The following is a 56,687-nucleotide window of genomic DNA, read 5'->3' as shown; positions in this document are numbered from 1 at the left end:
TCATCGCTCCCCCATGGTCGCGGTGTGCTCGCTGGAGAACGACCTGGTGCTCAACGAGCTGGGGGTGCGCACCACCACCAACCCGATCCAGCTCGCCCTGTGGGCCGGGCACGGGCCGGCCATCGTGTTCGCCACCTACGCTTCTCTCGTGGACCGCGAGGACTTCGAGGACCCGGCGGGTCAGGGGAAGGTTCGCGGGCCGCTGGAGGCCGCTCTGGCGGGTGGAGAGCGCCTGTACGGACAGCAGATGGACGATTTCACGCTCGCCATCGTCGACGAAGCCCACTCAACCGCAGGTGATCTTGGAAGGCCGTGGGCAGCGATCCACGACAACGCCCGCATCCCCGCCGACTTCCGGCTCTACCTCACAGCCACCCCACGCATCCTCGCCTCCCCCCGGCCCCAGAAAGGCGCGGACGGCCAGGAGCTGGAAATCGCGTCAATGGGCCAGGACTCGGAAACCTACGGGCCATGGCTGGCCGAGCTCGGGCTCTCGGAGGCGATCGAGCGAGAAATCCTCGCCGGGTTCGAGGTCGACGTCCTGGAAATCCGCGACCCCTCCCCCGTCCTCGGGGAATCGGAGGAAGCGCAGCGAGGCCGGCGCCTGGCGCTTCTGCAGACGGCGCTCCTGGAGCACGCGGCGGCGTACAACCTGCGCACCGTGATGACTTTCCATCAGAAGGTGGAGGAGGCGGCGGCGTTCGCGGAGAAGCTGCCCCAGACGGCTGCGGAGCTGTACATCAACGACGCTTCCGACGAGGACCTGGCCCAGGCCGACCGGCTGCCGAAGTCGTCCATCGACGCAAAGTTGTACGAGTTGGAAGCCGGCCGCCACGTACCCCCGGACCGCGTGTGGTCAGCATGGCTGTGCGGCGACCACCTCGTCTCCGAACGACGCGAAGTACTGCGGCAGTTCGCAGGCGGCATCGACGCCAACCACCGGCGCGTACACCGGGCGTTCCTCGCAAGCTGTCGCGTGCTCGGAGAAGGCGTCGACATCACCGGCGAGCGCGGCGTGGAGGCCGTCTGCTTCGCCGACACCCGCGGCTCCCAAGTGGAGATCGTCCAGAACATCGGCCGGGCGCTCCGGCTCAACCGGGACGGCAGCACGAAGATCGCCCGCATCATCGTGCCCATCTTCCTTCAACCCGGCGAAGACCCGGCCGACATGGTCGCCTCCGCCAGCTTCCGCCCCCTCGTCGCCGTGCTCCAAGGCCTGCGCTCGCACGATGAACGACTCGTCGAGCAACTCGCCTCCCGCGCCCTCAGCAGCGGGAAGCGCAAGGTCCACGTCCGACGCGATGAGGACGGGCGGATCATCGGGGCCGGCGGCGAGGACGGCGCGGACCAGGAGCAGGACGGCACCAACGCCGCTGCCGAGTCGGCCCTGCTCCACTTCTCCTCTCCCCGGGACACGGCGACCATCGCGGCCTTCCTCCGCACACGGGTCTACCGGCCGGAGAGCCTGGTGTGGCTCGAGGGCTACCAGGCTCTGCTGCGCTGGCGGAAGGAGAACAAGATCACCGGTCTGTACGCCGTCCCCTATGACACCGAGACGACGGTGGGCGTCACGAAGGACTTCCCGCTGGGCAGGTGGGTGCACCAGCAGCGGAAGGCACTGCGGGCAGGCGAGCTCGAAGAGCGGCGCAAGACCCTGCTGGACGCGCCGGAGGCCGGGATGGTGTGGGAGCCGGGCGAAGAGGCGTGGGAGGCCAAGCTCGCCGCGCTGCGGTCCTACCACCGGGCCACCGGGCACCTCGCTCCGCGTCAGGACGCGGTGTGGGGCGAGGGCGAGGCGATGGTGCCGGTCGGCCAGCACACGGCCAATCTCCGCCGGAAGGGCGGCCTGGGGAAGGACGCGGAACGGGCGGCGGAACGCGCGCAGCAACTGGCCGCGATCGACCCGGACTGGAACTGCCCCTGGCCGCTGGACTGGCAACGCCACTACCGCGTCCTCGCCGACCTCGTCGACGCCGACGGCAGCCTCCCCGACATCGCCCCCGGAGTGCTGATGGACGGCGACGACATCGGACGGTGGCTGGAACGGCAGACCCAACCGGGCACCTGGAAGCTCCTGTCGAGCGAGCAGCAAGAGCGGCTCTCCGCACTGGGGGTGAAGCCCACTGAACAGCCCGCCCCGGCCCCGGTAGCCGCGGGTGCGACGAAGGGCCCGAGCAAGGCGCAGCAGGCGTTCCAGCGCGGACTTGCGGCCCTCGCGCAGTGGGTGGAACGGGAAGGCCATCGGGCTGTGCCGCGCGGCCACAGCGAAGAGATCGCGGTCGATGGCGAGACAGAGCCGGTGATCGTCAAGCTGGGTGTATGGGTCTCCAACACCAAGGCCCGCCGCGACAAACTCTCGGATGCGCAGCGTGCCGCCCTCGCCGAACTGGGCGTCGGATGGGCCTGATGGCGAACGATGAGGCGTGCCGTCCTCATCTGTCGATGCGTCGAGGCGGGATCATGGTGGCGGAGGTGGGGCGGTGAGATACGGCGCGAGTTGAGCTTCAAGATCTGCGACGCGTTTGTCCAGGAAGCGATTGTTCTGGCGGGCGCTGGCCAGACGTTCTTGGTGGCGCTGGTTGTCCTGTGTGAGCTGTCGTACGTGCTGCTTCAGGCTGGTGTTCTCGGTGACGATCCGCTGAAGTGAGCCTTCGGGGAGATCGTGTTCGAGGTCGCGGATCTTGCCGAGGAGTTCTGCGATGTGCGTGCGTTGGGTGCGGATTTCACGCTGGGCCTGGGCGAGTGCGTCTTCGGCGTTGAGCGCACGTTCTCTCCAGGCGGGCTGGGTGCGACTGCCGCTTTTGGAGACTGCGGGATGGGGTCTGTCTGCGCGGGTGGCCTGCTCGATCAGGGCTCTGGCCTGCTGGTTTTGGTAGAGGAAGGTGCGTGAGACGCGGGCGGTTCGGGCGAGGGCTGCGACGGTGACGGGCGTATGGTCGCGTGCCGTGGCTGCCAGGGCGGTCTGGAGGCGTTCGAGCATCTCCTGGGTGGTTTGGCGGCGGGCTCGGACGGCCGCGTCGGTGCGGGTGCTCATGGCTGCCCTGTGGCATCCGGGTCGGGGGCCTGCAGTGCGGCAAGGTCTCGGGCGCGGAAGGCAGTGCTCCAGGTGCGGTGGAAGTAGTCCTGGGGGCGCCGCAGGTCGAGGGTGAGGGCTTCGTCGAGGATGCCGAGGGCGGCCAGGGCGTGCTCGAGTCCTCTGATGGCCTTGGCGGTGGGTTCGAAGACGGTGTGGAGGTAGTCGGCGGTGGCGTCGTCGGGGGCGTTCTCGGCGATGGAGCGCCACTGTTCGGCTTTGCGTCGCCAGTAGAGGAGGTCTGCGCCGGAGAGGACGAAGTTGTCGCAGTTCTCGCAGTCGAGTTTCCAGGGGCAGGATCCGCCGTCGACGACGGGTTGGTAGGTGCAGAATCCCCCGTCGGCGGGGGTGCTGCGGCGGGAGAGGTCCAGGGCCAGGGCGAGGGCTGTCTCGCGGTCCATGGGGGTGGTGTCGCCGGAAAGGAGTTCGCCTGGGTTGGGGGCGCCGGGCCCGGCCACCCAGACGGTGTTCAGGACGTCTTCGAGGTCGCTGTTGGTGATCTTTACGTAGTGCTCGGCCATGCGTTCGGAGAGCTGGCCGAGGTAGCGGCGGATGTGGGTGAGTGTGGCGCCGGCGCGCAGCAGGTTGGTGGCCAGGGTGTGGCGGGCCTGGTGGGCGACGTACGCGCCGCCGAGGTCGAGGCCGACGATCCAGGTCTTGAAGCGCTGGTTGAAATGGCCGTAGGAGATCGGCTGCCGGCCGTTGGGGTTGCGGACGCGGGAGGGGAACAGGGCCAGGCCGGGGCGTTCGGCGGCTGCTGGGGTGCGGCCGTAGCGCTTTTCGAAGAGCTGGAGTGTCTTGGTGCGGCGGGCATCGAGGCGGTGGTAGACGGGCTCGGGGATGCGGATGCCCTCGTTGTAGTTGCCGACCTTGGTCTGGTCGTGCCACAGCATGGCCAGACCGCGGTAGCGGCCGATGCAGTCCAGCCGCAGTCCGACGACCTCGCTGCAGCGGCGCCCGGTGGCGACGATGGTCTCCCAGATGTCCCGCAGGCCCCGGTCGTTGAGGTCGAGTTCCTCCAGGCGGCGCAGGTTGGTCTCGTCGGTCAGCGCGCGGGCGACGTCGTCGCTGAAGGGGTTGCGGGAGCGCTGTTTGAGGCCGGTGCCGCCGAAGGGGATGGCGGTCAGGAAGCCGGTGTCGATGCCGAGGCGTTCAGCGTGGCCGGCGGTGATGGCGCTGTACAGCAGCTTGCGGGCTTGATTGAAGACGAATTGGCAGCTCAGGTCCGTGACGGTAGGGGATCGTCCGTCGACCAGGACCATGCCCAGGGATGGCAGGCCGTGGCGGGCGCGGTGGCGCTGGTCGGCAACGAACCGCTCGGCGTGCTCACGGCGCAGCACGGTGGGGTCGTGGCCGGCGTCGGGGGCGTCGGCTTGGAGGAAGACGCCTAGGGCGCGTATCTGGTTTTGATCAAGGGGTGGCCCGCGCGAGCTCCTTGATCCAGATCATCGAGCCGCGCAGGTGGACTCCGGCGAGGTAGCTCTTGGGTGTCTTGTCGTAGCGGGTGGCGATGCCTCTCCACGCCTTGAGCTTGTTGATCAGACGCTCGACTGTGTTCCGCTCTTTGTAGAGCGCGGTGTCGTGGCTGACGGGCCGGCCGCCCCGGCTGCCCTTCTTCTTGCGGTTGGCGGCCTGGTCCTTCTTCTCCGGGATGACCGCCTTGATGCGTCGTTTGCGCAGGTAGGAGCGATTGCCGCGGGACGAGTAGGCCTTGTCGCCGGCAGCAGCGTCGGGCCGGGTCCGGGGGCGGCCGACCGGCCCGGGCACCCGGACTTTCTTGAGTACCGGGATGAACTGCGGGCTGTCCGCCGCCTGGCCGGCGGTCAGGACGAAGACCAGCGGGCGGCACTTGCGGTCGGCGGCGACGTGGATCTTGCCGGTCTGCCCGCCCCTCGAGCGTCCGAGCAGGGCTGCTTTCAGGCGGGCCTTGTGCCGGCGCCGGATACGTCGCCGTTCCTCCCGCTCGGGATCAGCTAAAGCACCCTGCCCGTCTTGTCCTTCCGGACTGCCACCTTTTGGCGGGCATTCTCCTCCTCGGCGGCCGCCTTCTCCAAGGCGGCCATGACCTCTTGACCGAGGTGCATCCCGGCAGCGTCGTGGTGAGCCCGGGCGGTGGTGGAATCCACACTGACCAGGGACAAGTCCACCTCACCCCGCTTCGCGGCCTCCGCGATCATCCCCTCCAGAAGCGCCTCGAAGACCCCGGCGTCCCGCCACTGCCGGAACCGGTTGGACACAGTCGTCCAGGCGCCGAACTCACTCGGCACCTCACGCCACTGCGCACCCGCCCTGAACCGCCAGATCACTCCCTCGAACTGCTGCCGCAGCCGCTCCGGGTACGGACCCCGCTCGCCGACCGGCAGGTACGGCTCGATCAACGCCCACTCGGCATCAGTCAGTTGCGCACGCGTCATACACGACGATCTACCGGATCCACCCCACCGCGCGGGCCAGATCCGGCAGATTGATCGAAACCAGATACGCGCCCTAGTTCGACGGCGGCGCGGCGCATCTGGTCGAAGGGGCCCCGGGTGCGGGGGCACTGCGGGGAACGGAGCCACTCGGCGAGATGGTCCCAGAGCAGGTCGCGCAGCCACCGCTGGGGAACGGTGGTGATGTCGAAGAGGCTCTGGGCGTTCTTGAAGCGTCGTCCGAAGTGATCGGTCTCCAGGAAGCCGGCGTCCTTGGTGTCCGAGGGGCTGTAGTAGACGCAGCGCAGGCCGTTGACGACTTCCCAGATGATCTTGCGGACCTCGGAGTCCATCTGCTTGCGCGTCAGGTCTTTGTAGCCTCCGTCGTGCAGGTCCATCAGGGACGTGATGCTGCCTCGCCAACAGTGTCTGACGAGATTCCTGATGCCGTTGGTGGTCCACTCGGAGTGCTGTGCGGACTGGGCATGGGCATGCAGGCCCCACTGGATCTCGGCCCGCAGCAGCGGAGGCAGGCAGTGGAGGTTGACCAGCCCTGGCTGCGTGACCGGCTCCGCAGTGGCGCACCAGGCACGGAATGCCTCCTCGTCGCCGTAGGTCACCGGGAGCGGCCGGCCGTCCTTGAGGGGGCCGCGTGAGTTGTGCGACCGGGCGTCTCCAGAGCGGTTGTCGATGTTGTACCGGTTCAGGTGCTGCAGGCACAGCCCCAGTGAGGTGCAGGCCAAAAACGGGCACCGCGCCGTGCACAGGCCGTAGCCGGGAAGCGGGTGCTGTGTACGGGCCCAGGGCTCGAACCGGTCTTGATCCATGCCGGCGGCCTCGCCGTACTGCCACCTGGTCTGGTGCTGCTGGCACAGCCGGGTGGTGGGGCTGATCGCCGGGCGGTCGGGGCAGATCAGGCACCGGCCGTAGTCCACTCCCCGCGCGGCGGGCAGAGCGGTGGCTGCGTCCATGAAGGCGCGCTTGGTCTGCCCCGTCCGCTCGGCCTGCTCCCACTCCAGGTTGTGCGTGTTGCACAGGTTGTGGCTGACCCGGCGGATGCGCTTGCAGCCGTCAACGGCGCACTGCCAGGCGTAGACCGGGTGTTGAGGCGGGATGAAGATCAGCGTGTCGCGGAAGAGCGGGTCGAATGCGGGAGCAGTGATGAGGGCCGTGAGCAGTTCGAGCCGGTCGCGGCCGACGCGGGTGGTGTCGGTGCGGCCGGGCAGCAGCGTCAGCTGGATCATGGCTGTGTCCCCCACACCTGCTCCAGCGCTGCGGTGAAGACCGGGTCGTGGACGTCCACGTGGCCGTAGACCTGCTCGACAGTCGTGGCCGAGGCCCAGCCGCCGGCATCCCGCGCGATCACAGCGTTGCCCCGTGCGGCGTCCAGCACCGCGGTGGCGAAGCTGTGCCGGAAGGCGTGCGGGACCACCCGGCCCATCTGACCACGGGCCGCGGCCCGGCGCAGCATGCCCCGGGCTGCGGCCGTGGTCCACGGCTGGCTGCGGGAGGGGCCGTGCAGGCTGACCAGGAGCATGCCGTGAACGGACTGGGCGGGGTACTGGGTGGTGATGTACTCGAAGTAAGTGTGGATCATCGCCGGGCTCGCCCGGCGCACCGTCCCGCCGCACACAGCGTTGTCCTGCCAGGTCCAGGGCGTCTTGGTCTTGGCCCGGGCCCGGTTGGCGTTGTCCTCACGGTGGCAGATGTGCACGTGCGGCCCCCGGCATTGACCGCACGCGGCCTGCTCGCGCAGGTGCAGGTCGACCAGACGCAGCCCGCACAGCTCACCGATCCGGAAACCGCCGTCGGCCAGCCACGTGACCACCATCCGGTCCCGCGCGCACGACACCGCCCCCAGCAGCAGATCCCGGGCGCCTTCCGGCAGCATCTTCGGGTGCCGACGCATCTGTTCGGCGGGCGCGAGCGGGTTGGCCGGCATGCTGTGCAGGACGTGCCCGAGCATCGCCCGCCGCCTATCCGCCCGCGTCGGCAGCCGGGTCACACGCAGCGCCTCCGCCAGTGCGGAGTTCACGCCGTGGGTGCCCAGGTGAAGGTAGAAGCCCTTCACACAGGCCGCCGCGCCCTTCAACGCGCTGTGCCCGTACGGGCGTTTGTTCTCCCGCCACGGCAGCCCGAACGGCCCCGGATAATCCGCTCCCAAAGCCGCCATGTAATGCCGCAGATCCCCAAGCGACACTGCTCCTACGTCCAGGCCCGCGAACCGCAGCCACCGCAGATGATCCACCAGCACATACGCGTATGTACGGTCCGTACCCGCCGCGCAGGTACGCAGGAACCCGTCCGCCTCCGCCACCACCGAACAGTCCGTGTCCACAACCGTGTAGGAAACCCGCCCGTCCCCACGGACGATCTCCTGCACGCGTAACTCACCCACCACCAACCGACCACCCACCCGCGTGCCGCCCCCTCAGACCAAGGACCGCCCCACCGGCGGCGCCCTCGCTCCCGAGTCCACACCCCTCCCCCACTCCCGCAGACCACTCCACGCGAACGTCACACACACCCACGTGACGGTTGGTAAAGTCGCAGATGATGAGGTCCCAGCGGGCGAGGTGGTGGTCGCGGTGGGCCTGTTCGACCTTCTCCTGTGACTGGTAGGTGCAGAAGACGTTCAAAGGTCCGAAGGCCGCGGCCCCGGCAGCGTGGTGGGCGAGTTCCTCGGCCGAGCCGATGCGCAGGACGCCGCCGGGCAGCACGCCGCGAGCGTCCTCGTGGCAGATGGTGAGGTAGAGGCCCCGGCGGCCTTCGCGGTGCCAGACCTGCGCGGTCTGGTAGAGCAGCTGGATGTTGGGGGCGAAGAGCACCACGTTGCCGAGGGGGGCGATGCGGTGGGCGACGTGGAGTGCGACGAGGGTCTTGCCGGTGCCGGTGGCCATCACGACGCTGACGCGGGCGTGGTGATCGAGGAAGGCTGAGACGCTGTTGTCGACGGCGACGGCCTGGTGGCCACGCAGCGCCGTGGCGAGCTGGTCTTCGGATACGGTCCCGGGCACCGGCTTCCCCCTTGTGATCGTGTGCCTGGGACCTCATGGTCGGCACACGAGGGGGTGTCTGGTCTTGCTTTCGCCGGCTGGTTCACCCTTTCGGGGATATCCGGCGGGCGGGGAGGTTCTCGCGGCGCGGTACACAGCAGCATGGGGAAATGCCGGGCTGCTGCGGCAGCGTTCATCGCCGGAGTTGGGGGCAGCGGAGGTGGACGGACAAGTAGCGGGAGCTTCTTGGCTGTTCGGGCCCCGCAGGCCGCTGCCGGTGCGGGTAGCACCGTTGCGGGGCGAGTCGACGGGCAGTTTCGTCAACCGGCTGGCGCACGGCCAGGGACTGGAGTTGGAAGAGCTGCTGGAGCGCGTGGGCTTCGGTCAGGCGTCCCGGGATCCGGTGCGGGTGCGGGCCTATCCCTCCACCACCGAGATGTACGTCAACCAGCGGGGGCTTGAGTATCTGGCGGTGCTGTGCGGGAGCACCGCGTCGGCGCTGCAGGAGGTCCTGCCGAGCACGGCGGCCGCGCATCTGCTGCAGCAGACCGAGACCACCAAAGCGGTGTGGAAGTGGCCGTGGCTGCCGCGCGAGGGACACCTGGTGCCGCTGTGCGGGACGTGCGCCGCCGCCTGCGGGGTGCGGGAGACGGCATGGATGATCAGCGCGGACCGCTGGGACGCACCTTCCGGACACCGCACGGTGGGTGCGCCGGGCCTGGAGGCTGAGGCGGTGCCCATGGCGCCGCTCGTGCTGATGCCGGAGGCTGCGGCCGTGGCGGCCCGGCTGGCCGCTTTCGAACACGCGGGCAGGCGGGACGGGCAGGCCCGTACGCGGTGGATGGAGGAGCTGCGGGGCGAGATGGACCTGTGGGGCGTCGACTTCTCGGTCGGCCGGCTGGCGTTGATGGACTGGCTGCAGCGGCACAGCACCCCCGCCGGCCCGGCACCGGATACCGCCTGCGGGACGGCCGGGGTGCCGCGAGAGCTGCGGCTGTCGCCCGGGCATGAACGGGCGGCGCAGCCCACCGAGGTTCTCGCGGCGGCGTCGTGCCTGCCCTGGCGGCTGGGACAGCCGGCATGCGAGATGTGACGCCCGGCGGCAGGACACTGCCGCCTGCGCAAGGCGCCCTTACGACAGAACCCGGAACAGGCGGTGGTGTTCTGGCCGGACAGACGTGCGCAGCAGTGCGGCGCCGCGGCACGGGACGGGAGGCATGAGCACGGTGGAGGATCCCGGCGGCCTTCTGGAAGACGAGGCGGCGGGGGGCACAGAGCAGGATGTCGTGGCCCTGTACCGCGAGCCGTACGGGCCGGTGCGCGCGTGCGGTGCGGTGGGGCTGCGGGGGCTTGCGCTGGAGGAGTTCGGGCGGTCAGCGAGCCGGTGCCCTATCGGGGCCGCAAGGGCGTCATCACCTATTGGCCGGTGGTGAGCAGGGAGCAGACGGTGGTGTGCGCCAGCCTGCGGCAGTGGCGCCTCGCGGTGGAGCTGGACTTCGAGCCGGCCTGGGTGGCCTTCAGTGCCAGCCCGGTGGAGCTGCGGTGGCGGGCAGGAGGCCGGGCGCACCGCTGGCGCCCGGACTTCGTGGCGCGCACGTCCGGCGGCGTGCGCCTGGTGCTGGTACTGAAGCCGCCTGGCGGGGAGAGCCTGCCCGCGGCGAGACTTCAGGTCCTTAACGCGGTGGCACGGGCGGCCGGGTGGCGGGTGCGGCAGGTGCGTGAGCCGTCGGGTGTGCGCGGGCGGAATCTGGGATGGCTGGCCGGTTACCGGTTCGGTGTGGGCGACGAGGACGGCCGGGGGCAGGCGCTGCTGGAGGCGTTCAGAGAGCCGACGGGCCTGCGGGCGGGCGTGGCGGCGAGCGGCCTGCCCGCGCTGACAGGCCTGGACCTCGCCTACCGGATGCTCTGGCAGCGGCGGTTGCTGTTCGACGCCTGCCGGCCGCTGCTGCCCGACGCCACGGTCTGGACGGCCTGAAGGACACGAAGGGGCGCGCATGGCGGAAACACGTGGGGCCGGCTTGAAGAGCCGCTGTCCATCGGGGCGCGGGTGCGCTGGCAGGAGTGCGAGTGGGAGGTGGTGGCGTGGCAGGGGCCGCAGGTCACGCTGGTGCCGCAAAACGGCGAGGAAGCGGAGGCGCCCCGGGCGGTGTCGTACCGGTGGCTGGTGTGCGGGGAGGATTTCGCCGTCCTCGACACCGGCCGTGCTCCGGCCGTGGGCGGCGCAGTTCTGCGCGGGTGGGAAGGGCAGGAGGGGCGGGAGGAGGCAGCACTGTGGCAGGCGCGCATGGTGGAGATCGACACCGGTCTGGCCCCGGGCCGAAGCGAGCATGCGCGGGGATTCGGGCCGGGGACGACGCTGGCCCAGCGGTGTGCCGCGATGTCGGCGCGGCTGGCCGCCGACGGCATCCGCTGCTCCGCCCACACGCTCGCCGACAAGCGGCGCAAGTGGAAAGCGGCCGGAGAGAACCCCGTCGTCCTGCTGCCCGGGCAGCGGGACAGACGGCCGGGGGGCTTTATCGACCCGCGGTGCCTGGCCGCCATGCAGGAGGTGGTGACCCGGCGCGCACGCGAGTAGTCGGACGTGACCATCGAGCTGATCCGCGAGGAGGTGGAGGACCTCCTGCGCTCGCGGTACGGCGACGAGTTCGACGACCCGGCTGCCGCGGCGGCCCTGCTGCCCTCCCGCTCCACCTTCTACCTGCGGATGAAAGAGTCCGGCCTGGCCGACGTCCTGGCCGGGCCGGCGCGGGCCCGCGCCGCGCTGGCCTCCACCCCGCCCCTCCCCCACGGCGGGCGCGAAGCCGTGCTGCGGCCGGGGCAGGTCACCCAGGCCGACACCACGCCCCTGCGGATCCTTGCCTGCGGCGACGACGGCGAGCCCGTCTCCACGGAGATGACCGTGCTGATCGACGTGGCCAGCCACAGCATGTGCGCGCTGATGATCACGCCCAGCCGTGCCGGGGGCGCCGAGAGCGGACGGGTGGGCCGGGCGATGCGGGGACTCGACCTGACCCTGATGCTGGCGCAGGCCTTCGCGCCCTGGCCGGTGATGCCCGGCTGGGACCCGCTCAGCGCGGCCGCCGCCTCCAGCCTGCCGTTCGGGGCGCTCAAGGCGGCGGACGAGCGGTTCACGAACGCCACGGCCGCCCGCCCGGTCATCCGTCCCGAGTTGATCGTCTACGACCAGGGCAGCCCTTATGCGAGCGATCATTTCACCGAGGTCTGCGACCGGCTGCGCATCGCCCGCCGCCCGGCACGCAAGAAAACCCCGGCCGACAAGCCGCTCGCCGAGCACTTCTTCATCACCCTCGCGCACCGCTTCAGCCAGTACGTGCGGCACGGCTGGCAGGGCCGCAGCCACAAAAGACGCGGGCGCGCCATCGACCGCATGCCGCTGTACACCATCGCCGAACTCCAGCAGATGGCACAGGAATGGGTAGCTCTGGACTACCAGCAGACCCCCGATGCGGGGCTGCGTGACCCGTTCAGGCCCAGCATCGCGTTGTCCCCCAACGACATGTACGCCGTGCAGGTGGCCCGCAGCGGCTACCGGCCCGTGCCCCTCTCCCCCGCCCGAAGCCGCTTCTTCCTGCTGGCGCGGTGGGTCACCCCCGGCAAGAGCGGCTTCATGATCAACCACCGGACCTACCAGCCCACCAGGCAGGACGCCGGACACTACCGCGAGATCCTCCTGCGCGGCGGCTCGAAACTGCCCGGCCGAGGGGACAAGTGGGAATGCCGCTTCAACCCCTACCGTCCCGAGCGGGTGTGGCTCTATGACCACACGGCGGGCACCTGGGTGACCTGCGACTTCCGGCTGCGGCACCTACTGGGCGACCCCTGGACCGCGGACATGTGGCAAGAGCACGCCGAGCAGCACCAAGCGGCCGGCGGCAACGAGCAGGACGAGGAGACGATCACCCTGTCCCTGGCGCAACGGGGCAGGCGGCGACGCTCCGGCCAACCCCCACCGAAGCGCACCGGAACCCCACCACCATTCCAGGGACTGGAGTTGGAGACCGAACAGCCGGCCGAAGATCCCTACGCCGGTCTCGAAGCGTTCGACCTGTCGACACTGCGGCCCTACCCGGCGCTGCCCATCTCTCCCCTGGCTCCCCCGCCCTTGCCCGTCCTGCCGGCGCCGCCCAGCGCAGACAGCGCGGAAGAGCCGCCGGACAGCGAGTGGGCGCCGCACCCGCTCGCAGCGCTCTTCCCCGCCGGCGGCAACAGTCCGTCGGAGGTCTTGGCGGCCGGGACACCGCCGGCTTCCGGCGATGTCGTCGAGGCGGACGAGGTCGTCGAGGCGGAACTCCTCGACGACTTCGATCCGGACGGCGTGGAGGACGCAGGCGACGGATGGGACTCGTACATGCCCGGGGACAGAGGTCCGTGAACGACACAGTCGCAGGCCGGAGGGGGCGGGCACGTTTCCGCCCAGGAACCGGCCTGCCGGAAGAAGGGCGGGGCGAGGACCGTGACGAGCGAGAAGAGCGATGAAGGCATCCGTGGAGCTGCGCGACAGGCGCGAGGCACGCCTGCGCCAGCAGTTGAAGGACACCCCGATGCGTCCGCTGCCGCTGTTCCAGCTCACCGGCTGGAACCACTTCGTCGACGAGCAAGTGGAGCCACCAGTGCTGGCGGCGGACAGCCCTCCCTCTGCGGACAGGCGCAAGGACGAACAGGCCATCGCCTATCACCGGCATCTGCGGATGGTGCCCACCGACGCGATGACCCACGTGCAGAACATGGTCGTCGAGGCGGTCCACCTCAACAGCGGGCGCCGTGACGGCCTGATGGACCATGTCATCGACGGACCCGCGGGAACCGGAAAGACCTGCCTGCTGCGGGCGATCGGGCGCACCGCCCAGAAGGAGATCGAAGCCGCCGCGAACGGCAGAGCGCCCAACCAGATCCCCGTGGTGCACATCACCACCCCCGCGGACCCCGAGTCCAAGGTGAACTGGATCTGGGAGATCGCCTCCTACCTGGGTCTCCAACCCGAGCCGAAGAGCATCGCCGAAGTCCTGGACATGCGCCGGCACCCGGACCTGACCTTGCCGGTCAACTACATCCTGGAGACGACACAGACCCGCCTGCTGCTCATCGACGACATCAACCGCGCCTCCCCGCAGCAACTGGCAAACGTGCTGCCCTACTTCGACTACCTGCGCGACAAACTCGGCGTCTCGCTCATCTTCTGCGGCACCGGCGCCAGCCACCTGATGCACCAGGCCCGCATCCTGGCCCGGGACCTGACCCGCATCAGCGAAGAGGACCGGGTACGCCTGGCACAGGCGGGCCGTCCGACGGCGACCGCCTCGCCCTCGCCCACCGCCCTGCTGCCCGTCACCTGGCTGCACCCCCTCCCCCTGGATACCGAGGACCCAGAGACCTTCCGGAAAGTACTGGCAGGCTTCGAAGCCGACCTGCGCCTGCACCGGCTCGAGGAACACGCTCTGACCAAACACGCTGTCGAACTGCACCGGCGCACCGGCGGCTACTTCAAAGCCCTCACCTACGTCATCTCCACCGCCGCCGTCGCGATCCGCACCGGCAGCGAGAACATCACCCTCAAAGAAATCAACGCCGCAACAGCCCAACTCGGCTGAACCGTGAGCCGCCCGTGCCCACCCGGCGGATGCCGCCAGCAGGGCGGGCGGGTGCGTTCCTGTATGTGGGCCTTGGCACGCGGCACACAATGACCGGCCATACACGACAGACCGGCTGTCAGTTCGGCGAGGGGCCCAGCAGGTCCCAGGGCGACGGTGATCTGGGGTTCTGGGACGGGCGCTTGCCACCGGGATTGCCGTCGGGGTGCTGGTTGATCCAGGACAGGCCACCGAGGTCGAGCTGGTGGCGGGCGCGGGTGACGGCGACGTAGGCGAGGCGGGCCTCGGCTTCGTCGATGCCGCCGGGCAGCGGGTCCCCGTTCTCGTCGGTCTCTTCCTGGTCCACGGGTTCGGTGAAGTCCTCGCCGATGCGGACGGAGGCCCATTCGCGCCCCTTGGCCTTGTGAGCGGTGGAGACGACGATTTCGGCGCCCTGCTCGACGGCAAGCTTGTCCACCGCGCCCAGGATGACGTCGACGCCGTGTTCGTCGACGAGATCGACCAGCGGCAGCAGATCCCGTCCGGAAGGGTCGTATTCGGCGTACTCCTGGAGTTCGCCCCAGGAGTCAAAAAGGATCAGTTCAGGGTGGGTGCTGCGTTTGCCGGCCTTCAGGTCACGGGCGGCTCTCGCGAGGGCCCGCAGGGATTCCCCGCCGCCAACCAGGGCGACGCGGCGGCCCTCATCGAGCAGGCTCATGACTTCGAGCATCGCGCCGACGTTGGAGCGGCACAGGATCGCGTCCGGCTGCTCGACGCGCTCCAGCCGGGTGTTGATCGCGTCCGTGCCGGCCAGGCGGATCGGGGCATCCACGATGCCCAGCCACCGGTTGGCCTCCTCAGCGAGCGCGGGGCCGAAGCGGAACGACTGGGACAGCGCGCGCTCGGTGCCCTCGAAGCTGCTCATCACGTCCCGCGCGCCGCGCCAGCCGTAGATCGCCTGGGCTGAGTCGCCGACCATCACCAACTGGGCGTGGCCCCGCTGGTCGTTGAAGACCTTCTCGACCACGGGGTTGGTGTCCTGGGCCTCGTCCAGGAGCAAGAAGTCAGCGTCGATGCGCGGCTGGGTAAGGGCCCAGTGCTTGAGGTAGTGGTCGTGGTCGAACCGGACGACTCCTTCCTCGGGGTTCTGCAGGTCCTTCCATGCCCGGTCCGCGTACGGCAGGACGAGGTCGACGAGCTGGGCGTGGAGATGTTCGGCCTCGATACCGCGCAGACGCGGGACGTGGTAGCGCTGGATGGCCAGATCCGCGGACTGGCAGAAGCGGGTGACAGTCCGCAGCACGGTGTAGGAGAGGGCCTTGTTCGTGACATTGCGCTCGCCGATCCGCACACGCATGTTGATGCCGATGCCCAGGGCCGCGCCGGTCTTCCACCCCGGGACGCGGGGCGCGTCCATCCGGTTCTTGAAGCGGTGCCCGAGGGCGGCGTACGCGAGCGCGTGCATCGTCTTGCACAGCACGTTGCCGGGGAACTTACGGGAAGCCTCGGTAGCGATGGCCTTGTTGAAGGCGATGTACCGGCCCCGCTTGCCGGTACCGGCGGCGATCATCGACAGAGTGGTCGTCTTGCCGGTTCCGGCGCCGGCCTGCAGGACCAGGTGATCCCCACGCCGGAAGGCGTCGACGGCGCCGCTCTGCTCGGCGGTGGGTGCGGGCATGATGCTCCTCAAAAGGGCGGGTGCGGCCTCATAACGCAATCGCAAGGTGACACACAGAGACAGCCGGTGTCCGGCGATCACCAGATCCACGCCCGCTACGCGGAGGCGGACCGGACAGCAACCTGGTTCGCGTCGCTGGCCGGTTACCAGCTCTCGCGCTGGCCGCGCTCGAAGGACACGGCCCTGGGGGCGGCGTACGCACCCGGCAGCCGATGCATCTTAAGAGGCAGTCAAGGGTCGTCAGGGCGCTGTGGGCGGGGGCTGCGCGGTCTGGGACCGTCCCCGTCCCAGCCAAACCGCATGCGCGGCCGTGGCAACTGCTGCCCACCCACGCCTAGGGTGTCGTGCCCGGTGACTGCAGGATCGGGTTCCAGGCGAACCAGCCCAGGTTCCCGGCGCCCAGTTCCCACGGGGACTCCAGCAACCGTTTCCGGGTTGCCTCCAGGTCCGCGGTGACGGCAGCCGGAGCGGGACCAATACGGGTCATCAAGTCGCCCCGCGCGTGCCAGAACTCCTCGTCCTCGCCGCGCAGCCGGCGCATCGCCGCTTCCACGCAGGCAGGCCATCTCGGCATCCCGTAGTGGTCGTCGCGGGCCCCGAGCCAAGGAGCGCCGGCGAAGACAAGGAAATCATCCGGCAACAGTCTCTGCTCGAAGTGCCCGAACATGTCGATGCGCTGCTTCACATGCTTCTTGATCTCTCCGAGGAATCCCCAGCCGAAGTCCGTCAGAGTCCCCTCGCAGCCCGGCCAGACCATGTCCCGGTCCAGGACCAGGTCCTCCAGCGCATAGAGACGGAACTGGTCGTCGGAACCCAAGACATCGAACGCCTGCCGGGTGAGCCAGGTGTTGCGGGCGAACATCGTCCCGTCGTGCAATGCCTTGCGCCGGCCGGTCGGCCGGGAGGCATGCGCGTCCTCAATCGGGCCGTTGCGCCACACGGACCGGACCAGCCCATGAGCGGCTGCCCACCGCAGCCCGTCCTGCGCTGCGAAGACGCCCATCTCCTCCAGACGCCGCCGTCCCCAGTCCAGCGCATCCTGGGTGTCCCCGTCCGCCGGCTCCCGTTCCCCCACGATGCCCGCTCCCCCGCTCCACGCTTCGGTGTTCCTGCCCGACCGCGCCGCAGCGCCCGCAGGAGGAGTCAGATCGTACGCGGCACCACCGACACCTCCGTGCCGTCATCTGCGACAGCCGCGGCGTCCGCCGGGCCGCTCCCGGACAGCCCCGACCGCTGGAAGGCTGCGCCGAGCGCGTGCAGTTCAGCGCGGCGGGCCAGCAGTAGTTCCTCCGGCGAGCGCAGGGCGGTGTCCAGGAGCCACACCCCGCAGCAAAACGGCTGGAAGCCGATGCTCTCCCGCAGCGCGGCGATCTTCTTCTTCGCCTGGCGGCGATAGGCCTCGGTGACCTGCTCGCGGTCCTCGGGGTACTCGCCCATGGCGGGGAACACCGCTACCGCGCAACAGCCCCCGGACAGGCGGCGGATCGCCTCAGCGGCCAGCACCGGGCCCAGCCCGAAGCCCCTCCACGCCGAGTCGAGACTGACACGGTCGAGGATCAGCAAATCACCGACGGGATGTGCGACCGCCTTCTCGAACGCGGCGCTGTAGCCCGTGCGTCCGCAACGGCCGAGGACGGCGGAGGCAATGACCTCGAGATCGCCGGACTCCGCATCTGCTGCCTCCCACCGGCTGTCGCCGGTGTAGTCACGCAGCCTCCACAGGGGGGGCGCACCTTCTCGGCCGCCGGCGCGGCCAGCTCCTCCAGCAACTCGCTGGACAGACCGTTCTGCGACACAGGCATCGACTTCACGTCGGCACCCTCGGCGCTCTCACCGGCCACGGCAAGCGACACACCGTCAGCGGCCTCAATCAGGTGATCCGTCGTCGTACTCATCAGGTGACTCCTTCGGGGAAGTACACACCTGATTCATGGCACTCCCTCGTCAGTGGAGTGCGTCCGAGAGGCGGGTGAAGCTGTGGCCGGTGGCCAGCAGCTGGGGGACAGCGGCGGCGATGCCCCGGGCAGTGCCGCCCCGGGGGTGGTTCATGTGGCAGATGACGATGGATCCGCCGGGGGCGGCAGCGACGGTGGTACGGACCTGTCCGGGGGTGAAGGTGGCGCCGCCGTCGCCGTTGACCGAAAAGCTGACGAAGCGTTCTCCCAAGGCGGTGACGATCCGTGCCGCAACGTCGTCGCAGTAGGCGGTGCCGGACCGGAAGAAGCGTGGCGGTGTGCCCAGCAGCCGGGTGAGCTTGGTTTGATTGCCGGTGATCTCGTCGTAGACCTCGGCGGCGCTGCGGGTGCCGGGGATGCCGTAGGCGGGGCGCCCTGTGACCGACAGCGGGCGGTGCCGGGTGCCGTGGTTGGCGATCTCGAACAGCGGCTCGGCGGCCAGCCGGCGGAAGATGGCCGGGTTGGCGTCGATCCAGCGGGAGTTGATGAACAAGGTCGCCGGTATCTCCCGTTTACGCAAGAAGTCGATCAACGTACGGTCGTAGTCGCTGCCGCCCGGGCCGCCGCAGGCGTCGAAGGTCAGCGCGATCACGCGACTGGCGGTCGGCAGCGCGTGGACCACGGTGGGTGCGTCGAAGCCCCAGGTGTGCGGCACTGCGTGCCCGTAGCGGGCCACGATGTCGGCGCGGGTGACCACTCGTGACGCGGTGGGCGCGGTGGCCGACGGGCTGGAGCCCGGGATGCTCGTGCCGGTTGCGATCGCTGCGGGTGCGGAGGATGAACCGGTGACGGACGCGCTGCCGTTGGCCGCGCTCTTGGGGCCAGCACAGCCGGCGAGCACGCCTCCCGCCATGGCCGCCAGCACTGCCCGGCGACTGGGTGTCATCCATTCCCCTTGCCCGAAGATCATCGACGGGACACCCCGCTACGGGAACCGTACGCGGTGGAAGAGGCGTGATCAGTAAGACGGCGGCAAGGGTTCGCCAACAATCCCTTGTGGATCATTTGCCGTGCTGGTCGCGGGGCCCAGGAGGCGGACGGCGGACGGTAACTCGGATGCAGCGAGAGGGAAAGCGGAGCCAGCGAGTCACACATCGAGGTCGGGAGAACGGGCTCTGTGCGCTGCACGTCCCGGCAGCCTCCGGCCGCGTCTTCGACGATCGGCACCCAGCCGGAGCTCTCCGCCCAGAAGAACCACCGGTCACCCAGCCGGGATGAGCAGCCGGATCCCGCCGCGTCGCCGCAGGCCGGTCCCGTGCGCCAGGAGAAGTCCGGCACCAGCCGCTTCCCGTCGAAGTCCTGCCAGTCCCGGTATGTGTGCCCGGACACACCGACCGCGATCAGTACCTGGCCGTAAGAGGCAGCAGTGCAGCCGGTAGCTGGTAGCCAGCAGCCCAACTGCCCACACAGCCGCAACACGGGCATTCTGGCGCCGGCGGGCGCGGTGGGCCCGACCGCCGAGCAGACGGCCCGCACCGGCCACCGCACAAGACCGTCGACCTCGACTTCAACCCCGCCCAGGGCACCAGCCTCCGCGCCGACAACTACCAGAGCCACGCCCGGATGGACGTCGACCTCAACCCGGAGGTCCTCCTCGGAGTGACCTTCGTCGGCTGCAGAATCAGCGAACTGCTGCACTACTCGACCATCACCGTCGCCGGCAAGGTCCCGCTCATGCACCTGAAGCACGCGATCACCTGCCTCCCGACCGCCAGCCAGATCCGGCTCCTCCCCGCCGCCTGCCACCGAAACTGAGCCGCTTTCCAACAGGCCACTCCGAGCGGTCGGCCCTCCGCCTCTCCGCCAAGCCGTGGAAGAAGACTTCATCCCAGTCCCGGGATTCCTGGTGGATCACGTCGCCGATCAGGGTCTGGCTGACGAGGTCGGCAGCGCGGTGGCAGTTGGTGAACCGGTGCCTCGACAGGATCGGGTCATCGGTCCACGGCTGGGGCCAGCCGGCCAGGCGCGCCTCATACAGGGTCTGCCGGGCTGAGGTGAAACGCCAGTGCGTGTCCGAACGCCGGCGTCTTACGTGAGCGCCGCCGTCCGGCCCCGTGCGCGTCTCCTGGCGACGCCGCAGTCTTCGTCGCCGGTGCTGCACACAAGCGTGGACCAACCAACAGGCGAGACCCATGCAGGGATCACGCACGGCAGGCGCGGGCAGCGGGGTGAAAAGGAAGCAAGCCCCGCCTCCGGAGTATCGGAGGCGGGGCTGTGTGGAGCGCCGGGCAGGCCTTGCACCTGCGTCTCCCCGCAGGAAGCGGGACGTCTTTCCTTGGACCACCAACGCCAGGCTCACCGCCGGAAGTCCGGGCGGGAAGCTCAAGATCAATGATAACGCAGCCACAGCCCCCCATCATGCGGCGGCGAAGGAACCGGACAACTGCCATTCCTGGCACCGTCTGGGTCCTCGGGCGCTCACACCAGCGGAATGGTGACTTCGTCCTCGACCGGCGGATCGAGCTCCTGTGCGCGGTTCCCGGTGGCCGCGAAGCAGCGCAGCCGGACCGCCTCCGGGGTGACGTCCAGGCGCAGGAAGCACTTGAAAAATGGCGGGCTGTAGGTTGCCGAGCTCGGCGAGAAGAGCTGGGTGTAGATCTTCCGCACGGGGAGGCGGAAGCGCGAGGTGCGGTCGGGGCGGCCGCCCGCACCCAGCAAGCTCGCGATCAGACGGGTGCGCCAGGTGATGGGGACGGGCGGACCCTGGGTGCGAATCGGCTGGATGCCGAGGCGCTCGGCGACAATGGCCGACGCCTCGGCCTCGGTGAGGGTGAACAAGCGGCGCAGGCGGAGTCGGCGTCCGTAGAGCCTGCTGTAGAACGCGAGGGAGTCGCCGCGCAGCGGGTAGCAGCGGAAATCCTGCTCGGTGACGTTCGCGACGGAGACGCGGGGAATGGTGTGCGTGGCGTGCATGAAGGCGCCGCCGCCGCCCGACACCACGTACTGGATGGTGCGGCCGTCCACCTGCACCGGGTAGCGCTGGTAGTTGTGGATGTCGCCGCCTATTGCCGCGAGGTAGCGGTGGTTGGGGTCGCGGACGAGGTCGTCGACGGTGCCGCCGCCTTCGATGGGGCAGGGGTGGTGTTCGCCGTCCACGTACAAGGGTGAACCGGTGACGAGGATCTTGGGGAGGGGTCCCTTGGACACGTCGCGCAGCCATGCGCCCTGCTCGGCGTCGATGGTTCCCAGCAGTCCCGTGTCGATGCCGATGATCCGCACCGGCCCGGCGTCGATGGCCCAGTAGGGGCCGGGCTGGACGGCCTGTTGGGCTGGCGAGGACCTCAACTGCCGTGCTTCGGTGAGGTGTTGCCCGTCCGACGGGCGTGGCTGGTGCCACAGCAGCGACCGCAGCCAGGCCCGCGAGAGGGGGCGCGGCGCGGGCTGAGGAGCGAGTGGCGGGGCGTCGTCGCAGAAGACGCGCATGAAGCCGCCGAGGTCTTCGTACCAGTCATGGTTGCCGGGTATCGCGTATATGGGTGCCTGGTAGTCCTGGTACGGGCGGAAGAACTTCGTGCCGTAGTCGTCCGCACTGCCGACGGGGTAGATCACGTCGCTGGCGATGACGGCGAATTTCGTTCCCTGGCTGACCTTCAGGAAGCCGGGAACGACGGCGTATTGGGGATCGTCCCCCTCGCCGGTGTCTCCGACGACCATGAAGGAGAACCGGTCTGGATCGTCACGCCGGATCACCTTGGCGGCGGGCGCTCCGGCGGCCGTCCGCTGTGCCACCCAGCGACTGCGTGTGTGGCCCGTAGGATCCCCGAACCAGGAAGCCAGCACGCCGTTGCGCGCGGCCCACAGGGTCTTCGGGCTGAGCCATGAGAGCTTCTCGACCTGGTGCGGCATGAGGTGCTTGTACTCGCCGTGTTCCAGGGTGCCCCAGCCGGCGCCTTCGGCGGTATCGCGTGAAGAGTCAGACACCGGTGAACCGTAGCAACGATCCTGGAACGGGCGAGGAAGGGTGCGTCGCGACATTGTCATCTCTGCGTGCCCCAAGGGGACGAAGACGTCGGGTTCGTACGTCAGCCCGTGGTCGCGCTCGGCGGCATCGCCCCGGTCCGTCTTCCTTTCGTGGCCGCGCGGCGACGTCTTGTCGTCGGCCTGAGTCCGCCCGGAAACGGCTGTGAACCGTTCCGGGTTTGATCGAGGCTCTAGGTTGTGACTGTGATCTGTCGAGGTCGCTGCGGCTGTGCCGGCTGTGGTCAGCGCCTTTGGGGGGGGTGGACAGCACCAGGTCGGCGTCCGCGCGGGCGGAGGTCTCCCAGGCCACCACCCGGCGGGAGAAGGGGCTGTTCGGGTTCGCGAGTGTTCCGGGCTTGATCACCCGTGTCACCGACCACGCTCGCGGGGTGCCGCTCGCCGCCAGCGCCAACGTATCCGCCTCCAACATCGCAAACGCCCTGGGCGCCTGGCTCGGCGGCTTCGCCATCAGCGTCGGCCTGGGCTATACCGCTCCGCTGTATGTCGGCGCCGCCATCGTCCTGATCGGGCTCGCCGTGATGTTGGTTGCCGCACGTCGATCGGGTCGCTCAGAGCCGGTCCACCCGGAACAGCGGCCCCGGTGATCGAGCGGCCCGCCGCGCAGCAGGCCCTTGATCACGCCGAGGTACTCCTCGTCGGCCGGCGCGGGCCGGGCGTACGGCGAGCCGTGCCGGGCCGCGACGAAGGGTGGCTCGGCAGCCCCTGGCGCCCATGACCGGCGTGTGTCCGGTCAGTGTGCCGCCGCGTGAGCGGCGCTCTTCTCGTACTGTTCCGCCGGTGCGGGCGAGTTCGCTCACGACCGCGCAGTTCAGCCGCTGACGAGAACGGTCGCGTACCCGCGGGCCGACGTCCGCGTGTGAGTCAGCAGGCTGACCAGCGGGATCACGTTCGGGGCGGGAGGGGTTCCGCCATGGCCGTGCGCCTACTTGAGCTCGGCGTCGGTGTAGTAGCCGCCCGCGACCAGAACGTTCTCGTAGTTGGTCTTGTCGACGCTCGTCGGCTGCAGCAAGTAGGCGGGCACGACCTTGGCGCCGTTGTTATAGGTCCTGGTGTCGTTGACCTGTGGCTGCTTGTCGTTGAGTATGTCGTCGATCATGCTCGAGGCGACGTCGGCGAGCTGGCGGAGGTCCTTGTAGATGGTCTGCGTCTGCTGACCCGCGATGATTGACTTCACCGAGGCCAGTTCGGCGTCCTGTCCCGTGACGACCGGGAGGGGCTTGCCGACGGAGCCGTAGTCGTGCAACTTCAGCGCAGACAGGATGCCGATGGAGATGCCGTCGTACGGTGACAGGACCGCGTCGACCTTCCTGCCCTGGTACGACTTGGCGAGGACGCCGTCCATGCGCTTCTGCGCGGTGGCGCCGTCCCAGCGCAGGGTGGTGACCTGGTTGAGCGCGGTCTGGCCGGACTGGACGACCAGCTGCTTGCTGTCCAGGTACGGCTGCAGGAGGTGCATCGCGCCGTTGAAGAAGTATTTGGTGTTGTTGTCGTCGTCGGAGCCGGCGAACAGCTCGATGTTGAACGGGCCCTTGCCGTCATCCAGTCCGAGCTTGTCGATGATGTAGCGGGCCTGGAGCCGGCCGACCTGCTCGTTGTCGAAGGAGGCGTAGTAGTCGACGTTCTTGGTGCCGAGGATGAGCCGGTCGTAGGAGATCACCGGGATGTGCGCGGCGGCGGCCTGCTGGAGCACGTTGTTCAGCGACTTGTTGTCGATGGCCGCGACGATCAGCGCACTGACGCCCTGCGTGATCAGGTTCTCGATCTGTGAGACCTGGGTTTGCGGGTCGTTCTCGCCGTAGACCAGCTTGGTCTTGTACCCCTTGGCCTGCAGGTCCTTGACGACGTTGTTGCCGTCGGTGATCCAGCGCTCGGAGGCCTGGGTCGGCATGGCGATGCCGATCGTGCCGCCCTTGGAGCTGCCCTTGCTGTCCTGGCCGCAGGCGGACAGGGTAAGGGCGAGGGAGGCAGCTCCGGCAATGGCGGCGAGGGCGGCTCTGCGGTTGCGCATGGTGATCGTTCCTTGTTCTTCTCGTCGTTGAGAGAGATGACGGCGTATCAGATGTCTATGGGAAGGCGGTGGAGCGGGCCGGGCAGCCGGCGAGCAGGTCGAGAGCGAGTCGGCCGCGTCGTGTCCAGGATCAGGTCCCGCAGATGGGTGCCGTAACGGGTAGATCCCGGAGTGCCCTGGACAGCCCGAACCCCAGGCGGAGCGGTGCGCTGCGGCGGATCCGCTCGGCAACCTCGTAGATCCGCACGTAGCCCCCGAGGTCGTCGGGGGTCTTGGTGCACATCTCCATGGGAATGAACTGCCTGTGGTTCTGGCGAGGTGACCGATTGTCAGGTCATCAGCACATTACCGGGGTTGACGCTCAGGAGCCTCGGTGTCTCGCAGATCGTCCGATCGGTGCGTCGGTGTGGCACGGCATCCGGGTCTTGCCGAGTCTCGTGCTCCCTTTGCCGGTGCGCACCTGAACGCACGTCAGGTTGCGCCACGGCGTTACGGCCGCGCGTGTGCCGACTCCGGTGATGCGCAAGGCAGTTGCCTTTCAACCGTTCGAAATGTCGTCACACGTTCGGAACGTTGGCGTGACACTAAGAGGGGGGGTGCGGGGTGTCAACCGGGCAAACAGGTAACGGTTCCAGAAAGGTGCTGGAGATCGCTTTCGGTCTCCAAAAAAACCTTTACGGCGGCGCCCGGTACTCCACCCGGACTTCTGCATTCCTCCGGGTCAATCGCCTGGCGGTCGGGGGCGTAGCGGGGGCACGGCGGCTGCGGGACGGACTTGGAGAAGCTGTCCCACAAACGTGTGCCCGCGCCGTATGCAGTGGCAGCGTCGGGCACGTGCTTGGTGGCGACGCCTTCATCGGGACCGGTTCACCGCATGGTCGCGACATGCAGGAAGACACGCCACCCACGAGTGAGGCCGACCAAGCCCTACTGGGGTTCTGTGGTTTGACGAGAAGGGCTGCGAGGTTCTGACCTGTATCGACGGCGCTTCAGGGCTGGTGGGCCGGCCCGGGGTCGTGGAGGACGAGGGCTTGGCCTCCTTCGCCGGGCTGCTGCGCGACTCCCACGACGCGACCGCGGACTTCCGCCCGCCGGACGGAGCGGCCTGGGCAACCGGTCCGGCAGTGCCCGCCGCCGGTGACGTCATCCGCCATGGCGGCTTCGGTCCGTGGAACGTGGCGCGGCAGGGATACCGGCCTGTGGGAATCATCGACTGGGACTTCGCCCGCCCGGCGGCGCGTCTGCATGATGTGGCCTACGCACCGCAGTACATCGCCCCGTTCCGGGACGATGCCGAGTGCATCCGCCGGCCGCGCTTCCCGTAACCGCCCGACCGCCGTCACCGCCTGGAACGGTTCTGCTCCGCCTACGGCTTGTCCTGCGTCGAGGGCATCGTCGATGCCGTCGTCGGCGGGCAACAGGGTGCGCCCGACCCGCAAGGGCCAGACGCAGTCCAGATGTCGGCAGTGTGTCACCGCCGGTGACGCCGCATGCGGGCTCTGCCCAAGGACCGGCCCGGACTCGTCCGCGCTCGTTACCGCTTCCGCCCCTCGGGGCCACGCGACAACCCAGGATCGATCCTCAAGAGTTCCAGAGACGCTTTCACGGTCGGCGAGGGCGAGCAGCCGCGGCCGGGGCAGGTGCTCGCCCGGCGGGTTCAGCCGCCCGGCGAGCACCCGGGGTGCGGCGACGGATCACTTCTCGGCGCGCAGGGTGCCGAGAAGCCCGTCGCTCTCGCCGTTGATTCCCGCCGCGAACCAGACGCTGTCCTTGCCGCCCGACTTGTCGGTGCCGCGCTGGAGGCCCCACAGCCCGGGGATCGCGATCGGGTTCCCGTTGCGGTCCCGCAGGGTTCCCTCGAACCGGCCGGTCCTCAGGTCGAAGGCGTTGATCCTGCCGTCTCCGAAGTTGCCGACGAGCAGGTCACCGGAGAACTTCCCGAACTTCTCGGGCGCCGTCTCAAGGCCCCAGGGCGAGTTGAGCACGCCGCGGCTCGCGAAGCGCCTGAGCAGCCTGCCCTCCGTGCTGAACACGTCGATGAAGCCGTTGTGGGGGCCGGCGACGTCGTCGTGCTTGTCGGCGTCCTGCTTGGCGTAGGTCACGAAGACCTTGTCGCCGATCAGCTTGACGTCGAACGGGGCGAAGCCGCTCTTGATTTTCGGGTCCTGGAACCGGCCGTCCGGCGGCAGGAGGTCGAAGTTCGTGTCGAAGCTGTCGATACGGGCGTCACGGAAGTTCGCGACCAGCAGGCGCGGCTCGTGGCACTTGCCGCCCTTCTTGCAGTCCTTCCCATGCCCCTTGACCTCACCGTGCTCCTTCTCGCCCGGCACGATCGTCAGGCCCTTGAAGACGGCGGTCTCGCCGTCACTGTCCTCGTGCGCGACCCGGACGGCGTTCGTCGGGTTCACGTCCGGGTTGAAGGCGAAGACGTCACCGTCCTCCCCCGCGAAGAGGAAGCGGGCGACCCCGGACCTCCCGGACCCGGAGTCGGTGAAGCGGAAGGCGTCGGTGTCGTTGCGCACGACCCCGGTCGGGGCGCCGCCCTCGGGGATCGACACGACTCGGGGGAGGATGTTGACCGGCTTGTTGTCCCGGGCGCCCGAGTACGTCGTGGCGCTGTCCGAGCCGTTGTCCGAGACGAAGATCTCGCCGGCGTGCGTGCGGGCCAGACCCCAGGGGTTGACCAGGTTCGGGTCGGTCTTCTCCGCCCGGCCCGGGATGTCGGACACGAGATCGCGCTCCCGGAAGCCGTGATCGGCCGTGCGCGGCGCGTCCCCGGCCCCGGGCGGCGCCGCGGCGACGAGCGCGCCGAACGTGCCCAGGGCGAGCGTGACCGCGGTCAGCCGCCGCAGGCTGGGACGGGGTCTACGGGCCGATGCCTGTGATGCCATGCGGATTACTCCTGTTCCAGTACGGGCCCCACTGCGGGACAAACCGGTAGAAGTCATCTCATGTGACAGCAACTACAAAGATCAACGACACGCGGAGCACGTCATCGGCAGGCGTAATTTCACGCCGCACCAGGCTGAGGGTGACGGCGGGCGGCCGAGATGACACCGCCGACGGCGAAGCCGGCCTGGACGCCGTAGGTGTTGGTGATCCAGCCGACGACCGGCGCGCGCCCAGCGGCGTACCGCCCAGGAAGACCATCATGGGAGGGAAGACCTCTGGCCTGCCGCTGACGCAGCAGGCGTGGACAGAGAGGTGCCGGCATGCGGGCGGAGCCGCGGTACAGGGGTCCGGCCTGCGTCTTCGCCGTCGGGCGGTGATTCGTTCACGGCACTGGATACGGCATCAGGTTCCGAGCGGTCCCCGGACGGCTGCGTACCCCTCACCGTCGAGGGCCCGGCCGGCTTCGTGGCCCTCCTCGACGAGCCGGCCACCGATCTCCAACAGCCCCGTGAGGCATATCCTCCGGTGCCCGCCCGGCGTGCGATCGCCCGGCGGGCACGGCCCGTCCTCACATCCCGGCCATACCGCCACCGGTGAGGCCCGGAGCCAGCGCCGGGACCCAGAAGACGGCGACGGCCAGGGCGATCGAGGCGATCCCCACGGCACGGGCCACCAGGCGGCCGGCCGGAGCGAGCTTCTCGGCGGTGATCACGGCGGCCAGGACCACCATGGCCCACAGGTTCATTACACCGATCGCCGCCAGCAGCACCATCAGCGACCAGCAGCAGCCCAGGCAGAAGGCCCCGTGCCGGGCTCCGGCACGCAGATCGCGCGAGGGCCCCGGGTACGAGGCGTAGCGCAGCATCAGCCCGATCGGCGAGCGGCACCTCGCCAGGCAGCGGTCTTTGAGGGGCGTGAGCTGGTAGACGCCGCTGACCGCGAACACGGCCGCGGCCACTGCGGTCCCCGCCGCGGCCGGAAGGCTCGCCGCCCGGCCCAGGCCGGCGGCCAGCGCGTACGCCGGCAGCCCGGCCGCGGCCCAGACGAGCAGGTAGGCGACCGTGAAAACGATCATGCGCGGCGCCCGGTGCACAGTGATGGTGCGTGCGTACAGCGCGGCGACGGGCGTCGTCGCGGGCAGCATCATCGCGGCCATCATCAGTGTCCACATGGCCAGGAAAGCGGGCAGGCCCAGGCCCATGGTGCCGGGCATCGCCTGCGTGCCGCCCCAGCGCGTCACCGCCCAGACCCAGGCGGCGGCCGCCGCGACCAGCAGCAGCCCGGCGGGGCCCGCCCTGCGGCGGACGGTGACCGGCCCGCCGGTCACGCGGACCATGCGAAGGGCGCCGAGTGTCCGTTGCCGCCGGTGAAGTCCCAGGACCGGCCGTACACGCCGTCGCCCGTCGCCCGGGTGGACCGGGCGATCGTCAGCGTGCTGTTCGCCGGGTGGAACATGCCGGTCAGGCCCATCACCGGACCGTCCTCGCCGAACTGTGGGGCGACCTGGTCCTCGATCTCGATGTCGATGGCGTCGCCCACCCGCGCGGCGTGGCGGCGGCCGTCGTCGCGGTAGTCGATGGGGACGCGCTCCGCGCCGAGGACCTCGCCGATGAGCGGAGTGAGGGCCGCCATCGGCCCGCCGGCCTGGCCGGAGAAGACCTTACCCAGCGCCTCCGCCTGGCCTTCGTCGGCCGCGGCGTCGACGTACAGCGCCACCTGCCAGCCGCCCTCGGCCATCACCCGGGGCCCGTCGATGAAGACGGCGACGCTGCGGTCGGAGACATCCACGCCGTCCACGTTCCCGCTGTCCACGTGGAACGCGAAGGTCACCTGGCAGCGCTCGTGGTCGGCCGGTGCGGCGAAGCCCGAGGTGGTGCAGGGGCACACCACGTCGCAGTTGCAGCTCTCCAGGTACGTGCCGTTCAGATTCCAGGGCACGGCTCGTCCTCCCTGTTTCGCGCCCCCCACGGCGAAGGGAATGCATCGGGGGGTCCGTCCCGTCCCGGTGCCGCTCTTCTCCAGGCTCACGCCTTTCCTTAGGCATCCATAGTAATTCGTCATCTCCTGGGGTCAGGCCGTGCGTCCGGTGCTGGTGTCGTGTGTCAGTGCGAGGATCGATTGCGTGACCTTTTCGAGGGGTTGTCGTTGATCGGATGACAGCATCATGGGCGGGGAGGGAGGCGGTGGTGGGCCGGAAGCTGCCGCTCGCCGCCGGGGAGACGGCCCGCACCGCCTGCGCCCGGGGCCTGCTGCGTACGGGCGTGGAGGAGAAGACGGGTGAAGTCCTGCTCTCTGGTGTGCTGGTGGAGCGGGTGGGGTGGGCTGCTGATCTGGTGTCCGGCATGGTCGCCGCACTGTTGACCGACCACTGGAACACCGCCGATGTGGACGTGCTGGCCTGCGGTGAGGACGCGGGAGGCCGCGCACTGCCGTCGAACGCGTGGATGGCGCTGCGCCGCCTGGGCTGGACCGTCGGCCCGGCCGAGGGCATCCGTGTCAATGACCGGATCGTGCGGATGGCGCAGGAGACGGTAGGGCGGACGCTGCGCTCGGCGAAGTGGCGCGCCGACCTGACCTCTGGTGTGCTCGCGACCTGGCCCGCCGACCAGGCCAGGCGCACCGCGCAGGAGTGGGACGCGGTGCGTGCGGCGGTGCCCGGCGGGCGGTCTGTGCCGTCCAGTGTCATCAACTCCCGTACCCGGCAGATCGCCGCGTTCGGGAAGAAGCACGGCCGGATGCCGGTCGATGTGTTCGAGGCGGAGGCCGCGCCCCGGATCGCGCGGATGCTGTTGTTGTCCGCCTGTGACGGGCAGCAGGCCACTCTTGAACGCGCCGACGATCCGGGCCGCGCCCTGCTGCGCGTGCAACTGCCCACCCGCCCTGATCCGCGGTCCTATGGAGACTGGGCGTGGGTGGCCTGCCCGATTGTGCTGCCGCCGACGATCCCCGCGAACGCGGTGGTGCATCTGCCCACTTTACGCATCGACCGGGGCAGGGTGCGGGCCGATCTCGCCTACACCCACGCTGTCCCGAAGACGCGGCGGAGCGGGCATGCGGTGGCGCTGGGGGTGGACTGGGGTCTGAACACCCTGCTGTCCGCCGGGGCTGCCCGGCTCCACGACGACGGCACCATCACCGCCCTCGGAGCCGGTGGCATGTTCCGCGCGGCCGGGGTCCTTGCGAAACAGCACCGGCTGCGCCGCCTGTCCGAGCACCTGCACACCAAGGCCGACCACTACCAGCGGCTTACCGGCGGGACCGGACACCACCACCTGACCGGCAGGCACGCGGTCCTGGGCGACGAGATCCGGCACGTCTCCGACCGTCGGTCGAACCTCAACGACGCCCTGGCGTGGGCTGGGGCCCGCTGGGCCGTCGACCAGGCCATCACCGCCGGGGCGAGCGTCATCTACGTCGAAGACCTCCGCTCGATGGAAGCCCGCGGCATGGGCCGCACCCACAACACCCGCATGTCCCAAGCCGTGCGCGGCCGGATCATGGAGCGGATGCGGCACCTGGCCGCCGAGGCCGGCATCGCCGTCGTCACCGTCCCGGCCCGGGGCACCTCCAGGTGCTGCCCGCAGTGCCTGGTTCCGCTGCAACACCGCAAGGCCCCCGACCGGCCCACCACACCGGGCTGGAAATGGGCCCGGTGTGGCTCCTGCGGCTGGCAGGGCGACCGCGACCAAGGCGCCTGGCGGCGCATCGCCGCACGCGGCCTCACCCACCAGGCCACGACCGTGACCGACCACGCCAGCGGGGCCATGACGATCCGGTCGGTGATCGACCGACTCGAAGCGGGCGCGGTCATCACCCCGCCCGCGCCGAAGACCAGCCGGGACCGGTCCAAAACCGGACCCACCCGGCACCGCACCACACGTCCGACGCCCAGGCGACGCCGGACACCCTCCCCCACCGGCCCCCAGGGTCCGGCGGGCAAGCGTCCGGAGGGACACGCTCACACGGACCGGACCCGGCTGCCCCGCGCAGCCCACCGGCACCAGGGCGTGACAACGATCAGCACACCCACCAACCGGCACCAGCCACGAGGAGCAGCACAGGGCGCAGGATTCCACCTGCACGCCCACGCCACCCCTCCACGGTGGGCAGAACCCATGCCAGACACCACGTCCGGCATAGGATCGCTTAGCTAATCAGAGACGCTATTCCCGACGACCCCCGTCGCGCAGATCCGCTGCCGGTGCGGCTCACCGTCCTGGTGCTGGGTCGTGGGGGCACCTGCGGCCTTGGATCCGTCTTCGACGACGTCCTCTTCATGGCCCGTCCGAACTCCGGGCACCGGCGGCCGGAGGTCGACGCGCTCGTCACCCTCACGGCCGAAATGCCGAAGCCCGCCCGTCTTCGATCCGGTGCCCATCGAAATCTGGTGCCGGTGCCCTACAGGCCACAATGGGCGAGCTCGGGCGTTCGGTCAGGACCTGGAAGAGCATCTCCGCGCCGCGGCGGTCGAGTTCGAGGCGGCCCAGCCCATCGACGCGGATCAGGCCGGCTCGGGATCAGCCGCTACCGGCCTCCCGCGCCACGCGCTCCAGTCGCCGCCGGTGGGCCTCCCACCATGCCTGATCGCCCGGTGGCATGTTGTCCTTCCCCTTCTCCCACCCGACAGTCCCGTCGATGAGCTCTCGCACGATATCGGCGTGGCCGGCGTGCCGGTGGGTATCGGCAATCACACGCACCAGGACGTGGTGCAGTGTCGTCTCCCGTCGCTCCTGCGGCCACCACGGGACGTGACCGATCGCGTCGAGCGCCAGCGTCGCGAACGTGCTGTCCGAGTGCTCCCACGCCTGGTGATACAGCCCGACGATCTCTTCGCGTGACTCGTCCGCGGTGGCCCACATGTCCGCGTTGGGTTCGGCGTCCTGCGTGTACCACCAAGGCGGCGGCTCCTCGTCGAAGAACGGCCGTCCGAACGCGTCGCCGAAGTACCCCAACTCCACGCCGGCGATGTGCTTGACCAGCCCCAACAGGTTGGTACCGGTGGGCGTCAGAGGGCGGCGGATGTCGTATTCCGAGAGCCCTTCGAGCTTCCACAGCAGGGCTTCACGAGCAGCTTGCAGGTAGTGGAGAAGGTCCGCTTTCGGGTTCGGTTCGATCATGCCGGGCAGTCTTGCATCCGGCACTGACAGCCGGGCTCTGCGGGGACTTTGCCTCTCGACACCGGTGGCGCCCCGCCGGGACAAGTTGGCTCTCAGGCATGCCCGGGCGGCAACCGATCTGCTCCCTCGGCTCTCGTCCGGGCGAGAGTGCCATCAAAGGTCACTGACCTTGACCTTTCCTGCCGCTGCGAAACGACTCCCGAAGTTGTCCGCTCTCATCGAAGCCAGTCGCCGTCTCCTTGCATCCCGTCGGACCACAGCCGGATTCCGCGCGCGCCCGCGATGACGAAGAGGGCGGCAATCGGTAGCGGCGCGGCAGGAGTGCGGCACGTGTCTGCGATGCCCAGACCCCCGCCCGGCCGCTGCATCCCGCCGAGAACCGCGGTGGACTCGCGGCCCGGTTCGGGCAGGCCCTGCCGCAGCAGACGCGGTCCGCGCTCGCGGACGTCGCGCCGATGATGCTGCTGCCCGGCACCGTCGGCTCGGTCGTCGGCCAGGTGGCCGGCTGGCTGGTGCGGGCGCTGCGCGAGCGGTGGCAGACGGTACGGGCACTCGCCGGGTGTGCCCGCCTGGCCGACCTCCTCGCGCCGCGACTCGCTTCATTCACTCGGGGCGGACCACGCGAGTGCGGCCCCCGCGCGCCTGTCAGGCCCTCCTGGGGCCGCCGGAGAGAATGGGCCGGGCATCGAGGCAGCCTGTGTGCAGTGGCGTATGTCCCGGGCCGCGTGGTGAAGCCGACTGGCCCTGAGCCGCTGGTGGAGTGCGGAAGCGAGAGGGAATGGACAGCAGCCCGTCCTCCGAGCCGGGCCAGGGAGCGTCGGCCGGCGCTCCCTGGTGGCGTCGCCATTGGAGAGCGCTGGTGGCCGCTTTCTCTGCTGCTCTTCTTGCGGCCATCGCCACCATGGTTGTCGACATGGTCAAGTCCGGTGTGCAGCGTGCCGTCAAGGGCAAGGAGCTGCCCTTCACACTGGATGTGCAGCTCACCCCTCCGGACGGCGAGCCTGACTGCCGTGCCTTTCTGGTGCGGGGCAACAGCCGAAGTGTTGAACCTCCGCGTCCTAGAGAGAGTGTCGATTCCTGGGCGCAGAAGAATGACGGTATTGCCGTGGACGACGTGACGGTGACCTTGACGGTGCAGGGCCGCTCCCCGGCAAGCGTGGTGCTGAAAGATGTCCGCCTGAGAACCGCCTCCATCCTGTGCGGCGGTCGGTCGTTCGCTGCTCTCAGATATGCAGTTCGGGCGGGAAGCCAGTCCAGCGAAGCTCTGTGGGAAGGTGCGCCATGTCGTTGTAGAAGAGGACGGAAGCGGGCCGGCCGGGTGCGTATCGGATGACGGTCAGCGCGGCGTTGGCGTGGTTCAGTCCCATCCAGCGCCACTTCGGCGCGTCGAGGGCGTCCCGGACGAGCCAGCCGATGAGGAAGTTGTGGGTGACGATCAGCTCGTGACGAGGCTCGTCACCGTCGACTGGTCCGGTGAACTGCGCGCGTGCTCTTTGAGCCAGCTCCGGACCTTTTTCGCGCTCCTCGGCCGGGAACTGGGCCAGGTGGCCGAGCATGGCATCGGCCGACTCCGACGGCAGCTCCTGTCTCTGTGGCAAGTAGGGGATGTAGTCGCCGGTCAGTTCCGAGGACTGCAAGGGAACGTCGTCGAGTTGGTCGCAGATCAGCTGTGCGGTCTGCTCCGCTCGCGGAAGTGGGCCGTGGTGGACCGCTGAGAGAGGGCTGCGCTGAAGCCGTTCACCAAGCAGTAAGGCCTGACGGCGGCCGTTGTCCGTCAGCTTGCTTTCATCCGGTGAAGCCTCGCCGTGCCGCGCGAGGTAAAGGTAGCGAGGGGCTGTTCCCGTCATGCGCGAGGTCCTCCATCAGCGTTCATGATCTTGCGGACGCTCGGATGGACGCTGATGTCTGCCGTGCGGTTCCGTCATCGACGGAGGCCTCATGCGCCATGTCCTGTCGGCGATGTTCCGGTCAGCCATCGGGAGCATCACGCCCGGAGCCGGGCATGCCCAGGTTCCGGCTCGTGGTCTACAGCGCCACGATGACCAGGGCGATGTCATCGCGGCCGCCGCTGCTGACGCCGAGGTGCACGAGGACCGTGTCGGCGAGGGGTTCGGGGGCCAGGCGGCGGTGGGTGAGGACATCGGTGAGACGGTGCAGGCCGGCATCGATGTCCTCACCGCGTCGTTCGATGAGGCCATCCGTATAGAGCACGAGGGTGTCGCCGGGGGCGTAGAGCAGCTCGGCCTGCAGTCGGGGCATGTGGTGGAGGCGGGCGCCCAGCGGTGGGTCGGTGGCCTGGTCGAGCAGGTCGAAGGTGCCGTCGGGGTGGACCAGGACCGGCGGGGGATGGCCCGCGCTGCTGTAGGTGATCCGGTGGGCATGGGTGTCGATGACGACTTTCACCACGGTGGTGGCCAGTGCACCGTCCACCGAGCGGGCGTACAGGCCCAGGACTTCCAGTGCTCTGGCGGGCTCGTGCAGAGCCCGGACGACGGCGGACAGGGCGCTGCGGAGCATCCCCATGACCGCGGCGGCCTCCAGGCCGTGGCCGACGACATCGCCGACCGCGACCGAGAAGCCGTCATCGGGCAGGTCGGCCACGTCGTACCAGTCGCCGCACACGTTCAGTGATCCGGCGGCGGGCAGATAGCGCACGGCGATGTCCGGGTGCCGCGCCAGGTCGGGCGAGTGGAGCATGGCCTCCTGCAGAGTGACGGCCACCTGGCGTTCCCGGGCGTGGGCCCGGCGCAGTTCCTCGTTCAGCCGCTGCAGCTCACGGGCCCGCGCGTACAGCTCGGCCTCGGTCGCCTCCCGCTCACTGAGCACCCTTCCCGGCCGCGGGCGCGAAGGGCGGGAGAGCACGAAGTCGGTCACGTCCTCCACCCGGTGGATGATCCACGCCACCTGCCCGCCCGGCCCGGGGACGGGAGTGTTGATCGGGGACCACCACCGCTCCTCGAACACCCCTGGCCGGCCCACGACGGGGATGTCGTACTTCTGCACCGCCATGGTGTCCGGTTCCTTCGAACGCAGCACCCAGTGCAGAGAAGCAGCCAGATTCCGCACCCCGTCGGCCTGCGGGTCCTCAGGGTTGTCGGGAAACGCGTCGAACAGGTACCGGCCCACCAGATCCTCCCGGCCGAAGCCGGTCGCCGTCAGATACGCCTGATTGACGGCGACGATCACCAGGTCAGGGCCCAGCACCAGATACGGGCTGGGCGTCGCGGCAAACAGCCCCTCGTAGTCGATCGGTGCTCGCGCCACAGTTCTCCCGTACCGTCCCATAGCCGCACGGCTTCATGCTCCGTCTTCTCACTATGAATCCAGTCGGCCCCCAGCGTGCCGTGAGCCCCGCGGGCGGGACCACCGAAAGACCCGCTCGCGTCGTGCCGGCCGGCACCGAGGGCGCTGAGGGCCGTGGTCCAGTCGGTGACTGTCTCCGTACCGCGTCGTCCGTGCTGTTCGCGCTGTCCGTGGCTGTTCCCGTGCTGTCCGTGCTGTCCGCGGCGCTGTTCTTGACGAGTTGTTCCCCTGCGTCGGCGGGAGGGCCGGACGTGCCCGCGAGCGGGACTGCGGCCACGGGCCGTCGGCTACGGGTGCACGGGCCGGGGCGGGGCCCGGAGCGGGCGGTCGTGGTGGGAGCCGGCCCGCAGGCCAAGTACACCGTCCGGCAGCAGCCCCCGCCGGGCAGCTGCCACTACCGGACCGACGGACCACCGGGACCACGCGTCCACGCCCTGACACCGTTTCCTCCGCACGGTCCGCAGGATCGAAACCGCCGGTGCCGACAAAACCCCGTGGCGGTCCGCACCTTTCGGCTGCTTGGGTGTGCCGCAGGTGACCCCGGGCGGCTTCCCCCTGCAACCGGGCGTCCACAGTGACCGCAGCGGCCTTCGGCGGCGGCGCGGCAGGACACCGGCGGCGCAGCTGCGCGAAGCGGCATACGAAGAGCGGACCGGCCAGCAGCACCTGGTCCCCAAAATCCTCGATCGTGCGGGTGGCATGACCCCCGCCGGGTGACATCCCCCGGCACGCCCCGGCTCCTCCCCCGGCCTGCCACGAACCTGCTCAGTCGGTGAGGCCGAGCGCCCCCGCTGCCTGGATCGCCAGCCAGACCTCCGCCAGGGCCCCCGTCGACGTCGGATCACGGTCGGCGAGAGCGCCGAAGCGGCGCCGCCGGTAGGCAAGGGTGTTGGGGTGGATGTGGAGCGCCGCCGCAGCCGCCTCGGTACGGCGGTCGCGCTCCATCCAGGTGCGGGCGGAGACCAGCAGCTGCGAGTCATGGCGGGCGTGCACCAGCTCGTCCACCGACAGCCGCACCGCGCCGGTCGGCTCCAGCCGCCGCTTCGCGTACGTGGTCTTCCCCGACCCGGTCGGCCCCACCAGCAGCCCAAGGAGCGGCGTGTCCCGACGGGCACCTCACGACCGCGGCACCGCCACGGCAGGAAGGCCCTGGGCATCTGGCCGGGCCTGGCGTCGCGGGATGCGCCAGGGCCCCGAAGCGTGTGCTCCGGGGCCCTGGCGCACGTCCTGGCCGCGAGTCAGGCGGGCGTGATGTTCTCCGCCTGCGGGCCCTTCTGGCCCTGGGTGACGTCGAACGTGACGGCCTGGCCTTCCTGCAGCTCACGGAAGCCGGAGGCGTTGATGTTGGAGTAGTGCGCGAAGACGTCCGGCCCGCCGCCGTCCTGGGAGATGAAGCCGAAGCCCTTTTCGGCGTTGAACCACTTAACGGTTCCGCTGGCCATGCTGGTGCCTTCCAGTCGATATCGGACCCGCACCGCGCGGGCCCGGAGGTGATCGCCCTGGTCCCGCACTGCACAGCAAAGCGCCCACGCCGGAGCGCGGGCAAGTACTGCGAACCACGACATCTACCAGCGACGCTACACCGCGAAACCGGTCCCCACCAGAGAGCAACGGCCATGATCCGAACGAGTGGGCGTGGGTGGACGGCGGCGATCCGCGCTCATCGCCCTCGTACGCGATGCCGCCGGTGCGCCAGGCAGCCGGCGGCATCCCGTCGCCGGACGGGGTCGTGTGCGGGTGACGGGCGGTCAGGCGGCCCCGGCCGTCCGCTTGCCCTCCCGTTCTTCCCACTCGGCGAGCAGCATGTCGAGGACGTTCAAGGCGCGCCAGGTCCGGGTCATTCCGAACGGCGCGGTGACGCGGACGGCGGCGCGGACCTCGTCCGGCGTCGCCCCCGCGCCCAGCGCGCGGCCGACGTGGGCGCGGAAGCTTTCCTGGAGGGTCTGATAGAGGACGTCCACCGTCATCGTGGCGAACGCCCGCTCGCGGACGCTGATGCGGGACATGCCGGCGCGGATCCGCGATTGCAGGTCCATGTAGTCGGCCAGGCCCGGGTCGAGGGCGCGCACCTGGTCGCGCATCGCCGCGGGAAGCGGGCTGCCCGTGCCGTCCGCGTTCACCTCGTGGCCCTGGCCGGTCGGTCCGGGCAGGCCGTGCTCGCGCTCGATCTCGGCCAGCCGCTCCAGAGCTGCCAGCGCCGCGGGGTATCCGCTGTCGTAGGAGATGAAGCGGAGCAGCTCGCGCAGGTCGTCGGCGTCGATGCCGTTGTCCAGGGCGGCTCGCACGTGCAGCTCGTAGGGCATTCCGAGGACCTGTTCGCACACGTCGGCGACGAGACTGAGCAGGATGCGCTCACGTGGCGTCAACTCCGGGCCCGCCCCGGCGAGCCGGAAGCTCGCGGCAGCCATTTCCGCGAACACCGGGTCCAGCTCGTCGATCGTGCTCCGGGTCGGCAGTGTCATGGGAACCCCCTAGATAAACAGCTGTAGTGCTACTACTGTAGCCCTACGAGCCGTCCCATACAATGCCGGATCATGGATGCGACCACCCCGGCCCGAAAGGCCGCACGGGCCACCTCGCGCGGCCGCAACCCGCGAGGCCAGGGCGAGCGGCTGCGCGCCGAGATCGTCGACGCGGCGCTGCGGCTGCTGGACGAACTCGCCGACGACCAGGCGCTGTCGCTGCGCGCCGTCGCCCGCGAGGTGGGCATCGCCGCGACGTCCGTCTACATCCACTTCGCCGACCGCGACGCGCTGGTGCTGGCCGCGCTGGAGCGCTGCCACGCGGACCTGCTGCGTGCGGTGGACGAGGCGGAGTCGGGCGCCACCGACCCGGTGGCCGCGCTGCGCGCCCGCACGGCGCTGCTCGGCGCATGGTCCCGCGAGCACCCGGGGCTGTACAAGGTGCTGCACGAGAGCACGCTCAACCGGCGTACGGACATGCCCTTCAAGGAGGAGATGGCCGAGCGCACGACCGCGGCGATCCGCCGCTGCATGGACGCCGGGCTGGCGACGCCGGGCGACGCCGAGACCGTCTCCCTGGATCTGCGGACGGCCGTCCACGGCGCGGTGTCGCTGCGCGTCAACCAGCCCGAGCTGCCGTGGCCCCCACTGGACGAGCAGGTCGACCGGTTCCTGACGAAGCTGGTCGGTGTCCCGCCCGCGAAGAAGTGAGGGCGATGCGCGGCGGTGGTGCCCCGCACCACGCGGCAGCAGGTCCCACCAGGCCGGGCTCCGGGCTCCGGGCTCCGGGCCCGGCTGCTTGGGCGATGACACCTGCTACGCCGACATCGCCCGCTTCATGGCCGGCCTTCCCCTCGACACGGCCCCGGCCGCACGGTGGACCGGCGGGGAACCGGTCACCCGCCGGCGGCGGCACGCCTTGGTCACCGCCCGCCGCGACCACGTGCCCATGGACTGGGTCCTCGCGCCGATCCCCGCCGTCACGCAAGGTCCCCTTCGTGGCCGGGCGACTTCCGCATTAGCCCCTACGAATGATTCACCGGCGCCGCGGGGTGAACGAGCGGCGTGTGTGTGCCGCGCCGACGGCAGCCGGCCGTTCGCGACCATTAGCGTTGACTCCTGTGTCGATGAGCTATGCCTTTGTGAATCTAAAACCCGGAGTGGGAAAGACGACGAGCGCAGTCTGGTTGGCTCACGCACTGCACGAGTCGGGCATCTCACCGCTGCTGGTGGACAGTGACCCCGCCTCCTCCGCGCTGCGTTGGAGCGAATTGGCGGGGGGCTTCCCGTTTCCCGTCATCGCCTTTCCGGTGGGCGACGTGCACCGGCGCGTGAACGACTTCCTCGGCAACCGGCAGGCCGTGGTGTTCGACGCCCCGCAGTTGGAGGACCACGCCCACATCGCCCGGAGCATCATGAGGTACGCGAGCGAGTGGATCGTGCCACTGACCCCGGCCCCCATCGAGCTGGATCGCATGGCACCCATCGGCAGCGAGATGAGCGACGTCCAGTCCCTGCGCGCCCGGCCGGCCCGCGCCGCTGTCCTGCTGAACCGCACCAACCGCCCCGACGCCACGCGCACCGGTCCCGATGCCGACGCCCGCGAAGCTCTCACCGAACGGGGCTTCGACGTGCTGTCCACCCATATTCCGCGGCTCGACTTGTACGCCCAGTCGTTCGGCAGCCCGGTCGAGGTCAAGGGCTCGGCGTACATGGACCTCGCAGACGAACTCATCAAACGTCAGGACAAGACGTGAACCAGCGCAAGGACACCTACCGAGCCGCATTGCAGCGCGGACCGGACGCCACCGCACCCCGTCCCGTCAAGGTCACTCAGCTGCACACCCGATACGTCCGGGTAACCATCGAACTCGACCCTGCCTTGCCGCGCGAACTGACCCGATGGGTGGGACCACCTGTCTCCGCGCTCATGCGCGTCGGCGCCGCCGTACTGCGACCCCTCAGAGGCACCCCGTAAGCCAGGGGCGCATGCCTGGGGTGCGGTGTGCGGGCAGGTGACGTGGATCGAATGTGCTGGTCGCAGCCAGTCGTTGACTCAGGTCACCAGCTCCGCGCGAGGCGGGACCGTGGCGCCGAGGTCGAGCCTGGCGCGCCGCGATCGGCTCCTGCTCACGCCCGGCCGGCGGGACCACCCTGCGGGCCGGGAGAGGCGCAGGTCACATCCATCCGGCTCGCCGGCGTGTCACATTCCGTCGGGCGGTTCCGTCAATGCTGTGTAACCGTCAACGCAGCGAGGAGATCACCATGGACGCCCGTCTCAACTTCTACGGCAACTCCGTCGCGACCAAGTTCGCGAAGTACATCAACTCGGCGGGCAAGGTCGTCGCGGACTCCGCTCTGCCGGCCGCGACGCAGGAGCTGGTGAAGATCCGGGCCAGCCAGATCAACGGCTGCGGCTTCTGCACCGACATGCACACCAAGGACGCCACGCACGCCGGGGAGACCTCGGTACGTCTCAACCTGATCGCGGCCTGGCGTGAGGCCAAGGTGTTCACCGACGCCGAGCGGGCGGCCCTGGAACTGACGGAACAGGGCACGCGCATCGCCGACGCGGCCGGTGGTGTCACGGACGAGGCCTGGGCGAACGCGGCCAAACACTATGACGAGGACCAGCTGGCCGCGTTGGTGTCCCTCATCGCCCTGATCAACGCTTACAACCGCATGAACGTCATCATCCAGCAGCCGGCCGGTGACTACCAGCCGGGCCAGTTCGGCTGATCGCGAGCACAGGGCCCAGGGGCCGGCTGCCTGCCGCACAGGCTCGGCCCCGGGCCTTCGGGCCTCGGACACCCCGAAGAAATCGCGCCGCCCCTCGCCGCGCATGGAGATCTGACGGACGAGCAACGGGCGGCGCCGGGGCCGCCGTTGCCCATGGGCAAGAAGCCCGGCCGACCGCCGTGCCGGCCGCCGAAGTTCGACCCGGTTGACCACCGCGAGCGGCACGCCGTCGAGTGCGGCATCAACTGCCCCAAAAGGCACCGGGCCGTGGCCACGAGGTACGACAGGCTCGCCGTCCGCTACGAAGCGACCGTCCTCGTCGCGGCCGTCAACGAGCGGCTGTGACCAGCACATTCGACACGCGCCCTAGATGCCGAGCTGCTCGGCGGACGCGCGCAGGCGCTTGGCCGGCTTGCCCGTCACCGACTTGACCGGGATCAGTACCGCCCACCGCAGCTTCGCGCCGGTCGGGGAGATGAAGGCGAGGGGCACGGCGACGGCGAAGACCACTACCGTCGACGCCAGATCGGCCACATCGTTGCGCGCGACGGGATCGGACAGCGCCGCGCTGCCCAGCCACGGGCGCTTCCACACCGCGACCGTCAGCGCGAGCTGTGCGGCCCCCATGGCCGCGACGGCACCGGAGTAGACGGCCACCTACACACCGGGCGAGGCCGACAGTACCGACATGGAGACGATCGCACACCTGTGCAGCCACTCACCCCACCAGACCGAGAAACTCCTCGACCGGCTGCTGACTTCGCGCTCGCTGACTGCCTGGCACTACCGCCGGGATCCGGGATACGAACGAAGTCGGCCGGCGTCTGTCTCTCCAGGTCGGGGCGGGTCGCATGGCGGTTCGGCAGTGACAGCACACTCGTCAGCCTCCGCGCGAGGTGCCCCGCATCTGCTCACTGCAGGGGAGGGTGAGACATCACTCGACAGAAACGTCCGGTTCCCGTCGTGCGTACTATCTCTAGACTGCTGCGAGCTGTGGCAGTTGTGTCCTGCGGGTGATCCGGTCGCTCGGACGGGACACCTACCTCCATCCGATCGCGCACATGGCTCCTGTTTTCACCGCCGTGCCCGCGGACTGCAGAAAGGCCCATGCCATGTCCGAAATCAAGGCCCACGCCACAGGACTGACGTCGCAGTACATCGCCCAGGTGACCGGCGACCTTGAGCGCAATGCCAAGGAACAGGAACGTATCGGTAAGGACATCGAATCCCTGCAGGAGCAGTTGCACGCCCTGCAGCACGACCACACCGTGCTGGTGACCATGCAGCAGGCGCTCGGCGGTGCAAACCCCGCCGCCGAGGCAGACACCACAGCTGCGCCGTCCGTGCCTCACCAGGCCTCCGCCGAACCCAAGCAGAGCAAGCCGAAGAAGGCGGCCGCCACGAGCGCGAAGAAGACGGCAGCCAAGAAGCCCGCCGCCCAGGTCTCATCCGTGAAGGCGTCCGCAACAGCCGCCAAGCCAACCCTCGTCGACCTGATCCGCGGCCACCTGGAGCAGCAGAGCGAGCCGCGTTCCGCTGCCGAGATCGCCGCCGCGCTCACGCAGGCCCACCCCGACCGCACTGTGAAGACCACTGTCGTGCGTACCACCCTCGAAGGGCTGGTCGCCAAGAGCCATGCTCAGCGCACCAAGCAGGGCTCGTCGGTCTTCTACACCGCGGCGGCAGCCTCGGAGCCTGCTGCGGCCGAGCCGCAGCAGGAGGCAGTAGCCGGCTGAGCATCCGCAGGAGTCCCTGGCACCGCCACCAGGCCGCGGTCCGGTGGCGGCCCGGTCCTGAACGTCAGCGTGCGGAGCCCAGCCGGCGTGCAGCGGTACGTGCCAGGGGCGGTGCCGAGTCGGTCGCGGAGGCCGCGGAGGCCGCGACGAACCTGGGGATCCACGAGACCACGCCGGCGAGCTGGGTATCCCGGGTCCGAAGATCTGGATCAGGTTGAGGCGGCCGGGCAAGCGGCCGGCCGTCCCGGATCTCGTGCGGCGGGACTTCACCGCGGAAGAGCCCGACCTGTTGTGGTGCGGGGACCTGACGGAGAGCGAGACGGGCAGGGGGGCAAGACCCAGCGCCGCAGACTCAACCAAGGCGGCGACCTCCAGGCCAACGCCGCCCTCTACCGGATCGTCCTCAGCCGCCTGCGCTGGGAGGGCCGTTCCCAGGACTACGTGCGGCGACGCCTCGCGGAGGGCAAGACCAAACGCGAGATCATCCGCTGCCTCAAACGGTACGTCGCACGAGAGATCTACCGGCTCGTCGTCCCCGCAAACACCGCGGCAGACTGCACAGGACCGGCCCGAGACGCCGCTTGACATCCATAGGGGCATCAACGCCGTCAGCAAGGCGTTCAACAGCGTCCTGAAGGTCGAGTACGTCCACCCGGCGCGCCCTTCGACCCCCGTGCCGAGGCCCGCATCCGGATCGCGACCTGGATCACCGACCTCTCCGACACTCGACGCCGGCCTCAGCGAGGGGCCGGCTGCACAGGAAGGTCTCCACGATTCGACAGAACTTGGTCATGGTCCGCGATCGTTCGCCGGCGTGTCTGCGGGTTGTCTCGAACCCACGATCACGGTGCACTCCCATGGGTGGTTTCTTCATGTAACAGTCATATGCGGGTGATACGGATAGATGGCGACACATCATGATGTTGGATTGTCGAGGAAGGGCTCTCCATGCGTCATCGTGCTATGTCTGTCGCGGCCGTGGCCTGCGTGTCGTCTTTGGCCGCAGCCGTGTCCGTTGCCGTGGCCGCGGACGTTCAGGTTCCCGTCGGGGGCCAGGTCACGTGGTGTCTGTCTTCCGCCGCTGCACAGGAGTTCGCGGCGGCCGAAATCGCACTGTCGGCTGTTGCTCCGGCGACCCTGGACACGTCCGGGCGGACGCCCTGTGTGCGATGGCCGATGCGAGGCAAAATCAGTCTCGATCTTTCATCCGGTGCCTGGACCTTGGACGGTGGGATCTCGTTCACCCGGTCAGGGGACAGCCGCATCCTCCAACTCACCCATGCGCACGGTGAGCTTGCAGACCGCAGGGTGGCAGCGCAGGCAGCCGCCGGCGGAGAAGCTCCCCGGAGTATCGAGGTAACGACCTTCACCGTCGACATGGCCGAAGTCACTGTCAGCCCGCCCACACCCGCCTCAGCCGGAGCCGTCGAGGCGCGACCCTTCGACACGCTCCTCACCGAACAGGGCGCCGCTGTGTTCACGAAGGCGTTCGGTTCGGCACCGGTGCCGGTCGGCTCTCCCCTGGCCACGATCGCCGGACGCGTTGACGCGTCGTCGATGCTGGACTAGCGGGGGGAACGACTCGTGACCGGCGGTCCTTCGTTCCCCGGGCCCTCTGAAGGCAGCCGACCGAGCTGTGTGGGGCAGCTCCTGCGCTGGGCGCAACAGGTAGGGCTGGCCAGCAGCACTTCGGAGCAGCAGCGGCTGGCTGCCATGGGGCTGGATGTGCTCGCGATGCGTATGGTGCCGACGGCAGACGAGCGGGATGTGGCGTTGACGGCGCAGTGGTCTGCGTTCATCTGCCTGGTCGACGACTACTTCGACCGTGACCTGCGGGGAACGTTGGCTTCGCGGGCCGAGTCCGTCCTGCAGCGCTTGCTCAGCGTACTCGCCGGGGAGGAACCGCAGCCGGACAGCACAGGTCCCGAGGTGGCGTTGGCCGACCTGTGGCGACGTACAGCTCCGCGGATGTCGCCACGGTGGCGTGATCGGTTCATCGCCGACTACACCGACTTCGGCCGAGCCACGTGCGAGGAAGCCGTCCACCGCGAGCGGCGTCATCAACTGCCCCTGGATACCTACATGGCGCTGCGCCGGCGGACCATCACGGTGCTTCCGATGACGGACATCGTGGAGTGCACGGCCGCAGCCTCTCTGCCTGATTCACCTGAACTGTTCGAGCAGTGTGCTGAAGGAACGCGGCTGCGGGCGTTGCGGTGCGCCGGCGCCGATGTCGTCGGCTGGACCAACGACCTGGCCTCCGCCGAAGCCGACCGCAGACGGGGTCAGAACAACCTGCTGACAGTGATGGAACATGAGCGAGGCTGCTCGTCTGCCGAGTCGCGTACGGCGGTCGTGAGCATGCGGGACGCCAGGCTGCGGGACTTCCGCAGTCTCGCCCTGAGGCTTTCGGACGGGCGAGGCCTGCCCTCGGCAGCACGCGCTTGCGTTGCCGCCTACACCGCCGCCGTCTGCGACTTGGTGAATGCGTCTTTGTACTGGCTCGACCGAACCGGGCGGTTCGACGCCCGATGGCTTCCACCGCACGCTGTGTCATCCCAGCCCTGGGCTGGAGAGGGACGACGGACATCACATGAGACCTCCTGAAGCCGGGCACGTCCTGCCCGACTGGCCGGCCGGGCTGTTCCCACCCGGTCTCGGCACCGCCCGGGGCCGTCTGACGGACCGCCTGCTGCGGCGCATCGGGCCGGACGGTGCCCTGCGCGACCCCTGCGGGAGCCGAGTACTCGAATCCGCCTTGCTCCTGGCCCTTTTGGACCGAACCGGGCGGTCCCGCGACTTTCGATCAGCGCGCAGCCGACTCGTGTGCTACCTGCGTCAGCCGCACCCTCATGGCAGCTCGTGGGACGAGACATTCACCGCGACCGTACTGAGGAAGCGGACGCGGGCCGCGTCAGCCGATCGGGCCGCCGATGATTTCGTCGCGCGGGCACCGCGGTTCACCGGGCCGCGGAAGCGCCTGCTGTTCCAGGCCATTCTCGTCATGCTGGGCTCCGAACCTCCCTCTGGTGGATGTGAGCTGTTCCCACCCCGCGGTCTGCATCCGTGGGCGTCGATACAGGCCACTGCGGCCAAGGTGGTCCTCGCCGACGCAGCGGCCCGGTCGGACATGATCGGCAGCGAAGATGCAGCCCTGTTGCTGTCCACGCAGCGTCCCGGTGAGGTGTGGGAGGGCAATCTGCTCATCCACCTCCTTGTCCTGCACGCGCTGTCTCGCCTGCCGGGCAACGTCACCACCGTGAGGGACGGCATCCGAACTGCGCTGCTGCATCAGCGTGATGACGGCGGCATCCCGTTCGTCACGGACACCGACACGTGGACCGCCGTAACCGCCGGCCTTGCTCTGCGTACCGCCGGCGCCCCGCGTGGCTCCCTCGACCGGATCGCCCGGCACGTGCTGCGGCTGCAGCACCCGAGCGGGGGCTGGTCCTACACGGACTGCGCCCGGCTGGCCGATACCGACTGCACCACGGTCGCCCTGGAATTCCTGCACGAGTCGGATCCGCACGCCTACCGCACCCCGGTCCAGCGCGGCATCCAGGCCCTGCTCTCCGTGCGCGGCGGGGACGGCGGGTTCCCCACCTACGCCGGCACTCCTTCAGAAGCATGCATGACCGCCGCGGTGATCAACGCGCTGGCGACGCAGGGCACCCGGTACCAGCGCGTCATCGACGAGGCCATGACGTTCCTTGCCGGCGATCAGCAGCCCGACGGTTCCTTCCCTCCGGGCTGGAGCGACAGCCGGCTCCACACGCTCTTCCGCGCCCATCTGGCCACCAGACCCTTCATCGTGGGCGGGGCCCCGGTTGTGCGTGAACGAATCGTTCGGCTGGTGCGCTCGATCCAGAACGACGACGGGGGCTGGGGCAAGGGGGACGGCGCGCCGAGCGACGCCATCAGCACCGCATACGGACTGATCGTGGCAGCCGGTCTGCCCGACCACCGTCCGGCCGTCCGGGCTGCGGAGTATCTGCTCTCGCAGCAGTATTCCGACGGCACGATCGACGCGCCGCCTGACATGGTCGGGCCCAGGCCGCTCCCCTACCACGTTCCCGTCCTCTCCGACGCCTTCCCCCTCCTCTCGTTGGCGCACCTCACCCGCCGCATCACTCCTTGAGGAGTCTGCCGTTCCAGGCAGCACCGCAGTTCATCGCACCTCGGAAGGACCCCATGATGTTGCTCTCCCACCGCAGGCGGCCTCGGGTATCGCTGGCGGGGTGCACCTGCCTTGTCACGGGCGGTGCGGCCGGTATCGGCTTCGCCCTGACCCAGGCACTGGCCGCGGCCGGCGCCCACGTACACGCATGCGACAACTCTCAGGCCAATCTGGACCGTGCCGCGGATGTGCTCGCCCGGCAGTCCGGCATGACGCCGGTGACGTTCACCAAGGCGGACGTATGCGACCGCGCCGCTGTCGAGGACTGGATCACCAGCACGCATCGGGCACGCGGACGTATCGACGTACTGATCCACAATGCCGCGTATGTGCACTGGGCCGATGTCGAGGACATGAGCGTCGAGCAGGCCCAACTGGCCATGCGTACCGGCTATGACGCGTTGGTATACGGGGCCAAGACCGCTCTTCCGCTGATGCGGTCAGGCGGTGGCGGGCACATCGTCGCGATGGGCTCGGCAGCCGGACGGATCTTCGTCAAGGGCCCGGCAGCCTCCTACGCCGCCACGAAGGCAGCCATCGAGGCTTACACCGAGATGCTGCGCGTGGAACTGGCGGGATCGGGTATCGGTGTCACCCTGGTCCGGCCCGCCACCGTCGCCGGCACCGACTTCTGGAAGATCCACGTGCCATCGGCCCGCATGCCACGCCTCGCCGACTTCCTGCCGCCCACGTCTGCGGAGAACGTCGCCACCGCTGTCGTCGAAGCAATCAGGCGCCAGGAACCGGCCGTGGACATCCCCGGCTATCTGCCCCCGTTCTACCGCGCGTACGCCATGCTCCCCGAACTCACCCGCAAGGCAGCCGCCCTGGGCGGAAGCGGCCGCCGCGACTACGCGATCCCCCTCCCGCCGCCTCGTGCAGCCAAGCGGGCCACGGCCCAGCACTCCAGCGCCGGCCGCGACAGCACCGCCCTGTACATGCTGAAGAAGGCCGGGGCCAACACCCTCTTCGTGCGTATCATGGCTGACGTCGCTCCGAGCATCGACCGCGCCGCCCACCGTCTCACCGGCGGCCGGACCTTCCTCATGGCCGCGCTGCTCCCCTCCCTGATGCTCACCACCACCGGCCGGCTCAGTGGACGAACACACCGGACGCCGCTGCTGTGCCATCGCGAAACCGACGGTAGCTATCTCGTTGTCGCCAGCAATTTCGGCAGGCCGCAGCACCCTGCCTGGTCCCACAACCTGCTCGCCGTCCCCCGCGCGACCGTCACCGACACCGGCCGCACCGTCGATGTCATCGCCACACCCCTGCACGGATCCGAGCGCGACACGGCATGGAGGCGACTGGTGGACATCTGGCCGCCCTACGAGAGCTACGCCAGGCGATCCGGACGGCAGCTGCGGATCTTCCGGCTCGTCCCGGAATGAACGGCCACCCCGGCTGATCCGGCCTGCCGAAAGCCCTCCCCTCCCACCCCGCGCCCGCTTGGAGAACACCGTGCCTTCACGCCCCACGCCGATGGACCTGACCATGCACCACATGGCCCAAGTCCATCCCTCGATCGCCCAGACCATCGGAGTCGTGCTGCATCTTGAAGGCACGCCCCCACCCGTCAGGGAACTCCTCGGCCACCTTCAGGCGAACCTGCACCGTCTGCCCCGCCTCACGCATTACCTCCACGGACCAGGGCTCAAGGCCCGATGGCAGCACGACCCTGCTCCCGACCTGCACACCCGCGTCAGGGAACGTGCCATCCCGCCCGGTGACGAAACCCTCGACGCGGTCCTTCAGGAACTCGTGACCCAGCCGCTGCCCACCCACGGCCCGCTGTGGGACGTTTCCCTGATCACCGGCTACTCACCCGGCCGCTACGCCATCTGCTGTCGCGCACACCACAGCACCCAGGACGGCATGGGCCTCGTCAACACCCTCCACACCCTGTTCGGCACAGCCCCTTCGCTCACCGCCGAACCCGAACCGCGCCCCGAAGCCCGCGCCTGCCTGGACACCATGCGCGACACACTGGCCGCCTGCGCCGCTCACGGTATCTGGAACGATCCCACGCACCCCTTCACCGGCAAGCGCATCACCAGCTGGTCACACGTACCCACCCAGCAGCTGCGTACCGCAGCCGTCCCCCACGGCGGCGACACCAACGACGCCTTCCTCACCGCCCTGAGCGGAGCCCTGCGTACCTGGTGCTCCGAACACTGGCCACGGGGTGCCGGCAAACCGCTGCCGGCCACCACGATGGTCAATCTGCGTCGACCGGCAGAACGCGACCGGCCCGGCAATCTGTTCACGTTCGCGCCCGCGCCGCTGCCCTGCCACGAGTCAGCAGTCGACATCCGCCTCCAGCGCGTCATCGCCGCCACCAAAGCCGTCAAAGACCCTTCACGGCGAGCCGCCATGCGCGTGCTGATGGACCGCACCCCGGCGCGGATCCTTCACTCCTTGGCCACCCGGCTCACCACCCCGGACAGGGCAGCCATCACCACCTCCTACGTCGCCGTCCACCGGCCACTGGCCTACCGGGACGACCCCGTCACCCGTATCCAGCCGTTCAACTGGCTCCCCCGTAACCAGCCCGCATCCATCGTCGCCTGCAGTTACAACGGCACCACCAGCGTCTGTTTCATCACCGACGCGGCCGCCCCCGGCCTGCACCAGCTCCCCTCCCTGTTCGAAGAGGCAGTGCAAGAGCTCGCCGCCCGGCCGGGCGGCGCGCAGACCCACCTCTCCCCCGACCGGCCGACGGCACCCGGCAGGCACGATGTCCCCGCGTCGCCCACGGCGGCTGACGGCGGAGCCCCCGTCGTCATCGGCTTCCCCTACATCAAGAACATCCTCGTCGATCAGGCCGGCCTGCCCCCGACGCCCATCACTCCTGAGGCGACACAGGCGCAGGCGGGCATCGACTCCATGGCCATCACCGTGCTCTCCATGACCCTCGAGGACCGCCTCGGCCTTGCCATCGCCGAACGCGAGCTCGCGCAAAGGCCCACGGTCGCCGCTCTCGTTGATTTCGTTGTCCAACGCGCCGCCCCATGAATCCGCTGAGGACCGCGCAACCGGTGAGCGCCGACAGACCAGGCCCGGCAGCCCGGCCCAGCCAGGCGTAGCGGCCAGGGGCACGGGCTCGCGGGCGACCCCGAGACGGCGGTGGAACGACCGAGAGGACGCACCTATGACGTATGACGGCATGACGACCTATGACGGTATGACATATGACGGACCAAATACCGTACCCGGTCGACGCGACGGCCCATCGTCACGTGTAGCGGCGCGGCTGATCGGGCTGGGGTCCTGGCTGCCGTCCCGGGTCGTCACCAATGCCGACCTGTCCCTCGCCCTGGACACCTCGGACGAGTGGATCCGAACGCGTATCGGCATTGCCACCCGGCGTAGGGCCGACCGTGACACAGCCACCAGCGACATGGCCGTAGAGGCCGGGGCTCTTGCGATGAAATCCGCAGAAGTGGCCCACGTCGACGCCGTGGTGCTGGCCACCGCCACACCCGACCACCCTGTGCCCAGCACCGCGCCGGTTGTGGCCCACCGCCTTGGTCTGCCCTGCGTCCCGGCCTTCGACGTCGGCGCCGGCTGTTCCGGTTTCCTCTACGCAACCACGGTCGCCGCTGGACTCATCCACGCCGCCGCTGCCCGGACCGTCTTGGTCATCGGTGCGGAAAAAATGTCAGCCATCACCAACCCCACCGACAGAACCACGGCACCGATCTTCGGCGACGGCGCGGGAGCAGTCGTTGTGACGGCGGGCCGGGCAGAGGATGCGGGGGCACTGGGACCGGTCGCATGGGGCAGCGACGGAGCGCACACCGAAGCCCTCTGCATCCCGGACGGAGGCTCCCGTCGTCCCTCACCCAGACCGACAGCCAACGACAATGGCCGGTATGTCCATATGCGGGGTAACGAGGTGTTTCGCCACGCGGTGCGCCGCATGAGTCAGGTGGCAAAGGACGCGGCCTCGGCCACCGGATGGGGCCCCAAAGACATCGACCGGCTCATCGTCCACCAAGCCAACGCACGTATCGGTGCAGCGGTAGCCGACGCCCTGGGCATCCCGCCGGAGCGTGTGCCGTCCAACATCGCCCATGTCGCCAACACCTCCGCGGCCTCCATCCCCCTGCTGCTCACACACGCCGCGGCCCAAGGCCAACTGACGGCGGGAAACCGAGTCCTCATGGCCTGCTTCGGCGCCGGGTTCACCTGGGCGGCCTCCACCCTGACGTGGCCGAAGAACCTCAGACCCCTCGCTGGAAACGGCACCGTCCCCGGCTGCGCCGTCGCGTAGTTGCCTCGTACTCTCCGCCTCCTCGCCCGGCTGGTCGGTGTGATCGACACGTACCGGCAAGCAGCGTTGGAGACCCTGGTCCAATCGACCTGGGGCAACGGCCCCACACGAGAGCTTTCACGCAGTGCCGAGTGGGCCGCCGGGGTGCTCACGGGGTGGCTCCGAACGTCCGGCGCGCCCACTCGGCGAAACTGGTCCAAGCGATTTCGGAGTGGGCGGCGTGCAGCGCGGCAATATCGACGCGGTAGCCACGCCCATTCAAAAACGTCCACATCGCGTGCATGTCCGGATTGCGGATCTCGGCCAGCGGCACCCGCTCATGGCGCACTTCCCGCCCCAGAGCCGCGCTCAGCGCGGCGGCCATCTGGGCCGGGGTAGGGGCGTCGCTGGCCAGCTCGATGCGGCGCCCGAGGTAAGGGGCGGGGTCGAGCAGCACCTGCGCGGCGAAGGCACCGTGGTCAGTGCGGGCGAGCTGCTGCAGCGGCCGATCGGACGGCAGCGGCAGGTCGAGCACGCCGCTCTGGATGCGGTCGGCCCCGCCAAGGGCATTGTCGAAGAAGTACGTCGGCCCCAGGATCGAGTAGGGGATCTCACCGGCAGCCAGTTCCTTTTCGATACGCGCCTTGCTGTCGAAGTGCGGCACACCGCTTCTCTGGTCGGCCCCGGCCACCGAGCTGAACAGCAGATACGGCACTCGCGCCGCGTCGGCGGCTGCAAGGATTGCCCGCCCCTGGGCCATCTCGGCGTCCACGCCGGCCTCAAAGGGTGTGGTGAGCACGAAGACTCCGGCCACCCCCGCCATTGCGGCGGCCAGCGAGCTGCGATCGTCCAGCGACCCGGCGACCACCTCGACACCCCGGTCTGCCCATCGGCGCGCAGACCCCCGATTCGGGTCGCGCACCAGCGCCCGCACCCGTGCCCCACGGCTCAACAACGCCTCGGTCACAGCGCCGCCCTGACCGCCAGTCGCTCCGAGCACCAAGATCGGTGCATCGGCCATCGAACGCTCACCTCCTCGGCGATGACGCGTGGCGACCGCCGGCCTCCACGCGTCCACCGTATGCGTCCACCCAGGCCTTGCACCTCAGCACCGCGCCGCGTTCACGCGGTTGCGCGAGATGCCGCCGGCGGTGCCGATCTCGTCCGCTTGCGGTGGCCGGGTACGAGGCGCGCGGCGTGTACCGGACATGCTCGGTTGGTGAGCAGTACAAGCGGTTCGCGCTCGGCATGAGGGAAAGGCACGGCGTACGGGGCGGGTTGACCGGGACGCGGCGTGAGTGGATCGCCCGGCATTCGGGGGTCGGCCTCGCGGCGGGTTGAGGCGTGCGCGGGCGGACTGCTGTCGCGCTCTCGTCCATGTCCACCGCTGCGGCTGCGGTGGACATGCGCCGAAGGTGCACACGGATCGGTACCGTTCCATCGCCGGTTCTGCGAGCTCCATCGAACCGCGCAGCCGCCGCAGCCGCGAGAACCGGTGTGCCGCTATGCGCGCAGCTGCGGCGGCTCCTTGTCGATCCCGAGATCAGCGTCGACGTCGTAGCCGACTGCCCGGTGCGGCACCGCCGGAAGCCCGATGTCGGCACCCAGGTCGAAAGCGGCCTCACCGGCCGCCTCAGCCAGTTCCTCTTCCTCGCGCTGCCGCACAGCACGGTCGTGGTGCTCGCTGATCTTTTCGACTATTTCCCGGACGTATCCGTGGTGCCGGCTCGAGGGTTGTTCGACATCGCTCATGAACCAGATCCTCGGCATATGCGACCTGCCATGGCAACTGGTCCCGGGTGAAGAGCCGGTGACATGTGGGTGCCAAGAACCACATCCGTGCTGGTCGTCAGGGACCAGGTGATCGGAGCCACTGACGTCTGCGTGGCGGGGGCCTGGTGGCGGGGTCCGCCCGCCGCCGTACCACCCGCCCCAGCAATGAATACCGGACTCCGACCGCCGAGGAACGGGAGGATTTCCCCGGCCGCTTCGAACGCCGACGGGTCGCCTTGGGCGACTGCGGCCGAGCGTCTCTGACCAGCTCGATCACGAGTCCCGGTTCCGTCCCCAGCACACCCGTTCAGCCGAAGCGACAGGAGCCCTTGACGCGACTGCGAGCAGTGTTCTTGACGTCAACCTCTGGTCAGGCAGAAGGGATGCCCGGCCGGGTCGGTGAAGATCCGCCACCTGTCTCCGCCCGGTTGGTGCACCGGCTTGGTCGCGCCCGACTTCAATAGCAGGGCCTCGGCCTCGTCGAGGTCATCGACCACGAAGTCGAGGTGGACTTGTTGCGGCAAGGTCTGGCCGGGCCAGCGCGGAGCCTGGTAGTCATCGACCCGTTGGAAGCCGATAGAGAGCCCGTCCTCGCGGGTGAGGCCGGCGAAGTCACTGTCGGACTTGGGGTGAAGCTCGAGCCCGGTGGCCTGCCGATAGAACGCGGCCAGCGCCTCGGGATCGGCGCAGTCGAGTGTGATCGCCGTTAGCTTCATCTGCGGGGGCATGGCAACTCCGTGACAGCCATCATGCTGCGGGTTCGAACGCGTGTGGCGTCACACCGTAGTGATCAGCTCCCCGCTTCGCGACCTGATTTACGCCAACGCCGAGCTGATGAGAGAGCCGCAGCGCGGAGTGACAGCCCCCAGGCCACGCAAGGCGCGGGCAGGCACTGCCCCGCTGTTGTGGACGCACGTCAACCTCCTACGATCGGTTCGAGCTGGATATGAACAGCCGTCAGGACCTGGCGAAGGCAGCGATGGTGCCCGGCCCTCGCAGTGCGCGGGATGTGGTCGCCTCTGCGCCGGTGCGACGTCGGTGGACGTTGGCAGCGTACGGCGCTTGGCTTCACCGACCTGAGAGGTGCTCGGACGGTCTGTGACGTGCGCGGTCGTTCGAGACCGGTCTTTCAGAAGGAAATCCGTTGGTTCAGGGACCGGTAGCGAGGGTCGCATTCGCGCCGGAATCCACGCTGCTGTCCCGGCTCTGGATCGTTGCGGCTGCACGGTGCAGTTCGGTGAGCACCGTCCGGACGGCTCGCCGTGCGGCACGTTCGGGGCGATGGAGCACATCGATGTGGCGTCGGGTGTGCACGCCGCTGAGAGGTCTGAGGATCAGTGCGGGATGCGGACGTGTGGTCCAGCGGGGCATCAGGGCCAGGCCGCCTCCGGCGGCGACGGCTTCGGCGACCACCGCGAATTCGTTGATGCGATGGACGATGTCGAGCCGTCGGTTCGCGGCGGCCGCGATGGCGTCGATGGTGGCCATCAGCGGGAAGCCGTCGTGAACGGTGATCCAGGGTTGGTCCGCGACGTCTTGCGGGGTGAGGCGCCGTTTGGCGGTCAAGGGGTGGTCGGCCGGCAGGGCGACGTCGAGCGGTTCGCGCAGCAGCGTACTGGCGGTGACAGCGGCCGGCCACGGTGGCGCGTGGCCGAGGTGGTGGGCGAGTACGAGGTCGTAGTCCCGGGTCAGCCGCGGGAAGTGGTCCTGTGCGACGTCCTCGTCGGCGAGCGAGAGCCGCGGGCGCCCGGGACCGGCCTGGCCGCGCAGCAGCAGGGGGAAGAATGCCGAGGCCGCGCTGTGGAAGGCCGCTACTGACACGCCTGCGTCCGGCTGGTCGACGAACTCATCGATGGTGTGCCGTGCCCTGGCCAGCGCGGTCTCCACCTCGACTGCGGCACCGGCCAGGGCCTGCCCGGCATCGGTCAGCACCAGCCGTCGGCCGTCGCGTTCGGTGAGCGGGACGGGAATCGAGCGTTGCAGCAGCCGTAGTTGTTGGGAGATTGCCGAGGGTGTCATCAACAGCGCCTCGGCGGTCGCGGTGACGCTTCCCAGCTCGCCGAGCTCCCGCAAGATCTGCAGCTGCCGTTCGTTCATTCTTTGAGTGTAGTGATGCTTAAGGGTTCTTGAAGAAGCTTGTTCTTGGCTTCACATCGGGGGTGGTGCAGCGTAGGGGGGTGTTCCAAGCCCGCCGCACTGACGCAGTGCTTCTCCTTGTCGCCATCGTCTGGGGCTCCAGCTACCTGACCGCGAAGACGGCCACCTACGCCCTCCCGGTCCTGGTGGTGCTGTTCGCGCGGTACGCGCTCTCCGCGATCGTCTGCCTCGCCCTCGTCGCCGCCCGCCGCCGGAAGGGGCGCTGCACGCGAGATGAGGTCCGTGTCGGGGCTTTGCTGGGGGTCACACAGGCTGCCGTCCTGGTTCTGGAGACCTATGGCGTCGCGCACACCAGCGCCGCCAACGCCGGCCTGATCATCAGCCTCACCATCGTGCTCACCCCACTGCTGGACCGCACGGCAGGCAATGGCCGGCTGCCCCCGCGCTTCTTCGCCGCCGCGGGCGTGTGCCTGTTGGCCGTCGGACTGCTGATGTCCGGCAGTGGTTTCCACACTCCCCGGATCGGCGACCTTCTGATGCTTGCCGCCGCGCTGGTGCGCGCGGCACACGTCACGCTCGTGGGGCGGCTCACGAACCGCCGCGCTGTGCGACCGCTGCAGCTCACGGCCGTCCAGACGGTTGTCGGCTCCGCGCTGTTCGCGGTGCCCGCCGCGGGCGGCCTGCCGGCACTGGGCCAGATCGATGCCTCTGTCTGGGCCCAACTCGTCCATCTCGCCCTGTTCTGCAGCGTGTTCGCCTTCCTCGCCCAGACCTGGGCGGTGCAGCACAGCTCTGCCAGCCGGGCCAGTCTCCTCCTGGGCACCGAACCGGTCTGGGCCGTCGCGGCCGGCATCGGCCTCGGCGGCGAACAGTTCACCGTCCTCGCCGCCCTCGGCGCGGCGCTCATGGTCGCCGCGACGTACTGGGGACAGGCCATCGAACGCGCCCACCGCACCATCGAGAACGAGGAGACCCCATGCCGAACAACGGCACCTACGAGCGTCTGATCAGCCTGCTCGACCGCACTGCAACCGCGTACGAACTCATTGACCATGAACCGGAAGGCAGCGCCGAAACCGTCAGCGCACTGCGCGGACATCCCGTGCCGGAAGCCACGAAGTGCCTCGTCCTGATGGTCAGGATTGACCGGCGAGTCACTCGTTACGTGCTCGCGGTCGTCCCCGGAGACCCGGCCTTGCCGTCCCAGAAATGCGAGCATATGCTCCTAACTGGCAGTGGTGCATGTCCCCGCGCCTCATGCTCCTTCCACCAGAAAGCCCTGCCATGGAAACGCCCACCGGTTCCGCTCCCGAGCGTGAGCAGACGCCCTCCGCAGCGGCCGAGTTCTCCCCCGGGCCGAACCAGGCCGCCCGCCGCCGGCCGCCGGTGAGGGCCTGGCTCCAGCCGACTCTTATCGCCCTGATCGTCGTGGCGGCCTTCATCGGCTGCTACGTGGGCCTGCAGCGCAACCCCCAGCCCCATCAGGTCCCCATCTCTGTCACCGCACCGGACCTGCCGGGCCAGATACGCCAGGCCCTCGGCAACAGCGTCGAGGTCCACCCGGCGGCCGACGCCGAGGCCGCGCGCCACGCACTGGAGCACCACGACGTCGTCGCCGCGCTCAGCACCGACGGCCCGGGCCGGCTGCGCCTGGAGATCGCAGGGGCAGACGGCACGTCCACCACATCGGCCGTGAAGAACCTCGTCGGCGCCTACGCCAACGGTGCGGGCAAGCACGTCACCACCGAGGATGTCGTCCCCCTGACCCACTTCGACGCCCGGGGACTGGCCGGCTTCTACATGGCCTTCAGCGTGACCCTGGCCGGTTTCGTCCTCGCCTCGAACGCTCTCGGCCTCACCAGTCTCCTGCGGCTGCGCCACCGGTTCTGGCTGCTGGCCGGCACCTCCGTGGCCATCGGCACCGTCGCAGCGATCATCGCCGGCCCCATTCTGGGAGCGGTCCCGGCCCCGGTCATCCCGCTGGTCTTCACTCTCACCCTCCTGGCGGCTGCGGCCGCTTTCACCACCAAACCGCTCGGCACCTGCCTCGGCCCCGTCGGAGTCCCGGTTGCCACCCTTCTGCTCCTCACCGTCGGCAACGCCACCAGCGGTGCCACCATCGGCGCTGATCTGCTGCCCGCCGCGGCCCGAGCCATCTCCGCACTGCTGCCACCCGGCGCGGCCGTCCGCGCCATCACCGACCTCAGCTACTTCGACGGCGCGCACGCAGCAGGCCCTGTGATCACGCTCGCGCTGTGGGCTGTCATCGCCGCGCTCCTGGTCGGCCTGCGCCCCCGCCTGATGCGGCGGCGTGCCGCGGCCGCCGCCTGACCGGTGTTCCTGTACAACCCTCTGCTCACCACACCCGCCGCCCAGTTCCCGCGTCCAACGTGTCCCACGGAGCCGGCCCCGCCACTCGGCCGCACGTCCCGGAAAGCCTTCACAC

General features: G+C 69.4%; 53 protein-coding genes, 1 tRNA gene and 2 pseudogenes (1 of these 56 only partly in view). 27 read left to right on the top strand and 29 right to left on the bottom strand.

Annotated features, from left to right (window positions below):
• Positions 1-2,407: the 3' portion of a Helicase associated domain protein gene (locus OG747_RS47240; RefSeq protein ID WP_405876518.1), read on the top strand. It extends 251 nt beyond the left edge of the window; the window shows 2,407 of its 2,658 coding nt (coding positions 252-2,658); its start codon lies beyond the left edge, outside the window; it ends in the stop codon at positions 2,405-2,407.
• 51 nt (positions 2,408-2,458) lie between these two features.
• Here the strand turns inward: OG747_RS47240 and OG747_RS47235 are convergent, their stop codons facing one another.
• From OG747_RS47235 to OG747_RS47210, 6 genes and pseudogenes are all read right to left on the bottom strand, one after another.
• Positions 2,459-3,034, bottom strand: a complete 576-nt coding sequence (locus OG747_RS47235) for a DUF6262 family protein (protein ID WP_405876520.1) — start codon at positions 3,032-3,034, stop codon at positions 2,459-2,461.
• Positions 3,031-4,413: a tyrosine-type recombinase/integrase gene (locus OG747_RS47230; RefSeq protein WP_405876522.1), complete on the bottom strand. Its 1,383-nt coding sequence runs from the start codon at positions 4,411-4,413 to the stop codon at positions 3,031-3,033. The genes OG747_RS47235 and OG747_RS47230 overlap by 4 nt, the downstream gene beginning before the upstream one ends.
• 70 nt (positions 4,414-4,483) lie before the next feature.
• Positions 4,484-5,487, bottom strand: a pseudogene (locus tag OG747_RS47225) (IS5 family transposase).
• Positions 5,484-6,728, bottom strand: a complete 1,245-nt coding sequence (locus OG747_RS47220; protein WP_405876524.1) for a hypothetical protein — start codon at positions 6,726-6,728, stop codon at positions 5,484-5,486. The pseudogene OG747_RS47225 and the gene OG747_RS47220 overlap by 4 nt, the downstream one beginning before the upstream one ends.
• Positions 6,725-7,867, bottom strand: coding sequence for a tyrosine-type recombinase/integrase (locus OG747_RS47215; protein ID WP_405876526.1), 1,143 nt, complete (start codon positions 7,865-7,867; stop codon positions 6,725-6,727). Before OG747_RS47215 ends, OG747_RS47220 begins: the two co-directional genes overlap by 4 nt.
• A 7-nt stretch (positions 7,868-7,874) precedes the next feature.
• Complete coding sequence (locus OG747_RS47210; RefSeq protein WP_405876529.1) at positions 7,875-8,501, bottom strand: DEAD/DEAH box helicase; 627 nt, start codon at positions 8,499-8,501, stop codon at positions 7,875-7,877.
• A gap of 256 nt (positions 8,502-8,757) precedes the next feature.
• On the opposite strand from OG747_RS47210, the gene OG747_RS47205 reads away from it, so the two are divergent.
• The 5 genes from OG747_RS47205 to OG747_RS47185 all read left to right on the top strand — a co-directional run bounded on the left by OG747_RS47205 (position 8,758) and on the right by OG747_RS47185 (position 14,089).
• Positions 8,758-9,573 (top strand): TniQ family protein, encoded by an 816-nt coding sequence (locus tag OG747_RS47205; RefSeq protein ID WP_405876531.1) that lies wholly within the window; start codon positions 8,758-8,760, stop codon positions 9,571-9,573.
• A gap of 291 nt (positions 9,574-9,864) precedes the next feature.
• Positions 9,865-10,455 carry a hypothetical protein gene (locus OG747_RS47200; RefSeq protein WP_405876533.1) on the top strand — a complete coding sequence of 197 codons (591 nt, stop codon included), beginning with the start codon at positions 9,865-9,867 and terminating at the stop codon, positions 10,453-10,455.
• 72 nt (positions 10,456-10,527) lie between these two features.
• The gene (locus OG747_RS47195) at positions 10,528-11,055 is read left to right on the top strand and encodes a hypothetical protein (RefSeq protein ID WP_405876535.1); all 528 of its coding nucleotides are present in this window, start codon (positions 10,528-10,530) and stop codon (positions 11,053-11,055) included.
• 6 nt (positions 11,056-11,061) lie between these two features.
• Positions 11,062-12,873, top strand: a complete 1,812-nt coding sequence (locus OG747_RS47190) for a transposase (protein WP_405876537.1) — start codon at positions 11,062-11,064, stop codon at positions 12,871-12,873.
• A 100-nt stretch (positions 12,874-12,973) separates the two neighbouring features.
• Positions 12,974-14,089 (top strand): AAA family ATPase, encoded by a 1,116-nt coding sequence (locus OG747_RS47185; RefSeq protein WP_405876539.1) that lies wholly within the window; start codon positions 12,974-12,976, stop codon positions 14,087-14,089.
• A gap of 118 nt (positions 14,090-14,207) precedes the next feature.
• Here the strand turns inward: OG747_RS47185 and OG747_RS47180 are convergent, their stop codons facing one another.
• The 4 genes from OG747_RS47180 to OG747_RS47165 form a co-directional block, all read right to left on the bottom strand.
• Entirely contained in the window at positions 14,208-15,746 is a 1,539-nt protein-coding gene (locus OG747_RS47180) for a UvrD-helicase domain-containing protein (RefSeq protein ID WP_405876541.1), read from the bottom strand.
• 334 nt (positions 15,747-16,080) lie between these two features.
• Complete coding sequence (locus OG747_RS47175) at positions 16,081-16,821, bottom strand: hypothetical protein (protein WP_405876543.1); 741 nt, start codon at positions 16,819-16,821, stop codon at positions 16,081-16,083.
• A 68-nt stretch (positions 16,822-16,889) separates the two neighbouring features.
• A complete protein-coding gene (locus tag OG747_RS47170; RefSeq protein WP_405876545.1) occupies positions 16,890-17,309 on the bottom strand; it encodes a hypothetical protein in 420 nt (139 codons plus the stop codon).
• Between the two features lie 381 nt (positions 17,310-17,690).
• On the bottom strand, positions 17,691-18,587 hold the full coding sequence (locus tag OG747_RS47165) for a polysaccharide deacetylase family protein (protein WP_405876547.1): 897 nt from the start codon (positions 18,585-18,587) through the stop codon (positions 17,691-17,693).
• 231 nt (positions 18,588-18,818) lie between these two features.
• On the opposite strand from OG747_RS47165, the gene OG747_RS47160 reads away from it, so the two are divergent.
• Positions 18,819-19,058: a hypothetical protein gene (locus OG747_RS47160; RefSeq protein WP_405876549.1), complete on the top strand. Its 240-nt coding sequence runs from the start codon at positions 18,819-18,821 to the stop codon at positions 19,056-19,058.
• Positions 19,059-19,264: 206 nt separating this feature from the next.
• Positions 19,265-19,456, top strand: a complete 192-nt coding sequence (locus tag OG747_RS47155; protein WP_405876551.1) for a hypothetical protein — start codon at positions 19,265-19,267, stop codon at positions 19,454-19,456.
• Here the strand turns inward: OG747_RS47155 and OG747_RS47150 are convergent.
• The 3 genes from OG747_RS47150 to OG747_RS47140 form a co-directional block, all read right to left on the bottom strand.
• Positions 19,395-19,835, bottom strand: coding sequence for a nucleotide kinase domain-containing protein (locus OG747_RS47150; protein WP_405876553.1), 441 nt, complete (start codon positions 19,833-19,835; stop codon positions 19,395-19,397). The genes OG747_RS47155 and OG747_RS47150 overlap by 62 nt on opposite strands.
• 83 nt (positions 19,836-19,918) lie before the next feature.
• A tRNA-Arg gene (locus OG747_RS47145) sits at positions 19,919-19,991 on the bottom strand.
• Positions 19,992-20,119: 128 nt separating this feature from the next.
• Positions 20,120-21,622: a metallophosphoesterase family protein gene (locus tag OG747_RS47140; RefSeq protein ID WP_405876555.1), complete on the bottom strand. Its 1,503-nt coding sequence runs from the start codon at positions 21,620-21,622 to the stop codon at positions 20,120-20,122.
• Between the two features lie 299 nt (positions 21,623-21,921).
• Between OG747_RS47140 and OG747_RS47135 the strand changes: the two genes are divergently transcribed.
• Together OG747_RS47135 and OG747_RS47130 are read left to right on the top strand one after the other, a co-directional pair.
• The gene (locus OG747_RS47135; RefSeq protein WP_405876557.1) at positions 21,922-22,266 is read left to right on the top strand and encodes a hypothetical protein; all 345 of its coding nucleotides are present in this window, start codon (positions 21,922-21,924) and stop codon (positions 22,264-22,266) included.
• Positions 22,263-22,397, top strand: coding sequence for a hypothetical protein (locus OG747_RS47130; RefSeq protein ID WP_405876559.1), 135 nt, complete (start codon positions 22,263-22,265; stop codon positions 22,395-22,397). Before OG747_RS47135 ends, OG747_RS47130 begins: the two co-directional genes overlap by 4 nt.
• A 207-nt stretch (positions 22,398-22,604) precedes the next feature.
• On the opposite strand, the gene chvE is transcribed toward OG747_RS47130, so the two are convergent.
• Positions 22,605-23,690, bottom strand: coding sequence for a multiple monosaccharide ABC transporter substrate-binding protein (gene chvE / locus OG747_RS47125; RefSeq protein WP_405876561.1), 1,086 nt, complete (start codon positions 23,688-23,690; stop codon positions 22,605-22,607).
• A gap of 88 nt (positions 23,691-23,778) precedes the next feature.
• Positions 23,779-23,982 (bottom strand): annotated as a pseudogene (locus OG747_RS47120) (hypothetical protein); the annotation flags it as partial.
• Between the two features lie 739 nt (positions 23,983-24,721).
• Between OG747_RS47120 and OG747_RS47115 the strand changes: the two are divergent.
• On the top strand, positions 24,722-25,015 hold the full coding sequence (locus OG747_RS47115) for a phosphotransferase (protein WP_405876563.1): 294 nt from the start codon (positions 24,722-24,724) through the stop codon (positions 25,013-25,015).
• A 369-nt stretch (positions 25,016-25,384) separates the two neighbouring features.
• Here the strand turns inward: OG747_RS47115 and OG747_RS47110 are convergent, their stop codons facing one another.
• The 3 genes from OG747_RS47110 to OG747_RS47100 all read right to left on the bottom strand — a co-directional run bounded on the left by OG747_RS47110 (position 25,385) and on the right by OG747_RS47100 (position 28,520).
• Positions 25,385-26,581: a TIGR03118 family protein gene (locus OG747_RS47110; RefSeq protein ID WP_405876565.1), complete on the bottom strand. Its 1,197-nt coding sequence runs from the start codon at positions 26,579-26,581 to the stop codon at positions 25,385-25,387.
• Positions 26,582-27,150: 569 nt separating this feature from the next.
• Entirely contained in the window at positions 27,151-27,918 is a 768-nt protein-coding gene (locus OG747_RS47105; protein ID WP_405885388.1) for a DUF2182 domain-containing protein, read from the bottom strand.
• The gene (locus OG747_RS47100; RefSeq protein ID WP_405876569.1) at positions 27,906-28,520 is read right to left on the bottom strand and encodes a DUF1326 domain-containing protein; all 615 of its coding nucleotides are present in this window, start codon (positions 28,518-28,520) and stop codon (positions 27,906-27,908) included. The genes OG747_RS47105 and OG747_RS47100 overlap by 13 nt, the downstream gene beginning before the upstream one ends.
• 215 nt (positions 28,521-28,735) lie before the next feature.
• Between OG747_RS47100 and OG747_RS47095 the strand changes: the two genes are divergently transcribed.
• On the top strand, positions 28,736-30,736 hold the full coding sequence (locus OG747_RS47095) for a zinc ribbon domain-containing protein (RefSeq protein ID WP_405876571.1): 2,001 nt from the start codon (positions 28,736-28,738) through the stop codon (positions 30,734-30,736).
• Positions 30,737-31,099: 363 nt separating this feature from the next.
• Here the strand turns inward: OG747_RS47095 and OG747_RS47090 are convergent, their stop codons facing one another.
• The 6 genes from OG747_RS47090 to OG747_RS47065 all read right to left on the bottom strand — a co-directional run bounded on the left by OG747_RS47090 (position 31,100) and on the right by OG747_RS47065 (position 37,464).
• Positions 31,100-31,699 carry a DinB family protein gene (locus OG747_RS47090; RefSeq protein WP_405876573.1) on the bottom strand — a complete coding sequence of 200 codons (600 nt, stop codon included), beginning with the start codon at positions 31,697-31,699 and terminating at the stop codon, positions 31,100-31,102.
• Between the two features lie 1,223 nt (positions 31,700-32,922).
• Positions 32,923-33,546, bottom strand: a complete 624-nt coding sequence (locus tag OG747_RS47085) for a histidine phosphatase family protein (protein WP_405876575.1) — start codon at positions 33,544-33,546, stop codon at positions 32,923-32,925.
• Between the two features lie 178 nt (positions 33,547-33,724).
• Positions 33,725-34,984 carry a PP2C family protein-serine/threonine phosphatase gene (locus OG747_RS47080; protein WP_405885387.1) on the bottom strand — a complete coding sequence of 420 codons (1,260 nt, stop codon included), beginning with the start codon at positions 34,982-34,984 and terminating at the stop codon, positions 33,725-33,727.
• A gap of 783 nt (positions 34,985-35,767) precedes the next feature.
• Complete coding sequence (locus OG747_RS47075) at positions 35,768-36,082, bottom strand: helix-turn-helix domain-containing protein (RefSeq protein WP_405876579.1); 315 nt, start codon at positions 36,080-36,082, stop codon at positions 35,768-35,770.
• A 158-nt stretch (positions 36,083-36,240) separates the two neighbouring features.
• Positions 36,241-36,444, bottom strand: coding sequence for a cold-shock protein (locus tag OG747_RS47070; protein ID WP_060899524.1), 204 nt, complete (start codon positions 36,442-36,444; stop codon positions 36,241-36,243).
• A 306-nt stretch (positions 36,445-36,750) separates the two neighbouring features.
• Positions 36,751-37,464, bottom strand: coding sequence for a carboxymuconolactone decarboxylase family protein (locus OG747_RS47065; RefSeq protein ID WP_405876582.1), 714 nt, complete (start codon positions 37,462-37,464; stop codon positions 36,751-36,753).
• A 72-nt stretch (positions 37,465-37,536) separates the two neighbouring features.
• On the opposite strand from OG747_RS47065, the gene OG747_RS47060 reads away from it, so the two are divergent.
• From OG747_RS47060 to OG747_RS47040, 5 genes are all read left to right on the top strand, one after another.
• Positions 37,537-38,175: a TetR/AcrR family transcriptional regulator gene (locus OG747_RS47060; protein WP_405876584.1), complete on the top strand. Its 639-nt coding sequence runs from the start codon at positions 37,537-37,539 to the stop codon at positions 38,173-38,175.
• A gap of 320 nt (positions 38,176-38,495) precedes the next feature.
• Entirely contained in the window at positions 38,496-39,221 is a 726-nt protein-coding gene (locus OG747_RS47055; protein WP_405885386.1) for an AAA family ATPase, read from the top strand.
• Positions 39,218-39,442: a hypothetical protein gene (locus tag OG747_RS47050; RefSeq protein ID WP_405876586.1), complete on the top strand. Its 225-nt coding sequence runs from the start codon at positions 39,218-39,220 to the stop codon at positions 39,440-39,442. The genes OG747_RS47055 and OG747_RS47050 overlap by 4 nt, the downstream gene beginning before the upstream one ends.
• Before the next feature lie 287 nt (positions 39,443-39,729).
• On the top strand, positions 39,730-40,203 hold the full coding sequence (locus OG747_RS47045) for a carboxymuconolactone decarboxylase family protein (protein ID WP_405876588.1): 474 nt from the start codon (positions 39,730-39,732) through the stop codon (positions 40,201-40,203).
• A gap of 153 nt (positions 40,204-40,356) precedes the next feature.
• Positions 40,357-40,548, top strand: coding sequence for a hypothetical protein (locus tag OG747_RS47040; protein WP_405876590.1), 192 nt, complete (start codon positions 40,357-40,359; stop codon positions 40,546-40,548).
• A gap of 21 nt (positions 40,549-40,569) precedes the next feature.
• On the opposite strand, the gene OG747_RS47035 is transcribed toward OG747_RS47040, so the two are convergent.
• Complete coding sequence (locus tag OG747_RS47035; RefSeq protein WP_405876592.1) at positions 40,570-40,860, bottom strand: hypothetical protein; 291 nt, start codon at positions 40,858-40,860, stop codon at positions 40,570-40,572.
• A 455-nt stretch (positions 40,861-41,315) separates the two neighbouring features.
• On the opposite strand from OG747_RS47035, the gene OG747_RS47030 reads away from it, so the two are divergent.
• From OG747_RS47030 to OG747_RS46995, 8 genes are all read left to right on the top strand, one after another.
• Positions 41,316-41,939, top strand: a complete 624-nt coding sequence (locus OG747_RS47030; protein WP_405876594.1) for a hypothetical protein — start codon at positions 41,316-41,318, stop codon at positions 41,937-41,939.
• A 291-nt stretch (positions 41,940-42,230) separates the two neighbouring features.
• Positions 42,231-42,524 (top strand): hypothetical protein, encoded by a 294-nt coding sequence (locus OG747_RS47025; RefSeq protein WP_405876596.1) that lies wholly within the window; start codon positions 42,231-42,233, stop codon positions 42,522-42,524.
• A 792-nt stretch (positions 42,525-43,316) separates the two neighbouring features.
• Positions 43,317-43,508: a hypothetical protein gene (locus tag OG747_RS47020; protein WP_405876598.1), complete on the top strand. Its 192-nt coding sequence runs from the start codon at positions 43,317-43,319 to the stop codon at positions 43,506-43,508.
• A 69-nt stretch (positions 43,509-43,577) separates the two neighbouring features.
• Positions 43,578-44,546, top strand: a complete 969-nt coding sequence (locus OG747_RS47015; RefSeq protein ID WP_405876600.1) for a terpene synthase family protein — start codon at positions 43,578-43,580, stop codon at positions 44,544-44,546.
• A complete protein-coding gene (locus tag OG747_RS47010; RefSeq protein ID WP_405876602.1) occupies positions 44,533-46,077 on the top strand; it encodes a prenyltransferase/squalene oxidase repeat-containing protein in 1,545 nt (514 codons plus the stop codon). Before OG747_RS47015 ends, OG747_RS47010 begins: the two co-directional genes overlap by 14 nt.
• Positions 46,078-46,130: 53 nt before the next feature.
• A complete protein-coding gene (locus OG747_RS47005) occupies positions 46,131-47,507 on the top strand; it encodes an SDR family NAD(P)-dependent oxidoreductase (RefSeq protein WP_405876604.1) in 1,377 nt (458 codons plus the stop codon).
• Positions 47,508-47,577: 70 nt separating this feature from the next.
• Positions 47,578-49,131: a wax ester/triacylglycerol synthase domain-containing protein gene (locus OG747_RS47000; RefSeq protein ID WP_405876606.1), complete on the top strand. Its 1,554-nt coding sequence runs from the start codon at positions 47,578-47,580 to the stop codon at positions 49,129-49,131.
• A 169-nt stretch (positions 49,132-49,300) separates the two neighbouring features.
• Entirely contained in the window at positions 49,301-50,392 is a 1,092-nt protein-coding gene (locus tag OG747_RS46995; protein WP_405885390.1) for a beta-ketoacyl-ACP synthase III, read from the top strand.
• Positions 50,393-50,540: 148 nt separating this feature from the next.
• On the opposite strand, the gene OG747_RS46990 is transcribed toward OG747_RS46995, so the two are convergent.
• From OG747_RS46990 to OG747_RS46975, 4 genes are all read right to left on the bottom strand, one after another.
• The gene (locus OG747_RS46990) at positions 50,541-51,392 is read right to left on the bottom strand and encodes an NmrA family NAD(P)-binding protein (protein WP_405876608.1); all 852 of its coding nucleotides are present in this window, start codon (positions 51,390-51,392) and stop codon (positions 50,541-50,543) included.
• Between the two features lie 482 nt (positions 51,393-51,874).
• Complete coding sequence (locus tag OG747_RS46985) at positions 51,875-52,123, bottom strand: hypothetical protein (protein WP_405876610.1); 249 nt, start codon at positions 52,121-52,123, stop codon at positions 51,875-51,877.
• A 380-nt stretch (positions 52,124-52,503) separates the two neighbouring features.
• Complete coding sequence (locus OG747_RS46980) at positions 52,504-52,872, bottom strand: VOC family protein (protein WP_405876612.1); 369 nt, start codon at positions 52,870-52,872, stop codon at positions 52,504-52,506.
• 421 nt (positions 52,873-53,293) lie between these two features.
• Positions 53,294-54,241, bottom strand: coding sequence for a LysR family transcriptional regulator (locus OG747_RS46975; protein ID WP_405876614.1), 948 nt, complete (start codon positions 54,239-54,241; stop codon positions 53,294-53,296).
• A gap of 80 nt (positions 54,242-54,321) precedes the next feature.
• Between OG747_RS46975 and OG747_RS46970 the strand changes: the two genes are divergently transcribed.
• Together OG747_RS46970 and OG747_RS46965 are read left to right on the top strand one after the other, a co-directional pair.
• Positions 54,322-55,248 carry a DMT family transporter gene (locus OG747_RS46970; protein WP_405876616.1) on the top strand — a complete coding sequence of 309 codons (927 nt, stop codon included), beginning with the start codon at positions 54,322-54,324 and terminating at the stop codon, positions 55,246-55,248.
• 277 nt (positions 55,249-55,525) lie between these two features.
• On the top strand, positions 55,526-56,572 hold the full coding sequence (locus tag OG747_RS46965) for a hypothetical protein (RefSeq protein ID WP_405876618.1): 1,047 nt from the start codon (positions 55,526-55,528) through the stop codon (positions 56,570-56,572).
• The last annotated feature ends 115 nt before the right edge of the window (positions 56,573-56,687 follow it).

The organism is Streptomyces sp. NBC_01384 (assembly GCF_045040035.1).
GTDB lineage: Bacteria > Actinomycetota > Actinomycetes > Streptomycetales > Streptomycetaceae > Streptomyces.
This window is presented reverse-complemented; position numbering and strand designations above follow the sequence as displayed.

What these genes read in the sequence shown, in the direction of transcription:
- OG747_RS47235 (WP_405876520.1), bottom strand. Translation starts at nt 3,034, where the DNA reads ATGAGCACCCGCACCGACGCGGCCGTCCGAGCCCGCCGCCAAACCACC.
- OG747_RS47220 (WP_405876524.1), bottom strand. Translation starts at nt 6,728, where the DNA reads ATGATCCAGCTGACGCTGCTGCCCGGCCGCACCGACACCACCCGCGTC.
- OG747_RS47185 (WP_405876539.1), top strand. Translation starts at nt 12,974, where the DNA reads ATGAAGGCATCCGTGGAGCTGCGCGACAGGCGCGAGGCACGCCTGCGC.
- OG747_RS47180 (WP_405876541.1), bottom strand. Translation starts at nt 15,746, where the DNA reads ATGCCCGCACCCACCGCCGAGCAGAGCGGCGCCGTCGACGCCTTCCGG.
- OG747_RS47165 (WP_405876547.1), bottom strand. Translation starts at nt 18,587, where the DNA reads ATGACACCCAGTCGCCGGGCAGTGCTGGCGGCCATGGCGGGAGGCGTG.
- OG747_RS47155 (WP_405876551.1), top strand. Translation starts at nt 19,265, where the DNA reads ATGGACGTCGACCTCAACCCGGAGGTCCTCCTCGGAGTGACCTTCGTC.
- OG747_RS47150 (WP_405876553.1), bottom strand. Translation starts at nt 19,835, where the DNA reads ATGGGTCTCGCCTGTTGGTTGGTCCACGCTTGTGTGCAGCACCGGCGA.
- chvE (WP_405876561.1), bottom strand. Translation starts at nt 23,690, where the DNA reads ATGCGCAACCGCAGAGCCGCCCTCGCCGCCATTGCCGGAGCTGCCTCC.
- OG747_RS47110 (WP_405876565.1), bottom strand. Translation starts at nt 26,581, where the DNA reads ATGGCATCACAGGCATCGGCCCGTAGACCCCGTCCCAGCCTGCGGCGG.
- OG747_RS47105 (WP_405885388.1), bottom strand. Translation starts at nt 27,918, where the DNA reads ATGGTCCGCGTGACCGGCGGGCCGGTCACCGTCCGCCGCAGGGCGGGC.
- OG747_RS47095 (WP_405876571.1), top strand. Translation starts at nt 28,736, where the DNA reads ATGACAGCATCATGGGCGGGGAGGGAGGCGGTGGTGGGCCGGAAGCTG.
- OG747_RS47090 (WP_405876573.1), bottom strand. Translation starts at nt 31,699, where the DNA reads ATGATCGAACCGAACCCGAAAGCGGACCTTCTCCACTACCTGCAAGCT.
- OG747_RS47085 (WP_405876575.1), bottom strand. Translation starts at nt 33,546, where the DNA reads ATGACGGGAACAGCCCCTCGCTACCTTTACCTCGCGCGGCACGGCGAG.
- OG747_RS47080 (WP_405885387.1), bottom strand. Translation starts at nt 34,984, where the DNA reads ATGGGACGGTACGGGAGAACTGTGGCGCGAGCACCGATCGACTACGAG.
- OG747_RS47070 (WP_060899524.1), bottom strand. Translation starts at nt 36,444, where the DNA reads ATGGCCAGCGGAACCGTTAAGTGGTTCAACGCCGAAAAGGGCTTCGGC.
- OG747_RS47065 (WP_405876582.1), bottom strand. Translation starts at nt 37,464, where the DNA reads ATGACACTGCCGACCCGGAGCACGATCGACGAGCTGGACCCGGTGTTC.
- OG747_RS47060 (WP_405876584.1), top strand. Translation starts at nt 37,537, where the DNA reads ATGGATGCGACCACCCCGGCCCGAAAGGCCGCACGGGCCACCTCGCGC.
- OG747_RS47055 (WP_405885386.1), top strand. Translation starts at nt 38,496, where the DNA reads ATGATTCACCGGCGCCGCGGGGTGAACGAGCGGCGTGTGTGTGCCGCG.
- OG747_RS47045 (WP_405876588.1), top strand. Translation starts at nt 39,730, where the DNA reads ATGGACGCCCGTCTCAACTTCTACGGCAACTCCGTCGCGACCAAGTTC.
- OG747_RS47040 (WP_405876590.1), top strand. Translation starts at nt 40,357, where the DNA reads ATGGGCAAGAAGCCCGGCCGACCGCCGTGCCGGCCGCCGAAGTTCGAC.
- OG747_RS47030 (WP_405876594.1), top strand. Translation starts at nt 41,316, where the DNA reads ATGTCCGAAATCAAGGCCCACGCCACAGGACTGACGTCGCAGTACATC.
- OG747_RS47020 (WP_405876598.1), top strand. Translation starts at nt 43,317, where the DNA reads ATGGCCGAAGTCACTGTCAGCCCGCCCACACCCGCCTCAGCCGGAGCC.
- OG747_RS47010 (WP_405876602.1), top strand. Translation starts at nt 44,533, where the DNA reads ATGAGACCTCCTGAAGCCGGGCACGTCCTGCCCGACTGGCCGGCCGGG.
- OG747_RS47005 (WP_405876604.1), top strand. Translation starts at nt 46,131, where the DNA reads ATGATGTTGCTCTCCCACCGCAGGCGGCCTCGGGTATCGCTGGCGGGG.
- OG747_RS46995 (WP_405885390.1), top strand. Translation starts at nt 49,301, where the DNA reads ATGACATATGACGGACCAAATACCGTACCCGGTCGACGCGACGGCCCA.
- OG747_RS46990 (WP_405876608.1), bottom strand. Translation starts at nt 51,392, where the DNA reads ATGGCCGATGCACCGATCTTGGTGCTCGGAGCGACTGGCGGTCAGGGC.
- OG747_RS46985 (WP_405876610.1), bottom strand. Translation starts at nt 52,123, where the DNA reads ATGAGCGATGTCGAACAACCCTCGAGCCGGCACCACGGATACGTCCGG.
- OG747_RS46980 (WP_405876612.1), bottom strand. Translation starts at nt 52,872, where the DNA reads ATGCCCCCGCAGATGAAGCTAACGGCGATCACACTCGACTGCGCCGAT.
- OG747_RS46975 (WP_405876614.1), bottom strand. Translation starts at nt 54,241, where the DNA reads ATGAACGAACGGCAGCTGCAGATCTTGCGGGAGCTCGGCGAGCTGGGA.
- OG747_RS46965 (WP_405876618.1), top strand. Translation starts at nt 55,526, where the DNA reads ATGGAAACGCCCACCGGTTCCGCTCCCGAGCGTGAGCAGACGCCCTCC.